This is a genomic window from Streptomyces capillispiralis, from assembly GCF_007829875.1.
Taxonomy (GTDB): Bacteria; Actinomycetota; Actinomycetes; order Streptomycetales; family Streptomycetaceae; genus Streptomyces; species Streptomyces capillispiralis.
In genome coordinates this window covers 1-57671 of record NZ_VIWV01000002.1, presented here as the reverse complement: position 1 = coordinate 57671, position 57671 = coordinate 1, and the positions used below count along the sequence as shown (strand labels likewise).

Genomic DNA, 57671 nt, shown 5'->3' with positions numbered 1-57671 from the left:
CGCCTGGAGCCGCTGATGCAGGCGCTCGGCGCCGCCGTGTACGGCCCGGCCCCCGAGGCCCTGTGGCGCACCATGCCCGACCGCGTCAACTCCCCCCACCCGCCGCACCCCCGCGGGAGCCGGCGGGGCGCCTACCGGATGGCGCACGACGACCGTGGCTTCCGCTACGTCGGCGGCAGCGTGGGACCGGCCCTGTGGCTGCTCCAGACCCACCGGGCGCTCGGCGCGGACAGCGCCGGCCTGCCGGCCTTCCGCAAGGCCGTCATCGCCTGGTCGATCCTCACCGGCACCCACTCCCTGCCCGAGGTGCTGCGCGCCTCCCACCTGGTGGGCATGGGCGACCCGGCGGAGCGCGCCGCCGTCGCCCACGACGGGGCGCGCCTGCACCAGTGGGCCCGGCAGACCTTCGCGGTGAACACCGGACTGCCCCATCACCAGGTGTACGAACGCGGGGCACGCTTCACGTCGTACCACGGCGTCGCCGTACCCCAGGACATCCGTCTCGCGGTGAACGCGGCCATGGGCGGGGGCCACGCTCCCCGGCGTCTGGCGGAACGCACCGAAAGCACCGTGCAGTGGCTGGCGCGTTTCGGCGAGGAGGGCCGGCGGGCGCTGCACGCCCTGAGCGGCGGCCACCTGATCGCCCTGCACCTCTACACCGGCCTGGACCACAAGCTGTTCAAGACCTACCTGTCGGGCACGCGCCTGGGGGAGTCCTTCAACCGCTGGCTGATCCGCGGCAAGGTGTGGTCCATCGTCCGCAACGAGGCCTTCGGCGAGGAGTCGGCGCTGCCCGAACTGCTGCGCGCCGACCCGGAACTGGAAGGTGTCATCACCGACCTCGTCGAACTGGACCCGGACGCGCCCGCGGCGGCCTTCGCCGAGTTCCGGCACCGCACGGACCGTATCGCCGACCGGGTCTTCGAGGCGCTGGTCCTGCACGTCGACATGGCGGTCGAGGCGCTGGAGATCCTGCCGCCGTTGAACGCTCCCGTCTGGTGGGGCGGCTGGCTGCCCGGCCCCCTCGACGGCCCCGCGCCGGACACGCCGCTCCTGGACGGGGCCACGCTCTACCTGCCGCGCTTCCGCAGCACCACCGAGGACCGGGCACTGGCGGTCAACTTCATGCGCGACGACCTGGACGGCGCGCGGGACCGGCACGCCATGCTCGCCGTCGTCGACCGTTCCACGGCCCGCGTCGTGTCGCCCTTCTCGGCATGGATCGAGGAGGACGAGATCCTCTACGCGCCGGGTACGGCGGTCCGCATCGGGCACCGCGAGATCCGGACCGACGAGGAGTCCGGGCAGGCATACGCCGTCTACTCGCTGCAAGAGATGCCCGCGTACCCGGATCAGACGTACCACAACACCGCCCGGCCGGCGGACGCCGAGGAGAGCACCGCCCCCCGGACGGAGCACACGGTCGCACCCGCCGGCCCGCAGGCCCCGGGCCCCGGCGGCTACCGCCGCACCGGACCCGGCACCGCCGTGCTCGACGGCGTCGCCCACACCCTGCACCCCGCGCCCCAGCACGACGGCCCGCACCTCGTCACCGCCCTGCTGACGGCCCTGCGTCACGCGGCGGCCGACGTGCCGGCGGCCACGGGGGCGGACGGACCCGTCGCCTTCGGCGGCTGGCTGGGCCGCACGGTCACCGACGACGACCTGTCCGGTGTGCCCCTTCCCCCGCTGGAGGGAACGCGCGACCTGCCGCTGCCCCTCCTGGACCGGCTCGGCGTCGCACTCACCGCCTCCCAGCGCGCCCAGGGGGCACTTCTCGGAGACGTGCTGCCCGCGGCCGAGGTGGCCCTGAGTCCCGCACAGCACCTCCGGCTGCTCGTCGAGGAGACGGCGGACACGGCCGCGGAACCGCCCTGGGAACCCCTGGTGGCCGCGGTGGCGCGGGCCCTCGGCGTGGCGGTGGTCGTGGCGGGCCCGGACGAGACGGTGACGGTGCACGGCGATCCGTCCCTCCGCCCGGACACCCCGCCGGCGCTCCTCGTCCGCGACGGGGAACGCTGGACCGCGGGACGTCCGGGCCCCAGGGAAGCGGCCGAGGACCCGGCCACGTCGCGGCTGCGGCAGGTGGCACGGTCCGTGACCACCGCGCCCCCCTCCGTCCGGCGCCGGCTGCGGGACATGGCGGCCCGGCACACCCCTCGGGGCGCCGCACGCATACCGGACTGGGTCCGGGCACGCCTGCGCTACCGGGAGGAGGCGGAGCGCTTCGAGGAGCGGCTGGGCTGGTACCTCGGCGACCACCCGGCGGTCAACGACCAGATCGGTGTGATGGTGCGCGAGGTGTGGAAGCGGGCCGTCGCCGCGGACCGCTGGCGGGAACTGGGCTCCGCCGACCCGACGATCGACGGGGCGGTCGGCGTCGAACCGGAGCGGATCCGGGCCGTCGTCGAATCGGGCAACCTCCGGGAGCGGATGCTCCTGCTGTGGACGGGCGAGGCGACGATCGCCGACCTGCTCGGCATCTCCCGTCTCACCCCTGCGGAGATCCAGCGGGAACGCGCTTCCCGGCTCCCCTCGCAGCCCTTCACCGCCTGGGCCGCGCTGCGGGCGCAGGCGCCGGCCCTGAGCCCCGGACAGCGGGCCCAACTCGCCGCACTGGAACGGACGCTGCGTGTGACGGCCTCCCGGGACCAGGTGCGGCCGCCGCTCAGCGACGCCGAACGTGCCCTGATGCCCGACGACGGACTGCCGTGGATCCCCGGGGCCGGCCGCTGGGACATCGCCATGGGCACGCCCCTGCCGTTCGCCGCCGAGGCCACGGGTGCCCTGGTGCGGGCCGGGACCTCGGGCACCACCCACCGGCTGATGCGGCAGGCCGTGGGGATGCGCGAACAGTGGGGGCTGGACATCGACCTGGGCCTGGTCCGGCTCGCGCTGATGGCCGAGATGCTTCCGGTCCGCCACCACTCGCTGCACGAGATCATGCGGGCCGCGCAGCTGGTCCTGAACGATCTGCGGACACGGGGCACACCGGAGTCCACCGACCTCGACTACGGCGACGACTGGGGCCGTTACTGGCGCATCGCGCCGCTGACGGAGGCCGAACTGCGCACCCATGTCGCCGTCGAGGGCCGGTTCCCCGACGAACACGCCCTGGACGCCATGGACTGGCCGGTCGGCGGCCGGCTGCCGGACGGATCGCCGGTCCCCGAGGACACCTACGAGGCGGAATGGTTCCTGGCCCACCGGGCCACCGTGGAAGACGTCCTGGACCTCCTGGTGGCCCTCGGCCCCTCCGTCGTCCCCGACGCCGAGGGCGAGCCGCTCACGGTGGAGGAACTGCGGCGCCTGGTCACCGCATGGTTCCGTGCGCGAGATCTCGAACCCTCCCCGTCCATGGAGCTGAACATCCGTCAGATATTGAACGAACGCACCTGACTTCCCGAGGAAACATGAGCGACGACACCGTCACCGACGAAGCCGAGGCACCGCAGGACGCCGGTCCCCCCGTCCCCGACGAGATCCAGGAGGCCGCGCGCCGGGCCCCCGACCACTGGCTGGGCATGGTCGATCCGGCGTGGACCGGTGAGGGCGAGCCGCCGAACTGGGCGGTGGTCGGCCAGTGGCGGTCCGGACTGGACGGCGAGATCGAGGAATGGCGTCCGAACGAGGAGTACCGGCCCTCGCCCCAGGCCCTGGGGTGGCCGGCACCGACGGACCCGGTGGACGAGGCGGTCCAGCTGGCGGCCACCGGCTACGGGCCCGGAGACGCGGTCCCACGGGCGCTGGCCACGGCGGAGGTGGCCGTGCTGCTGGCCCCCGGGGGCGGTCCGCTCTCCGCCACCTCGCCCGACGGGGAGGCCGTCGTCCCCGTCTTCACCTCGCCCACCCATCTGCACCTCGGCGGCCGTTACGGCTATGCGCTCATGCCCGTACCGCACCTGCTGGAGCGCATGCCGGACGACCATGTGCTCTACCTCAACCCCTCGGGTCCGGTCGGCATGACGGTGAACACCGACGCACTGCGCACCGCCGTCCAGGAGGCACCCGCGGAGCGGGAGGAGGCGGCCGTCCCGCAGGATCCGCCGCCCGTTCCCGTACGACCGGCCACGACGGGCGGCGACGTGCCGGCCCGGCCCGCACGCCCGGCGCCGGCCGACGACGGCTCCGCCGAGGGGCCCGCCGGGGCCGCGGCCGCGCAGGCGGCCGAGTGAGCCCTGACGTGTCAGAGATTCCGTACGCGCAGCAGGAGTTGCCCACATGACCAGCCCCACCGCATCACCGGGCGACGAGCCCACCGCCGTCCGGCCCGTTCCCACGGAGTCGGGCCCCGGCCCCGTTCCCACGGAGTCGGGCGCGGGCACCGCGCCCGCGGACCGGCCCGGCACCGCGCCGGAGGCCGGCGCCGCCGCGCAGGGCGGTCCCACCTCCGTCCTGAAGGGCGAGGAGGGCTTCCGGGAGCCGCCCGAGGACTTCGTGGCCGCCGCCCGGCTGGCCCCCGACCACTGGCTGTCGGTGATAGACCGGCACTGGAGCGGCGCCGACGGCGAGATCCCGCCCGCCTGGGCCGTTCTCGGCCGCTGGCGCAGTGATCTGCGGGGCGAGATCGTGGAGTGGGAGGTGAATCCCGACTACCGGCCCTCCCCTGACGCCTACGGCTGGGAACCGCCCGTCAGTCAGGCCGACGCCGCGGCCCGTATCGTGGCCACGGGCTACGACCGGGAGGAACTGCTCGCCCTCGCCCTCGCGGACACCGAGGTGGCCGTGTGCGTCGACGGCGCCGGCGAGCCGGCCCTGTCCGAGGCACCCGACGGAACGCCCGCCGTGGCGGTCTTCTCCCCCTCACCGCGGCTGGCGCAGGACGAGCTGCCGCCGCACGAGGTGATGCCGGTGACCGACCTCCTGGACCGGCTGCCCGACGGCAGCGAGGTGCTGTTCCTCAGCTCCTCCGCCCCGGTGGCCCAGCTCGTCACGGAGGACGCGCTGCGGGCGGCCGCGGCCGTGGTGGAGCGGGCCGCCGGGGAGAGCGACGAGGAGTGGGTCCCGTCCGCGCCGGGCCTGCGCCCCGCCGGGCTCGACGACCTGCGGCGCCTGGAGGAGTCGCTGGGCCGGGATGCCGCCGTGGGACCGGCGGCCGGCCCGGGAACGGGTACGCCCGACACGAGGTGAGAACACCGCGGGGCCCGGCCGGACCGGCCGGACCCCGCGGACGGAACCAGGAGATCAGGGACGGGCGACCGCCCACTCGTGGTTGTCCTGGTTCTCCGGGGCGCACGGCGTGATCACCAGGTCACGCCGCTCGTCGTCGGGAGCGTAGGAGTCCAGGCACATGTTGTTGCTGGCGGCGTTGCGTATCCAGAATTTCCCGTCGGACTGCTTGTCCAGCCACCACAGCTGGTTGTCGCCCTGGGTGCCGTCGCACGGGAACTCCGTGACCTTCGTCTCGCTGCCGGCACCCTCGTGGCCGGGCAGGTCCAGGCACATGCTGTCCATCACGTTGCGGATCTGGAACAGGGGCACACCCCCCGGTCCGGCGTCGGCGTACCGCCTCTCCAGGTTCCACAGCTGGTTGTCGTCCGGCGCGCCGTTGCAGTCGGCGTGGATGACCGGGCCGTCGGCGGCACCGCTGGAGAAACCGGGGATGTCCACGCACGTGCCGTTCGTGCTGTTCCTGATCAGCACCCGCGTCAGGACGGCCGGCAGCTGCGACGGCGCCTTCCCGGCCGTGCCCTTGCTGCCCTTGCTGTCCTTCGCGCCCGCCGCGCCGGGAGCCGGGGGAGTGGAGGGCGGATGCGCCGCGGAGCGCTCCTCGGACGCGGCCGGCTTCCCCTGCGGCTTCTCCTTCTCCTCCTTCTTCCGCTCCTTCTTCTTCACCGGGGACGGTGACTCGGCCACGAAGGCACCCGCCGGGGAGTCCCCGCCGTCGATGACGGTGTCGGCGACGCTGCTGGTGCTGACCTTCTTCTCGTCGTCCTCGTCGCCGCCGGTCGCCATCATCAGCAGGGGCACGGCGATGAGAAGCGCGCCCGCCATGGCGGCACCGGCCAGCATGGGTTTCCTGGGCCGGCCGGGGTCGCCCTCGTCGGGACCGGCCGGGGCGCCGCCGGAGCCCGACGCCGCGGTCGCCGTGGCTCCCTCGGCCCGTCCGTCGGGGGCGCTGCCCGCCGCGGTCGCCTCCCTGGCCGCGGAGGATTCCCGGGTGCCCGTCCGGGTCGCCTCCGGACGCGCGGTGACCGTGACCGCGGTGTCGCCTGCGGCGGTGTCCGCCCGGGTGCCGGAGGTCCCGCCCCCCTGCGTCCGCGGACGGGACCGGGCCTCCGCGTCAGCGGACGCGGTGCCGCCGCCCTCCGCGCGGGGGGAGGGCGTGGACGTGTCGCCGGGACGGGCGCGTCCGCTCCCGGCCCCGCCTTCCTCCCCCGGCGCCGGGGTCGAAGCCGGCCCCGGAGCCGGACCCGCGCCACCGGCTCGGGTGTTCCCGCCGCCGGTGGGCCGGGCCGCCACGGACCCGGCACCGGGGGAGCGGGCGGCGCCTTCCCCCGGGGCGGATGCCCCGCCCGGGCTCTGCTGCTGGTCGGACATGTGGTTCCCCTCTGGCCCCGGAAGCGTCCTTCGGGGCGGTGGCACGTGCTGCGGATACGGTCGTTCAGCGACCGTGGTCTGGTTTCGAACGGCGGGTGGGACGCGGGACCGTGAGCGGCGCCATCGGACCGGCCGCCTTCAGATGGTCCGCGAGGCGCGCCGGGTCGCTGTCCGGCCGGCCGGTGAGCGCACGGGCGACCGCGGTGTGCAGCAACTGCCGGGAGGACGGGGCCAGCGCGCCGAGCAGTACGTCGCCGACGAGTTCGGGCACCCGGTAGTGCCCGTCCGCCGCCGAGTCCTGATCGGCGTGCCAGACGAGCAGCCGGGCTGTCACCGCGGCGTCGATCAGCGGCAGCAGCTCTTCACGCTCCACGGCCTGTATGTCCGCGGCGAGTTCCACGTCGAGCCGTCCGCCGTCGGCGGCGGCGTGCGCGAGCATCGTCCTGGCCGGCGCGGGTAGCGGGGACAACCGGGCCTGGACGATGCTGCGCACCGCCGCCGGCACCGTCGCCGACGGCCCCGTCCGCTGCCAGGGCGGCAGCTTCAGCAGCTCGTTCAGCACGAAGGGGTTGCCCGCGCTGCGCTGGTGCAGCGCCGCCGTCAGGTCCAGGCCGGCGTCCTCCCCGCGTGCCGAGAGCAGCTCGGCCACATCCTCGTTGTCCAGGGGGCCGAGGTGCAGCCACGTCGTGTCCAGGCGGGCCAGCTCCGCGAGCAGGGTGCTGACCGAGGGGTGCTGTGTGTCGCCCACGGCACAGACGACGGCGAGGGGAGCGTCCCGCAGTGCGGGGGCGAATCGGCGCAGCATGTCGTGGACGCCGGGAGTCGCCCGGTCGAGGTCGTCGACCACGCACAGCACCGGTGTCCGTCCGGTCTCCCTGCCGGGAGCGGACGGCGGTTGCCCGCCGGCGATGTCCTCGACCGCGGCGTCCGGACCGTGTGTGCACAGGGTGTCCAGCAGCCGTACGACCGGGGATCTGAGGGCCGCGCCGCCGTCGGCCGGTTCCTGGGCGTGGTCGGCCCTGACCACGGCGAGCCCGGATTGGGACGCCTGCGCGGCGATCTCGTCCAGGAGCCTGGACTTGCCGGTTCCCTCCTCGCCGGACACGACGGCCCACCGGGTGCGGTTCGTTGCGGCGCTCTCCAGCAGACCACGCAGCTCGGCTAGTTCCTGAACCCGACCCACCAGGGGCATCGGGGCGGGCGGGTGCGCACGGGACGGTGCGGTGACGGTGCTGGCCAGCTGGGGGGTGCCGAGGACGGTGGTGTCGTGCCGCAGGACGGCGGTGTGCAGGTCCCGCAGGCCGGGAGAGGGGTCGAGGCCCAGTTCCCGGGCCAGGATGGTCCGGAAGTGTTCGTATTGACGGAGCGAGTCCACGGGCCGTCCGGCCGTGTAGAGGGCGCGCATGAGAAGGGACCACGAGGCCTCCCTGAGGGGAGCCGTGGCCACGAGTTCCTCGGCCGCCTGGACCGCCCGCTCCTTGTCGCCCTGATGGATCAGGACCGTGGTCCGCATTTCCCTCGCGTCCTGGTGGGCCGAGTCGAGCCGGGCCCTTTCCCGCTGCGCGAAGGCGTGGTCGGCGGCTTCCCCGAGAGCGGTACCGCGCCACAGCGCGAGCGCCGTCTCTATCTCCTGGCGCGCCTGAACGAGTCGCCCCTGCCCGAGGGCTTCCCGCGCCCTGCTCACCGACGTGTCGAACGCGCTGGTGTCCCGGGCCTCCTGCGGCACGTGCAGGGAGTACCCCGCGGGACCGCTGACGAGAACCGTCGGTCTCACCCTGCGGACCGGCTCCAGGACCGCGCGCAGCCGGCTGACGTGGGCGCGGATGGAGGACACCGCCGCCATCGGCCGGTCACCCTGCCACAAGGACTTGGCCAGCTCCGTCAGGGAGACGGGCCTGCCGTTCTCGATCAGGAGCCGGATGAGCAGCACCCTGCGCTGCCGGGGCCCCAGGTCGAGCAGTTCCCCGTCCCGTCGTACCTCAAGGGGGCCGAGCACGCTGTAGCACGTGTCCTGCCCGTAACGTGCGTTCACTTGCGTCCGTTCGCCTTCCACCTGCATCGCGCGGGACACGTCCCGGCAACCCGCAACACGGTAACTGTGACGCTCTTAATTGGCAGTGCCAATATAAGAGCCGTCACCGACCCTGGCAAGCCCGGGACTCGACCGCGGCGAGCGGACATATGCGGTATTCAGTGGCACATCACCCGACGAATTGTCTTTCCTTGCCGTGTGAACGCCCGTTGAACGGGTTTCCTTGTCCGTTGCTTGCTCGGCGTGTGATCCGTGGCCGACTGTCACGCGGCGGTGGCCTCGCAGCGCGCCGCATCTTCCTCTGGCCGAGGGTGAACCGCTTCGCGGTGCACGGCGTTGTGCGGGTGTGGGCCCACGCCGCCGTGTTTCCGGGCGGCGCGATGGTGGTGGCCGCCCGGTTGCCCCCCCCCGGCTGACGGTCACTCACCGGCCCTCACCAGCCTTTGTCCCAGGGGGCAGAGGTCGAGCAGGCCAGGGCCCGGTACAGAGCGGTCCCGGGTCCTGGCCGCTCGGAAGGACGCCGGGCACCGTGGACGGCTCCGTGTCCGCGGCGTGTTCCCCCGTCGGCCCCGCGGAACGCCGGTCCGCTGTGCGCGAGGTCTGGGCAGTCTTCGGGCGGCGTGCTGTCATTCCGCTGCACACCGCATGTCCAACGTTGGAAGAGCTGCCCTTCCCGGCTGTTCAGCCCGGCCGGCCGGCCCGTCCAAGACGCGTCCTGGACCCATTTCTCCTGTGAGCGCCCTCCACAACCGCGAGAAGCCGTAACCGCTCGCGGGCACGATCCGCACGGAGCCCGCGGTCCACCGCGTCATCCGGAAAACGGACGGGCCCGGCACGCACCGCGTGCCGGGCCCGTCCGCCGTGTCAGCGGCCGGTCACTGACCGCCGGCCGCCTTCTTCTTGCGCAGGACGAGCATGGCCGCGCCGCCCGCGACCACCAGGACCACCGCGATGCCCGCGATCACCGGCGTCGCGCTGGAGCTGCCGGTCTCCGCGAGGTCACCCTTGCCGCCGGTGGTGTCCTCAGAGGAGCCGCCGGCCGGGCTGGGGTTGGAGGACGGGGTCTCCTCGCCGCCACCGGGGTTCTCCGGTGCCGGGGTGCCCTGGGTCTTGCAGTCCAGGACGCCCTGGAAACGCTCGGAGAAGCCGTTCGGGCCGGTGACGGTGAAGTCGTACGCCTCGTCCTCGCCGACCGGGACCGTCACGGTCTTGGTCTCGCCGGCACCGACCGTGTGCTCGGCACCCGCGAGCTCGAAGGTGAACGGGCTGTCGCCCTCGTTGCCCGCCGTGACGTCGATGCCGCCCTTGGCGCAGTTCTTCTCCGCCGTGACCGACGGGATGGCGCCCTTGGTGGCCCAGTTGGCGGTCGCGTCGGCCGTGACCGTGGAGTCGCTGGACCCCGCGAGGATCTGCGTCTGGCTCTTGCTGGCGCTCGCGAACGCACGGCCGACCGGAACCTTGGTGGTCGCCCGGACCGTCAGCGAGGCCGAACCGTCGGCCGCACCCTCGGGTACGTCGAAGTACAGCTCGGTGCCGTCGGCGGCCGACGTGACGGCCTGGCCGTCCTTGCCGGTCACCTTGACGCCGGCCGCCGCGGCATCCTCGGAAGCGGCGACGGAGACCTGGCCGGCGTCGGTGCGCACGGTCACCGGGCCGAGCCTGCTGCCGGACTTCCCGGAGACCGCGTTGGGCTCCAGCGTCAGGGAGGTCTTCGGCTCCTGGAGGTTCTGGGCCTGGGCCTCGAGCCAGTCGGCGAGCGTCTCGGCCTGTGCGTTCTCGGCCTCGACCTTCGCCCCGTCGGAGAAGCGCCAGATGGCGACCTGGGTGCCGGCCGCGGCGGTTTCGGGCGTCAGCTGCCCGGAACCCGACTTCTGGGCGAGCGATGCCAGGTCGGCGACCTGCGGGTACGAGTTCTGGAGGATCCAGAGGATCTTCCCGGCGTTCTCGTTGGCACCGAGCGAGGTCTGGGCCCAGGGGGTCTCCAGGTACGTCGCCTTGTCCTGGGTCGGGTTGTGGATGTCGATGCAGTACGTCTGCAGCAGGCCGCTGCCCTCGACGCTCATCTCGAACAGGCCGGCGGCGATGGTCTTGGTCGTGCCGCCGCCGACGTCCAGGCGGGCCTTGTCGAACGTCTTCAGCCCGTCGAGGGTGGCAACCGCTCCGCCCTGGTGGTGAACGTCGTTCTCGTCGGCGACGGCGTTACCCGTACCGGCGAGGGAGCCGAGGGCCAGCAGTCCGGCCGTGGCGGCCGCCGCGGCTATCCGTCGGCCGGTGGTGCGTCGGCCGGTGGTGCGTCGCCCGGTCGCGGCGGACGCAGAGAAAAGTGCAAACACAGAATTCCCCTCCGGCTGGGCTCTCTCCATGGACGCGCGCGGGGTGCGCTCACACGGGATACGTGGTGGGAGAGCCGTGCCAGCAGTCTCAAGTGCCCCATGAGCACAGCGGAATCCTATGGAGTGAATGGTTCCGGACGTCCGGTCCCGGCATCGCACCGCCATTCCGCATCGGAATCGTTACCACTGGTGACCGGACTGCCCGCATCCATCCAATCTTCACAGCCGGGTCGGCAAGTCCGCGCCCCGACCGCCCAGTTGAGGGAGCGCGCCGCAGCGACGTGTCTCCCGGGGCGGCGAGGAGTCGGTCGGGCCGGGTCATCCTCCGCGTTTCCCGGCAGCACGTCGTCTTCCCGGGAGCCGGAGCCCGGTCCCCGCCCTGCTCCCGGACCCCCTGACGTGGCCCGCTGATGCCGGGGACGGGAAATCCTCCGCACTACGACGGACCGTGGTGGTCGGTTCACGAGGCAAGCCGTGACGAGCGACGAACTCCCGTGGGACCGGCCGGCACCCGTGCGGGGCCGCTGACCGGCCGGGGCACCTGGGCGCCGACGACACTCCGTACGATGTGTGGGCACGGTGCCGTCCCCCGCCGCCGTGCCGCCCGTGTAAGGAGATCCCGTGCCCGCTGCCGGCCCGCCGCCCCCGTCCGACGACGCGTTCTGGCAGGAGCGCCGCATCTGCTTCCTCACCACCTTGCGCCCCGACGGCACGCCGCATCAGGTCCCGGTCGGTGTCACCTACGATCCCGAGACCCGGGTCGCGCGGGTGATCAGCAGCGCGCACAGCAAGAAGGTACGCAACGTCATCGCCGCCGGACCGGGCGCGCGCGTGTCCATCAGCCAGGTCGACGGCCGCCGCTGGTGCACCTTGGAGGGCGCGGCCGTCGTCCGCGACGACGCGGGGTCGGTCACCGAGGCCGAACGACGGTACGCCGAGCGCTACAGGCCTCCGCGGGCCAACCCCGAGCGTGTGGTCATCGAGGTCGCCGTCGACCGGGTCATGGGCACGGTGAAGCCTTCGGGCTGGTGAGTCACGGACCTCGGCCGGAACCGCCACCGTGGCGCGGGCACGCCGTGCCGGCGACGGCTGGGACCATCACCGGCGAGGCCACGGCGAGACCGCGGGCGTAGCGGCCCCGGACGTTCCCCAGCGCCGTCGCGAGCCGCCGCGAGCCGCCGCGAGGGCGGTGCGGTCGGCCGTGCGCCAGGGCACGGCCGACCACGGACGACACGCGCGGCCCGGGTGCAGCGACCGCGACGGGCGACATCGCGGCGAGGCCGGGAGGCTTTCGACGGACGCCGTGGGCGCCGACGGGATCGGTGGGGCGGGACGCGAGCGCCGGTGGGGTGCCGGGCCTACCAGCCCTTGGTCAGGTAGGGGCGGGTCCACAGGGCGACCTGGAGGGTGACGGACTTGAACCACGCCTGGTACATGGCCTCCACCTCCCCCTCGGTGTGGCCGGCGGCGCTCAGGAACGGGCGCATGGTGGCGGTGATGGGATAGATGAAAGCCACCATGTAGCGCATCGACACGTTGGGCACCGAGGACACGTGGTCGGTGTGGTTCTTCTTCGCCGGCGTGTGCCGCACGGCGATCTCCTCCTGGTACGCGAGCCACTCGGCGTCGTAGGGCCGCGTGCAGGTGTCCTCGATCCACTTCCCGAAGCGGTGACGCACCGCGGCGAGGTAACTGCCGATGGGCTCCCCCTCCGGGGTGGAGAAGTAGGCCACGAGGTGCTCGTTCGCTCCGACGAATCCGTACCAGACGTCGAGTACGTCCTCGACCTGGTCCTTCAGTACGTCCCAGGCCTGCCGCAGGGCGGCCTCGTCGGCCTCGCCGAACAGCACCGCCGCCTTCAGCTTGTCGAGATCCCCGACGGTCACCGGCGATGCCGGAAGTGCGGAGTCACCGTAGCGGTATCCGGGAACGGTCGCTTCACTCATCACTGCTCCTGGTGTTTCCTGGATCCCGCGACGAGGCCTTGCGCTCCGGGCAGACCTCGGCCCGCCACCGCACCTCTACGGGAGTCGCCTTCCGCGACCAATTACTGGCAGTGCCAACCGTATGGGCTCGCGGCGCGGCCCGCAAGAGATGTCCGGACGGGGTGGCGCGGGCATCGCGCGCACGCGGCCATGGTGCGCCGCGCGCACCGTCCCCGCCGTCGGTGAGGGGCCTGGGCGTGTCGTCCCCGTGCGCCGGGCATGCGCGGTCGGCCCGCCGTCAGATGGCGCAGTGGGGGCAGATGCCCCGGTAGGTCAACTCCACGTCGAAGACCGTGTACCCGGAGCGTTCCGGCTCCGGTAGCTCGGAGAGGAGGTCGCGTGCGGGGGGCACGTCGCGCATCGCGCCGCAGCGGACGCAGATCAGGTGGTGATGGGGGTGGTGCGCATTGGGGTCGTAGCGCTTGGCCCGGTCGTCGGTCGAGACCTCCAGGAGTTCCCCCTGACTCACCAGTTCGCCCAGGAAGTTGTAGACCGTCGCCCGGGAGATCTCGGGCAGCCGCTCCACCGCGCGCGCATGCACCTCGTGGGCGGTCAGGTGGACGTGGTCCCCGTCGAGAACCTCGGCCACGACACGCCGCTGTGCGGTCAGGCGCCAACCGCCTTGCCGGAGCCGCCTCAAGAGATCACTCACGCGGCCGAGCGTAACAGCGGCGGCGCCTGTTCAAGAAGGAGTCTTTGTTTGGACGTTACCTTGACTTAGATGAAGTCCAATGTACTGTGTGGACCGATGCGGGCGGCGGGGGCAGCTTGCGCGGACACGCGGCCGGACAGGACCGCCAGGCCTCGAACGCAGCTGAAGGACCATCACCGAGGAGTAAGCCTTGCCCGAGAATAACCAGAAGCCGCTGACCACGGTCGCCGGTGCACCAGTGCCCGACAACCAGAACTCCCTGACGTCCGGCCCGCGCGGCCCGATGCTCCTGCAGGACGTGTGGTTTCTGGAGAAGCTGGCTCACTTCGACCGTGAGGTGATACCGGAGCGTCGCATGCACGCCAAGGGTTCGGGCGCGTTCGGCACCTTCACGGTGACCCATGACATCACGCGGTACACCAGCGCGAAGATCTTCTCGGAGATCGGCAAACAGACCGAGCTGTTCGTCCGGTTCTCCACCGTTGCCGGCGAGCGCGGCGCGGCCGACGCCGAGCGCGACATCCGTGGCTTCGCCGTGAAGTTCTACACCGAAGAGGGCAACTGGGACCTCGTGGGGAACAACACCCCGGTGTTCTTCTTCCGCGACCCGCTGAAGTTCCCGGACCTCAACCACGCGGTGAAGCGCGACCCGCGCACGAACCTGCGCGACGCCGAGAACAACTGGGACTTCTGGACCAACCTTCCCGAGGCCCTGCACCAGGTCACGATCGTGATGTCCGACCGCGGCATTCCCGCGTCGTACCGGCACATGCACGGCTTCGGCTCGCACACCTACAGCCTCGTCAACGCGGACGGCGAGCGGTTCTGGGTCAAGTTCCACCACCGCACCCAGCAGGGCGTCAAGAACCTCACCGACGCCGAGGCCGGGGCGCTCATCGGCAAGGACCGCGAGTCGCACCAGCGCGACCTCTTCGACGCGATCGAGAAGGGCGACTTCCCGAAGTGGAAGCTGTTCATCCAGGTCATGCCGGAGGCCGACGCGGAGCACTACCGCTTCCACCCCTTCGACCTCACCAAGGTCTGGTCGAAGAAGGACTACCCGCTGATCGAGGTCGGCGAGTGGGAGCTCAACCGCAACCCCGACAACTACTTCGCGGACGTGGAGCAGGCCGCCTTCACCCCGGCGAACGTGGTCCCGGGCATCGGTTTCTCCCCCGACAGGATGCTGCAGGGCCGGCTGTTCTCCTACGGAGACGCCCAGCGCTACCGCCTCGGTGTCAACCACCACCAGATTCCCGTCAACCGGCCGAGGAACCCGGCGAACTCCTACCACCGCGACGGCGCCATGCGTGTCGACGGCAACCAGGGAGCCACCCCGGGCATCGAGCCCAACTCCTACGGGCGCTGGCAGGAGCAGCCGGCCTACCGCGAGCCGCGCCAGGCCGTGGGCGCCGTCGCCGACAGGTTCGACTTCCGTGAGGACGACGACAACTACTTCGAGCAGCCCGGCAACCTGTTCCGCCTGATGACCCCCGAGCAGCAGCAGGTCCTCTTCGAGAACACGGCGCGCGCGATCGACGGGGCGTCGCGGCGGACCGTCGAGCGGCACATCGCCAACTGCACCCAGGCCGATCCGGCCTACGGCGAAGGCGTCCGCAAGGCGATCGAGGCCCTGGCCGCCGGTACCCTCTGAGCCCGGCCGTCCGAGCGGCCCTCGGTACGGCCGTACCACCTCCGCGCGGGTACGGACGTGCCCGCGCGGAGCATTGAGCAGCACGACCGCGTGACCAGGAGGTACGCATGAACAGCGGCGGGCTGACTCCCGAGCAGACGGAACGCGTCGTGGCCATCGCCATGGACCTGGCCCGCGAGGGCGGCACCGGGCAACTGCTGGGATTCGTGGAGCACGGCCTGCCGGTGGACGTGCGCGATCCGGCCGGCAACACCCTGCTCATGCTTGCCGCCTACCACGGCCACGCCGACACGGTGCGGGCCTTGATCCGGCTCGGCGCCGACCCGGATCTGCGCAACGCCCGGGACCAGGCCCCCATCGCCGGCGCCCTGTTCAAGGGCGCGGACGAGGTGGTGACGGTCCTGCGGCTGGCCGGTGCGGACCTGGACTCCGGTACGCCGACCGCACGGGCCGCGGCGGCCATGTTCGGCCGCGGTCACCTGCTGGCGAGCTGATCCGCCCTCGGCGCGACGCCTGCTGACGGAACGACCCCGACGTGGTCTCAGGAAGACCGGGGCCGGGGATCAGCCGGTGCATCGGCCACCAGGTGTCCGTCAGCGGGCGGCGAGGAGTCCGAGGGTGTCGATCATCCGGTCGGAGCAGCCCCACTCGTTGTCGTACCAGGCGACCACCTTGACGTGGCGCCGTCGACGCGGGTGAGAGCGGAGTCGAAGACCGAGGAGGCCGGGTCGCCGGTGAGGTCGGACGAGCCCGTCGTGGTCGGCGCGATGTTGACGCTCGCGGCGCGGGCCCGGCGGGTGTCGCGGTGCGGGCCGTCCTGGAGGTTCTGCTCCCGGGTGCAGGCGTGCACCGTCGTCGTGAAGCCGTGCTCGACCACGGCGGGCGGCGGGTCCTCCCGGTCGGGGAACCGGTAGCCGGGAACGAAGACGATGTCGGCCCATTCCAGCGCGGTGTACGGCTCCGCGGCCGCCCCGTCGCCGCACCGACCGGACACGGCCCGCGGCTCCGCGGCGGTTCGCCGCACGCGCCTCGGCCCGGGGGAGCCGCGTCGCGGCCCGGAGGCGCACCGGCCCGAGCGATGGCGGCCCGCCGTCTCCCGACCCCGTAACTGTCGCTGACGCTGACGCTCCGTCAAGGTCCGGGGCCAGGGCACGGGTTCGGTCGGAGGACATACGCCGCATAGGCGGTGAACAGACGCCTTTGTCGCAAGAGCAACGTTGCGAGGGCGCCCCTGCGGGATTTAGATTTGGCAGTGCCAAATTTCCGTGGGTTTGTGGTCGCACGCTGCTCGTCGGCCACCACGCGAAGGTAAACCGAGGGGAACAGATGCCGGACTCACCCGGGCGCACGACCGGTGACGTCATCACCGTGGCCGCGACGTTCACCGTCGAACCACTGCTGCCGCTGCTGCGCGACGCGCTGGAGCACATCGGGGCCCCACACCTCGTGGAAGCCGCGCCGTACGGTCAGCTCGCCGAACAGTTGCTGTCCCCGTCCAGTCACTTCGCCCGCAACACCGGCGGCCTCAATGTCGGGCTGATCAGGACCGCGGACTGGGCGGGGGGCACGACCGACGGTGCGGACGGGGCGGCCTCGCAGGCCGGGCAAGAAGCCGGGCAGGCCGACGTGTTCGTAGCGGCAGCACAGGAGTTCGCCGCCACGCACGGAACGCCCACGGTGCTCGTCGTGTGCCCGGGGCCGACCGGGCCTGCGCGCACCGAGCCCGCGGCCTCCAGGCTGCTCACCGGCCTCGCCGGGGTGCCGGGCCTCGCGGTGATCGACGCCGAGGAGTGGTTCTCCCCGTACGACGGCCTGGACGTTCACGACGCCGAGTCCGCCGACATCGCCCACATCCCGTACACGGAGGAAGCGTTCGCCGCGTTGGCGATCGGCCTGACCCGGGTGGTGCACTCCGTCCTCGCCCGCCCCCGCAAGGTGATCGCCGTCGACTGCGACGACACCCTGTGGGGCGGCGCCTGCGGTGACCGGGAGCCCGCCGACCTGGAGATCACCCCCCGGTTCCTGGCCGTCCAGCGCTTCCTGCGGCGCAAGCACGACGAGGGCTTCGTCCTCGCCCTGTGCAGCCGCAACGACCCGGACAGCGTGGAGCGGGTCTTCGCCGAGCGCGCCGCCGACCTGGAACTCACCCGCCGGCACTTCGTCGCCGCGCGGATCAACTGGAAGCCGAAGTCGCGGAACATCGTCTCCCTCGCCGAGGAACTGCGGCTCGGAGTCGACAGCTTCGTCCTCGTCGACGACAACCCGTACGTGTGCGCGGAGGTCACCGAGTCCCTGCCCGACGTCACCGTGCTGCACATGGACCCCGGAACCGACCCGGACGCCGTGCTGGGCGACTGCTGGGAGCTGGACCGGTTCTTCTCCACCGCCGAGGACCGTACCCGCAACGACGGCTACCGGGCCGACGCGCTGCGCCGGGAGGCGGCCGCCGGCCTGGCGGACACCTCCCGGCTCAACGAAAGGCTCGGCACCGTCGTCGTGGCCCGCCGCGCGGCCCCCGCCGAACTGCCGCGCATCACCCAGCTGCTGTCCCGCACGAACCAGTTCACCTCGGCCACGGTGGAGAGCGGGGACGTCCCCGCCCTGCTGGCCCGCGGCGCAGCCGGCGCCTGGACGGCCACCCTGCGCGACCGGTTCGGCGACTACGGCACCATCGCCACCGCCGTGACCACCCGAGGAGACGACGGCGAGGTCCGCGTGGAGTCCTTCGCCATGAGCTGCCGGGCCCTGGAACGGGGCGTGACCGAGGCGCTGTTCGCGGAGATCGCCGAGGACGGCGACGTGGACGAGCTCCATGTGAGGTTCCGCCGGACCGGGCGCAACGGGCCCGCCCTGGACTTCCTGCGCACACACGGCCGGGACGCCTCCGCGCACGCCGTTGACGCCGCCGCCACCGACGACACGCCCACGGAGCAGGTCTACGTCGTCCCGGCGGCCGCGCTCTCCCTGTCACTCACCGAAGGAGGCACATCATGACGTACTCCCGCACCTCCTCCCCCCTCACCCCGCAGGGCCTGATCGGCCGCCACCGCACCCGCACGCTCCGGACGGCGCGCACCGCCGACCGGATCAGGGAATTCCTGCGCCTGCAGAACGGCGTCCACGCCGCCGAGGTCCGGCCCGCCACGGAGGACGGCCGGCTGCTGGCCACCGTGTGGGTCGAGGACAACGCGTACGGGCTGCCGCGCCGGACCCTGCCCGACGGCACCTCCCTCTACGAGCTGAATCCCTACGAGACGGACTACCTCCTCCAGGAGATCTTCGAGGACCGCGTCTACGCCATCAGCGGGCCGCGGATGCCGGCCCGGCCCCTGATCATCGACATCGGCGCGAACATCGGCCTGTGTTCGCTGTACATGGCGCGCACCTACCCCGAGGCGACCGTCTACGCCTTCGAGCCCTCCCCCGACGCCTTCACCGCCCTGGCCGCCAACGTCAGCGAACTCGGCCTTCCCGTCGTGGTGCTGCCCTGGGCCGTCGGCGGCACCGACGGCACCGCGACCATGACGGTGTACCCAGGCGCGACGGTCTACTCCGGCCTGTACGCGGACGGCACCGGCGATCACGCCGCCATCAGCGCGGCCATCGACGCCGCCGTCGACACCGGAACCGAGGCCGGCACCCGGCTCGCCGGGGAGATCGCCGTCGCCCGGATGCGCGGTGCCCGTCCTGCCCAGGTGACGGTGACCGGACTGCACGGGGTGCTGGCACGGCTCGGTGGAGCCACGGTGGACCTGCTGAAGCTGGACGCCGAAGGCGCGGAGGCGGACATCCTGGGCTCGCTGGACGAGACGGACTGGGCCCGCATCCGGCAGATCATCATGGAGGTCCACCACGAGGCCGACGTGACGGCCCTGGTCGCCCTGCTGACGGCAGCCGGCTACGACTGCCGGGTGGAGAGCGTGGCGGCGCTGCGCGGCACCGGATACCGCAACGTGCACGCGATCCGGCGGGACGAAGCCGCCGGGCGGACCCCGCCCGGCCCGGGTACCGCGACACCCGGGCCGCTGCGCTCCGTGCCGCCGCCTAGCCCTGACGAACGGCTGCGCCAGGCCCTGGACGCATTCCTCGGCGACGGCCGGCCACAGGTCGAGCTGGAGGTACGGCGCCGGGCACCGGCCGACGACGCCGTCGCACGGACGGGCACGGACGGCTCGACAGCCATGTCCGGTACCGACACGACAGCCATGTCCGGTACCGACACCGCGAGCCCCTCACTCGCCGACCCCCGGACACTCGCCGCCGTCACCGCCCTCTGGACGGACCTGCTGGCCCGGCCGACGGGCCCCCAGGACGACTTCTTCGCCGTCGGCGGCACTTCGCTGGCAGCCGTACGGATGCTCGCGCGCCTTCGCGAGCGGTTCGGCGGCGAGCTGGGCCTGGCGGACCTGCTGGAGGACCCGACCCCTTCGGGCCTCGCGACCCGCCTCACCTCACCCTTCACCCGAAAGGACAACTGACACCATGATCATCAACACTCCTGTCGAGTACACCGACTCGCTGGAGCCGCTGCCGGAGAAGTACCAGAGGGTCTTCTCGGGCGAGGCCCGGCTGACCGACCTCTTCCCCTCCGAGGAGCAGCACACCTCCAGCGTGCTGCTGGTCCGTTTCGAGGAGGGCGTCCGCAACCACTGGCACTGGCACACCGGAGGCCAGCTGCTCTACATCACCGAGGGCGAGGGCTATGTGCAGGTGCGCGGGCAGGAGCCGACGGTGGTGCGGGCCGGTGACGTGGTGGCGTGCCCGCCCGGCGAGGAGCACTGGCACGGCGCCACCGAGAACAGCTCGATGACGCACCTGGCCGTGACCCTCGGCGACATCATCTGGCTGGAGCCGTCCGGCGGATGACCTCCCCGAGGAGGGCGGCCAGCCCGGGGAGGCACTCCTCCACCAGGAAGTGGCCGCCGTCCAGGGCGTGCCGGCTGAAGCTGCCTGTCGTGTGCGCGGCCCAGCCCGCCATCGCCCCGGGCGGGGCCTCCTCGTCGCGGAGCCCGGCGACCGCGGTGACCGGGCAGGCGGGGGGCGGGCCGGGGTCGGGCCGGTGCAGCGCGGCCGCCCGCAGGTCGGCTCGCAGGACCGGCAGCGCCAGGGCCCGGATCTCGGGATCGGCGAACGGCTCGGCGGGAGCCCCCAGCCGGACCAGCCCGGCGACCAGGTCCTCGTCGGCACGGTCCGGCCAGGACCGCACCCCCTCGGGCAGGTGCGCGCCGGGCGGCCGGGAGCCGGAGACGACCAGCTCGGCGGGGGCGTCCGGCAACGCGGCGGCCACGGCGTGGGCGAGCAGGGCACCCATGCTGTGCCCGTACAGCACCACCGGGCCGGGCAGGTTCGCCACGGCCGCGGCCAGCGGCCCGGCGAGGGCACGCAGGGACGGCGCGAAGGGTTCGCGGATGCGCCGTCCCCGGCCCGGCAACTGGGCGGCGACCACCGTGACGGGCAGTCCGGTCGCGGTGAGCGTCCGGGCCAGCGGGAGGAACGCTGTCGGGGCGGCGCCGGCGTAGGGGCAGCACACGAGTGTCACGCGGCGCCCCGCACCAAGTGGCCGTTCAGTCAAAGGGACGAGCCAGAAATCATCAAGAATATCCATAAAATCAGTCTATTTCATTATCAACAACGTCAAGTTCCCTCATGCACACAAAAGTTGACGTGCATCAGAAAGGAAACGCCATGTCCGACATCGATATCTCGGTGGCCTTCATCGGCCTCGGCACCATGGGCCGTCCGATGGCGAAGCGGCTGATGGCCGCGGGGTACCGCCTTGCCGTGTACGACCGACTGCCCGAGGCGGTGGACGCTCTCGTCGCCGCCGGCGCACAAGCCGCCCCCTCCGCCCGGAAGGCGGCGGCCGGAGCCCAGGTGGTGATCACGATGCTGCCCGACGGCTCGCACGTGCGCGAGGCCCTCACCGGCCCCGAGGGCGCCCTCCAGGAGATGCCCGCCGGAAGCACTCTGATCGACATGAGCACCATCGACCCGCCGACCAGCAAGGAACTGGCCGACCTGGCCGGGCGGCACGGCGTGCGCATGCTGGACGCGCCGGTCAGCGGTTCCAGTGCCGGGGCCGTCGACGGCACCCTCACGGTGATGGTGGGCGGCGACGCCGGCACCCTGGCCGAACTGGAGCCGCTGCTCTCGGTGCTGGGGCGCAACATCGTGCATTGCGGGGACCACGGCGCGGGCGTGTCCGTGAAGCTGGCCAACCAGATCATCGCGGGGACCTCGATGGTGGCCGTCGCCGAGAGCTACGCGCTCGCCCAGAGCCTCGGCGTCGACCCCAGGCTGCTGTTCGACGTGGTGTCGGCGAGCTCGGGCGACTGCTGGGCGCTCCGCACCCGGCCGCCGGTGCCGGGGGTCCTGAAGACCAGCCCGGCGGACGCCGGTTTCCGGCCGGGCTTCAAAGGCGCGCTGATGCGCAAGGACCTCGACCTCGCGCTCGCCACGGCCGCGGCTCACACGGTGCCCTTGCCGGTGACCTCCCGGGCCCGGGAACTGTATGCGCGGATGACCGAGGAAGGGCTGGACGACCAGGACTTCTCGGCGGTGTTCACCCTGCTCGCCCCGGCCGGCTGACCTCCAGTCCGCTCCCTGGCACCTGCCCGGCTCGGCTCCGCGTGGTTCGCCGTTCGTCCACCCGTCCCGGAAAACTTCGTGCACCTCACCCTTCCTGCCGCGTCGGGCGCGACCGGCCTCGCCCTGACCGGACAGGCACTGGAACGCGGGCACACCGCCAGGACGGTCGCCCGCACGCCGGCGCGTATCGGCGTGGCGGATTCGCCCGGGCCGGCCAAGGTCGCCGCAGACGTCCGCGAACGGTTCTTCCCTGCCTTCGTGCTCAGACGGACCGTGGCCGCCGCCATGCCGGTGAGGTCGAAGAGCCTGCCGCGCCACCGTTCTGTCCACGCCCACTTGACACATTTAATTGGGAGTCCCAATAATTAGTGCCCTGACGAGAGGAGAGGACCATGAGCCTCCTACCTGACAACACTCTGATCACCGCCGGCCCCGACGAAGGTCGTGCGCTGGCCATCAAGCTCGCCCGCAGTTCGGTGAAGGCGACGCAGCCGGACGCCGAGGTCCGTCAGCGCCTCCGGTCCGTGTACGCCGAAGATCACGGCAGCCTCGTCGCCATCGCCCACGTCGTCGCCGTCGAGTTCGCGACGATCGCCGCGGCCAACAACTACTGGCGCTGACGATTCCGCGACATGAGCGGTGAGGAAGGCGACATGAAGGCCCAGCGCATGTCGGAACAGCCCTGCTTCGCGCTGTACAGCGCCGTCAACGCCGTCACCCGGGCCTACCGCCCCCTGCTCGGTCCGCTCGGGCTGACCTACACGCAGTACGTCGTCATGATGACGTTGTGGGAAGAGGACCACCTGGACCTGCGGACTCTGGCCGACCGTACGCGACTGGCATCCGCGACCCTCACGCCTGTGGTGAGGCGCCTCGAAGCCAAGGGACTCCTCCACAGGAGTCGGGCAGCCGACGACGAACGCCGCCTGGTGCTCACCGTCAGCCGGACCGGCCGCCGGCTCCAGCGGGAGGCACACGACGTGCCCGAAACGATGCTCCGCCTGGTGGGCTTGTCGGCTGACGACGAAGAGCGGCTGCGGGACCTGTGCGAGCAGATCCGCTCCACCCTCTCCCCTGACCACGGCCCCCCACACGGTGTCACGGTCCGTTCCTCCTGGGAACTGGCTGTCCCGGCGATCAGGTGACCAGCCTGTGCCTGGTCGTTCCGCCAGGTGCGGGGCAGGCGGCCCGAGTCGAGGCTGGAGCACTCGTCCTGGGCCAACGCAGCGGCGTCAGCTCGCGGTTGCCCCACCGCACGCTGGGCCCGTGTGGGGTGTCACCCGGCAACGTCCCCGGCAGACGTTCTCGTGTGTGCCCACAGCCACTGGCTGTGGGCACACACCCTGACGCAGGGTCAGGCGTGTCGTCGAGCCCAGAGGGGAGTGACGAGCGCGATGAGGAGGACTGCGACGCCGACCTGGAGGATGTGACGGATCCAGTCGATGCCGCCGGTGTCGACATACGGCTCGTCCCCACGCGTGCCCCTTGGACACCGGGATACGCCTGCCCGAAGCGCGTAGTGGTGCGGGGAGCCTCGAACAGCGATCAGGTGGTGTGTGCTGCCGGTTCTGGCAGGTGCTGCCGGGCTTCCGGAACAGCGACTGAAGGACCAGCGCCCCCAAGACTGTTCAGTCGCTCCCGTCCAAGGGTAAAAACTGCAGCTCAAGACATTGTATGTCTCCTGACAGCGACTGAAGCGACTCAACTGCCAGGTATGTGACGACATTCGCGTGTGCTGCCGGGTGCCGCCAGCACGTTGCTGTACGCCGCGGCGGAGGCCTCTCCCCCACGGCGGACGAGTCACGTGCCAGGGCGGCCTGCTCGGCCCACGGTCTTCTCACCGGAGACCTCGGCGGCGCGCGCCGTGTCCTCACCGAGGCGCGACGGCCGTTGCTGCGCGCCGTCGCGGACGTGGAATGGGCTTGCGCGGCCCCGCCGGAGGCACGAGACGAAGCCGTCGAAGTGCCGCAGCATGCCGTGTCCGCCTACACGGAAAGCGACGCGGGCCCCGACTGCGTGGTGGGAGGCGTTGTGCTCCTGCCCGGCATCGCCCGCTTCGACCACCTCACCCTCGCCCGGTGACAAGAGAACAAGCAGGCCGACGGGCATGCCGTAGGTCATCGACGGGTCAACGCCCGAAGTCGAGGTCGCCAACGGCTTTGACGCGGATCCGGATCGCGTTGCCCGGCAGGTAGGGGATCGGGAATTCGTCGAATTCGACGATCTCCACAGATGCGGGACTGGCGCCTGAGGCGATGGCTCGGTCCACGGCATCGAAGCGGGCCTCGTCCCTCGTCGCAGCACGCGTCGACTCCCGCACCGAGTAGATACGGTCGATCTCGCCACTCACCTGCGCAGTGGCTGCACCGAAGGCGTTTGTGACGTCGAAATGGTCTGGGCGGACGACGCCGCCGAACCCGTCGAGCCTTTTCGGCAGGAGAATCGCCCCTCCGCCGACGGCAACGAGCGGAAGCGGCGCGGATGAGGTCCGCATGCGGTCGGCGACATCCAGGATCTCATGGCTGATCCGCTCCAAGGCGGCGTCCACTGTGGAACGGCTGAGACGCCGTGCGGCCCTGGTGCTGCCGATGTCGGCGTGGCCGGCGGCGACAGCGATGTCGGTGGCCGTGAGGACGTTGCCTCCGAAGACCAGTGCGTGGCGCCGTAGCTCGGAGCCGACGGAGTCCGGGCCGACACGCGCACCGTTGTGTCTGACTCGAGAGCCGCCGCCAATGCCCACGGACAACACGTCCGGCATCCTGAAGTTCGTGCGAACTCCCGCGAGAGTGACTTCCTGACCGGCCTCTCGAGGGAATCCTCCCTGCAGGACTCCGACATCGGTCGTGGTTCCACCGATATCGACGACCACGCAGTCGGAATGCCCCGACAGGCGTGCTGCTCCTCGCATCGAGTTGGTGGGGCCTGAGGAGAAAGTCGCCACTGGGTGCTGGCGTACGTCTTCGAGGCTGATGAGGGTGCCGTCGTTCTGGCAGAGGTAGAGGGGTGCAGTGATACCTTCGCCGACGACTGCCGCGGAGAGTCCTGACACGATGCGTTCGGCAAGCTCGCGCAGCGCCGCGTTGATGATGGTGGCGTTCTCTCGTTCAAGAAGACCCACACGACCGATGCGGTGTGAGAGGGAGAGAGGGATTTCAGGGCCGACTTCGCCACGGATGATGTCGGCTGCGGCGAGTTCACCTTCGATGTTCACCGGTGAGAAAACCGATGAGAGGGCGATGGAACGGGCTCCTTTGTCGACTGCTTCCCGTGCGTAGAAGCGGAGTTCGTCGGGGCGTAGCAGTGAGATTTCACGTCCGTCGTATTCGTGTCCGCCGTGTGCCATGTATGCCTGGCCTTTGCACGCCTCGACGATTGATCTCGGCCAGTCGGTGAAAGGCGGCAATGATGCTGCGGCCGGTAGCCCCAGGCGGATTACCGCCGTCGGCGTGAGATCGTGTGCTTCGACCAACGCGTTGAGGAAATGCGTGGTGCCGATCATGACCGCACCAATTTCTTCCGGCGCGAAGTCGGACTTGGCGCGCAGATCTGCGAGGGCGGTGACGATGCCTGAGGTGACGTCCCGCGTCGTGGGGTTCTTGGTGGAGGCGACAATATGCGCCCCCATGACGAGGACAGCGTCGGTGTTTGTCCCGCCGACATCGATTCCGATACGGAGAGTCATAGTTCCTCAGCGGTTTGTTTCTGCGAGGTCTGGTGCAGAGGTGGCCCCGATGCTCACGAGCAGGCCGAGCCGCCCGGCCAGGAGGTAGAGCACGAACGCGATGGTGACAGAGTTGAGTGCCGGCATCCCAATGGTGACGTGATATCCGATCAAGGCAGATCCCAGCCAGATGACAAGAGTAGCCGGAACCCAGTTCGGTGTTTCATCGGGGAGGGTGCCCTTGCTGCGTGAGTGTTCAAGAGCGGGCCGCCATCTCTTCACGACGAAGTATTCTGCGACCATGATCCCGGCTACGGGTGGGAACGCGACGCTCAAGATGGTGAGGAAATCGACGAACCGGTCGAGGAACCCCGTTGCTGCCAGCATGGTCCCCACCGTGCCGACTGCTACGGTCACGAGCCCGCGGTGAAGGCGGATACCGAAGAGGAGGTCGGCGATATTGACGAATCCCAGACTGGAGCTGTAGAGATTCCAGTCGTTGATCTTGGCGGTACCGAGGACGATGACCAGGACTCCGACCCAACCGACAGAGGTGAAGATGATGGCGGTGATGTCGTTCGACTTCACCGCGTGTGCAAGAAGCACTCCCACCATGCCGATCGCGTACTCGCCCAGCGTGATACCGATCAGCGTCTGCTTGACGACGTCGGAGACGGATCGGTTGTACCGGGTCATGTCCGGGGCGATGACGGAACCGACAACAAATGATCCGGCGACGACGGTGGCACCTGATACCAATGACATTTCTGGCCCTGGCGGTGCCTGCTGCATGAGTCGGGTGAGCGAATGTTGAGACAGCTCGGAGACGACGGCCCACCCGACCAGGACGAGGAAGAGTGGAACGGTGACGTTCGCAACCCACTGCATGGATTCGAATCCGCGGACGACGATGAGAGTGATGAAAAATCCGAAGATGATGGCCCATGCGGGGGTGGAAAGTGCGGGCATCAGCTGGTGAAGTCCGACGGCGGAAATTCCGGTCTGGATCCCGAACCAGCCGATGAGGCTGATGCTGATCGCCACGGCCAGCAGGGCGGAGCCGATGCGACCGAATCCGCTCCATCGGGCAAGAAGCGAAGTGTTCAGTCCTTCATGTGCCCCTATAATGCCGGTCAGGATGGCAAGTACCTCGAAGACGATGGCGCCGAGTGTGAGCGCCCAGAAAGCATTCCAGAAAGTCATGCCGAATCCCAGCATTGCTCCCAGGAGGAACTGGCTGAGGTCGGACACCTGGCCGAATCGTTGGACGGCGATGCCGAACCAGGACCGCCTGGCCGACGGAGGGACTCGACGTGTCGAATAGTCGTCGGCGATTATCTCAAGGTGGTCCATTATTCACCTGGGAAATCTTGAATATTCTGTGCGGAAGCGCGCTGAAATGTGGTCCGGTAATGATCGTGCGGCACCGCGGCGCAGGCGGTTACCGATCGGCCGAGGAGTCGGTTCAAGCTCATTGCCTATTCCATCAGTCCGGCGAAGTCACCGATGGTCAGCCCGGACCGGGGACGACCCGGAGGAGTGGGACGGGGCCGTGTAACGGGTCGCCGGTCAAGCGCGATCCGCATCGTCTGTCTTGTCCTTGGTCCAGGCGAACGTGCGGTCCTTCACCCGCGTGACGATCTCCGATGTCTTTCAGAACGGGCAGCCCGCAGGCCCGGGTCGTGGTGAGGGACAGGGGACGAAGGGCAGCGGGCAGCGCGGCTGGTGTCGGCCCGTGATCCGGATGGAGTCACACCCGAAAAGGCCTCACCGGCTTGCCCGACAGCCATCGCTGGGTCAGGCGGCGCCGCTCGGCGGTCTGCCGGCGAGGCACCGACACCTGACGCGTAACCGTGGCCCTCGGACCGCCGATGCGGCTTCGCCACGTATGGACTCAGCGATCTGTCCACACACCAACAGCATCGGGACACACCCACTCCCCCTCCTCGCTGCTCCGCACGGTACTGGCTGCGGCCGAGATCACCCAGCGGCGTACCTGGTGGGTGGCGATTTGTACGGGGCCGGCGCTCCCGCAAAGCAACGATCTTGAAGTGGTAGTAGCACGCGGCGGTGCTGTACTCGATGGATCCTCACGAGGGCCGAGCCTGCGCTGTTCCGGCCTGTCGGCGGTCGAGGCGGGACGTGAAAGCGCCTCTGTGTGTGTCAGGCAGTTTGAGCGAGGTGGATCCGCTGGCATCGTTTCATGATCTGGTGGACCATGTCGGACAGCCGTCGCTCGAGGCTCTGCCGGCCTCCGAAGGGCGTCTTTCTTTCAGGGCACCGTGACCGTCGCAGCGATCCGGCTCCGGCTCCAGGGGTAGATCCACTGCCCCGGTGCGGGAAGGCGGCCGTCGCCGTCTCCAGAATGATCTACCTCGGAGTGGAGAGTGGCGCAGGACGTTGCCGCCCTGACAGCGGACTCACGGAAAGGGCCGCGGCCGATCACCAGTTGGCAGTCCGCGCGAACAGCGACGACCCCGCCGAGCAGGTGGCCTGGCGGCGGCTGACCGCCCGGCACGGTGACCGGCTCAACGAAATCATGGACGAGTACGGCTGGCCGACGGCGGAACTGGTCGGCGAGGAGGCCGCACGCGCGGCATGGCTCATCGCTCACGCCGACCGGCAGCTCGACGTTCAGCGTCGCGCTCACCCGCTGATGCGGCAGGCGGTGCCGGCAGACTCGGCCGACCCGCGCGAGCCGGCCTTCCTTCGTGAAGGACGCACGCCGATGCGGAAGTAGGCATCGCGCCCTTCGACGAGTACACCGCCCAGGGCTCCAGGGTGCCGGAGGCATTGTGAGAGTGACCTACCGCAGCCGGCGAGGAGAGCTGTCCACAGGTCAGTGGGACGTCGACCGCGTTCACGCGAGGATCCGTGCCCTCGGCGAACAGGCCACGGCCACGTTCGAGGCCTGGCGGCTCCCTGCACGTCGGCACCGCCTCAGGCGGAGGGCCGGCCACCTGCTGGGCGCTGTGCACCCCCGAAGAGTGGCTGCTGAAAGAAGCCCACTATGTGAACGGGCTGGTGCCCGGAACGTCGCTCGAGAACCATGACCAGGAGGCGGACGGCTTCCAGGCCGTCTGGCCCCGTCTGCGACACCGCGGAGGCGCCGTTGCCAGCAGTGGGTAAGACGAACGCGTCATCAGGAACCTCATTAAGACACACCTCAACAGGGCAGTCAGCACGCGGCAGTTCACACAACTGCAGGACGCGGTGCAGGAGTCTCCTCTGCCACCCGTACCAAGGAGAGTGGCCCCGCGGATGAGCGGCTCGACATCGCCGTCCCATAGCTGTTCCGGAAGCGACGGGACAGAGACAGCCGATCTCACGCAGGGTCTCCGAGGTTGAAGGTGCCAACGGCCTTCCCGCAGATGCGGACCGTGTTTCCAGCACGCTAGGCCGTAGGAGTGCCAGGGGCACTGTGCGGATTGCCTGAGTTCCCCCCCGTCGCAGTGCGGGTTGCACACCGGCTTACTGGCTCCGGCCCGCCGAGACCTGCCCGTCCACTGGTCCGCCTACGCGAGGAACGAGAGCAGCTGGAACTTCCCCCGTGATGCCGTGAAGCCTGAGATCTCCGCGCCGCGCCCTGCTCGACCTGTTCCGCAGCCCCTCGGCGCCGACACCGGACTCCCGGGCCACCTCTGTAACGGTCCTCCTGGCAGAGTCACCGATACGTCGGACCGGTCGAGCCGAAGGCTGCGGTCCGGCCTGGCAGCGGCGGATGCCGGATCAGCTCGGCAGCTGAGTTCGGCGACTGGATCGCTGGGCGATCGGCGGGCGGAACTGGCCGAGCCGTTCACCTCCGTATGCGGCGGTAGTCCGGTTCCTGCGGGCGGCGTACGCCTTGTCCGCGCGGGCCCGGTTGGGGCGGATCCGTTGGAAGACGGCCCCCAGCCCGCGGAGAGGACTACCCTCATGACGCGGTGGCCCGGAACTGCAGACCTGTCGTAAAGTCGCGTGGCCGAAGGACGCCGGGGTGACCAAGGCACGCTTTCGACTCGTGTCCGCTGTCAGCGATGGTCTGCGGGATCCATGATGAAGTACATGCGGCAGACGCCGCCGGGTCACACTCCAGACGCGATGTCCGAGACTCTCCACTGTACGGATCAGAGCGCGGGGTTCACGGCGTTGTCTGCAGTCTTCACGGCACTTATCAGGTGACAGGGGCAACGCATGACTCGGAACGTCTATTTCGACATCGATCAAGTTGATGATCTGGCATTAGGATCCGCACTTGTCGGATGCGGCGGAGGCGGCGCATCACGCTACGCAGCTGCGCAGCTGAAGGAAATATTGCGTGATGACAACCGAATCCGGCTTCTGAATGTCTCGATGCTGCGTGACTCCGACGTAGTGTGCGCCGTCGGGACCATGGGGTCGCCCGCTGTCGCACGGGAGCGACTCGCCGATGGCTCAGAACTGGCCCGCTCTGTTACGGCCATGGCCCGTCACACCGGCAGGAAAATCACCGCGGTGACTTCGTTCGAGTGCGGTGGGGACAATGGTCTGCTTCCCCTCATATGCGCGGGGCAGCTGAACCTGCCGTGTCTGGATGCCGACCTCGCTGGACGTGCTGTCAGCCGTTTGGATCAGTTCTCCCTGACTGCGGAGGGCTTTCCCATCACGCCCATGCTTCTGATCCTGGCCAACGGTGCCACGATGACTATCGACGGGGGCGAGGCCCACCAGGTCGAGGAGCTGGCCCGGGCTGCGATCACTTCCGGCGGCGGATGGGCCGCCGTGTGCTTCCCTCCCCTCGACGCCGGAGAGGTACGCGCCTATGCCCTGCCGGGCACGCTGTCCCGGTCGATCGATCTCGGCTCAGCTCTGGCGCAGGCTCTCGAGAGCCGCACCGTGGGTGCAGGGGTCGCCGAGTCCGATATCGCGGTCATCGCTCACGGACGCATTCAGGACGTCACACGCCACGACAGCGTGGGCCTCTCGAGCAACACGACGATCTTCCTCAAAGACGTCCGCACTGATGCCGTCATCCGCATAGAGGCTGGTGATGAGTACCTGATCGTCCTGAACGATGGAGAGGTCATCGCCACTGTCCCCGACCTCATTTGCCTCGTCGACATCCGAACGGGACAACCCATCGAAACGGTGGACGCACGATCCGGCACCGATGTCGCCTTGTGCCGTATGCCGGCGCACCCCTGGTGGCTCAGCTCTGCGAAGCGCCTGGACTTCTGCTCACCGCGAAGCTACGGCATCGACCTGGACCCGATCCTGATGAGAACGTCGTGAACATATCCCTCACAGAGCTTCTGGCTTTCCGAAACCCACGTTGTCGATGCCTGGGCGGCCTGTCCACTGAGAAGCGCATCACATCGGTCGTCCCCCACGTCGGTGACCTGGTCGAGCTCAACAACACGATCCGCATGTCGGCACGGAACCAGCTGCCTGATCTACGTGGTGCCCTGGTGGTGATGCTGGGCGGAGGGCGAGAGCCACTCACCTCGTGGCGACTCGATGCAACCATCGCCCAGCTCGCCGCGGTCGGCGCCTCGGCGATTGTCGGAAACTTTCCGAACGGCGATGTCCCTGCCGCCACCATTGCCCTGGCGGAGCGACTCTCCTTTGCCGTACTGCATACTGAACAACCCTGGCAGTTGAGCGTCGCGGCCCGAGATCTCCTCACGGACTCGCAGGGTCCCTCCCTGACTCTGGTCCGGACAGTCATCACTCAGGCCTCCAGACACCTGGACGACCTTGACCGCTATATCAAGTCGGTCAGTGCCCGCATCGGGCACGAGTTGTGGCTCGTCGACGCCTCGGGCTCTTCCTCCGGTGATGAGGTTCTCGACCTCACGCAGTGGCCCCGTCTTCGGGAAGCCTTGCACCCGGTCCACAAGGTCGTCCTGGAAGCAGGACGACGCACACTGATTGCCGTCCCCGTCCGCGTGGGCCAGGGCGCGCAACGGTGGTTGATCGTGGACTCGGAGAACCTCTCGGCCGCCGAGAGCAGGGCTCTCGAGTTCGGTCTCGAAGCGGCAGCCATCGCTGTGGCTCACCGTTTGACACTCCGGCGCCTCCACGAAGAACGAGGCTCTCAGCAGCGGGCTTTTCTTCTCGGTGAGGTCCTGCGCTCTGGGGCAGAGATCGTTCCCACCGTGCGCGCTCAAGCACTCGATGCCGGTTGGCAGCTGGAAGGATTCCATACAGCGATCCGCGTGCTCCCTGCCGAAGAGATCGACGCTCTTGCGCTGCGGATGCGGGTTCAGGATGTATTCAGCCGTGCAGGACTGGACGTCGCCGTGGTCGAACAGGCGAGCGGATGGGTTGCGTGGCGCACCGAGACCCGCCCGCCGGAACATGCGATGGCCCATGCGACAAGAGCCGCGATCCGGCGTGTTCAGCTTGAGTTGGCCGCGCAGGTCACCGTCGCCGTTGGGCTGGGGGGAACATATCCAGGCGTGGGTGGGCTCGCCACATCCATTCGCGAAGCCGGGGAAGCCGCCCGACTGGCAGCCAATCGGCCCCAGTTCGGGTTTTTCCTCTCCTTCGACAGCATCAACAGCGCGCAGATACTGCTCGCCCGTACCGAGGACAGCCTGTTCACGGCCTCCGCCTCCGATCTCCTGCAGCCCCTTCTCAACGAGAATCCCCACCTGCTTGAGACATTGTCCGCGTTTCTCGATCAGGAATCATCGGTCGGAGAGACGGCCGCGGTCCTGGGGATCCACCGAAATACCGTCGCCGACAGGCTGCGCCGTGCTCGTACCCTTCTGCGCATGGACCTCGATGACCCTGATGCGCGGCTCGCTGTGCACCTTGCCTGCCGTGCTCTCACGAGAGCTGTGCCCAGTAGGGATCACTGATTGCTTGATCGCTGTCCGTAACTGCCCGCCCAGCCGTGACGGACGGACGACCTGGAGCGGCCGGATCCTGCGTACCAGCAACTGCGTGTGTGTTCCGCTACTGAACGGCAACGGCCTTAGCGTGCACGCCCTGCACGAGGCTGCGCGTCATGCACGCTCGAATGCGTGCTGTCAGCGACACCGGATCCCCGCTGCACACTTCGAACTGTCGAAGCACGTCGAGAGGCCGCGTGTGCGATGGACGTGTTTCCGTCTCCGAGCAAGCCAGGAAACGTCATGATCGGCCAGTCTATCGACCTTGCCAGCTCATTCGCCTTGTATTTTTCCATCTGCCCCGCATCGTGTTGGGTCATGTTTCGTACCACTTCCTGCGGAGTGATGGAGGGTCGGGCAGGCAGGGGCCTCTCAGTGGGGGAGGGCGGGAGAGGTTTGTCGCTCGTCCCGTACGGCGGGGGTGCTGCATAATTGTCTCGATAACGCTCAAGCGCTTGTGCATCAACGCGATAATGCGGCCCGGGATCCGCTCGCAATGCCAGCCAGAGGGAGCGTTGCGGCTTTATGGCGCCATACGCCTCCATGTGCCCCAGGATCCAGTGCACCCTGCTCGGGTCCATTGCCGGAGTCAGATGCATGACCTCATGAAAGCTGAAGGTCTTTCGGCTCGACATCTCCTGGATTGCTCTGGCTACCAGGTCTTCCGCCTCGCCACGTACTTCTTCACCTGTGTCCATTGTTCCGCCTCACGTCGCGTCTGCGCAGCTTCATACGTCCTGGCGAGCAGCAAGGTTCATAAGTGTGAGCTCGACTGGCCGGACGCGTGACCGTCACCTGATCCGCGGTCGCACCGCCGATCGACTGGGCTTCCGGCCGAAGGCTGAGGGGAACCGTCGCCGATGCCTCGTACTCCCGGGGCAAACGCAAACGGAATGACCGCCCAGGTACCAGCCCGTTCCTTCGGGCGGCTGCTGTTGGCCTTGGCGGGCGCGCTGCTTCTGGACGGTGCGACACCCCCTGCGTCGCGTGACACGCGGGGAGCGGGCGGGCAGTGACGTGATCGTGTCGCCCGAGGCGTGCCGGCCGGAGGCGTTCAGTACCCGCTCTGCCTGCCGCTGCCGCAGAAGTGACGAAAAGCGGCACTTACGCTTTTTGGGTAGAAGCATAGCTTCTTCGGTACTTCTCGAACGGGCGGTGCGCCGCCGAAATTGGCGTCTCAGAGCGGTGAACCGGCATCCGGAGGCCCGCGTAGCTACGGGCATGGAGGGGGTGACTCAAAACAGCCCCTCCGCAGCTGGACTGTCGCCCACCGAAGGAGTGGATGGAGTGCCGCAGCACCTTTCTCGACGTCTGCCCGAGACGGACGGCCTGACGGACCACCTGTATGCCGGGCAGTGGCGAAACGCGGACGGAGACCGGGGCGGTATGCCCGACGAGAGCGTGCATCTGTGGTGCCCCTATGAGCACCGGATGAACACACACGTCTCGCTGAGCGCAGTGGAGGCAGCTCTGCGTTCCTGGGCAGACGCATACGGCCTGCTGAGGGATCCGTCCCTGGCGGCCCGCTTCGATGCCGCGCGATTCGGAGAATGCGCGGCATTCGTCTACCCCGACGCGCCCGACTTGATAATCTACGCAAAATGGCTCGCGTGGCTCTTCGTCGCCGATGACGAGTTCGACGAGAACCGGGCACCTGAGGCCGGCGGCATCGACCGCGGGATCCTTCAGTTCCTTCCGCTCGACGGCAAGGATTGCGCCAAGGCCACGACCGGCGTCACCAAAGCCCTGGCGGACCTGTGGCCGGAACTCTGCCAGCCCATGCCGCTGCCTCTGCGTGTCCGCTTCCGGGCCCACGCGGACGACTACGCACGCAGCTATGCGACGGATCTGTCGCGTGCGCGCACCGGATCGGCCCCGCCGCTTGATGCGTATCTGGCCCTGCGCCGGTCGAGCGGCGCGGTGGAGAGCTGCCTGGATCTCATCGAACGGCAACCCGACGCGTACCTGACCCCGGTGATCGCGGAGAGTCCGCGGATCCTGGCGCTGCGCGAGGCGGCCAACGATGTCATCTGCTGGACCAATGATGTCATCTCGCTGAACAAGGAGATGCGGCACGGAGAGATGAACAACCTGGTCGCCGTCATACGGCAGAGCGTCGGTATGAGTTGGGAGGCGGCGCTGGAGGTCGCCGCGGAGATGAACTCTGCACGCATCCGTGATTTCGACCGCCAGCAGCAAACACTCTTGCACTTCAATGATCTGCCGGGACTGTCCGAGTTCATTCACGGAGTGCAGGTGTGGATTTCCGGCAGCCTCCATTGGCACCGCGACTCCCCCAGATATGCCGACCAGGTCCTCTGACCGACGCGAAGCCCGAGAGGAGCGAAGCCACCTCGCCCTCGAAGGGAAGCCCGCCCTCCTGACCTGTCTGCAAGGCCACGCCGTACCTGCGCCAACGCGTGAGACGGACCCCGTGGCACTTCGCTTCGGCCTGCCGCGCACGGGACGTCCCATCGGTCACCCGAATACAAGGACATCGAATGAGCACTGACAGCAGCCCGGCCTTCCCTGGGCACGCGGACACCGCGGAGCATACGAGCCTGCATCCTCACGGGACCCTGCCGAACGACCGGATCGCCCGTGTGGACGTTCCTGCCCTCCTGGAAGAGGGACGGACACGATGCGCCGCGGGATTGCGCGCCGCCGTAGCGCGTCTCGCGAGCCCCATGGACGTCGCAGCCGCCTATCACTTCGGATGGCTGGACGTCCAGGGCAGGCCGTCGGGCCGTACCGGTGGCAAGGCCCTCCGTCCCGCACTCGCGCTTCTGTCCGCCGAGGTGACCGGCGCAGGCGACGGACCGGGACTGCCCGGAGCCGTGGCCGTCGAGTTGCTCCACAACTTCTCGCTGGTGCACGACGACCTGATGGACGGCGATGAACAGCGCCGTCATCGCGACACCGTATGGAAGAGGCACGGCCCGGAGACCGCGATCCTGGTCGGTGACGGGCTGCTGGCCCTGGCCATGGAAGTCATCCTGGAGGTCGACAGCGTGCGCGCCGCCCACCGTGCGGCGCGCACCCTGACCACGGCGAGCCGTGCCCTGATCGACGGTCAGTCGAGAGATCTCTCCTATGAGCGCCGTGAGCAGGTGACCCTCGAGGAATGCCTGCATATGGCGGGCGAAAAGACCGGTGCCCTGCTTGCATGCTCAGCCTCCATCGGTGCCGTGCTCAGCGGGACCGATGACCGCACCGGGCAGGCGCTGTGGGACTACGGCTACCAACTCGGGCTCGCCTTCCAAGCAGTCGACGACCTGCTCGGAATCTGGGGCGATCCACGGGTCACCGGCAAGCAGCAGTGGGGCGACCTGCGTCGGCGCAAGAAGTCCCTGCCCGTCGTCGCCGCCGCCGAATCCGGGAGCACTGCGGGGCAGCGGCTGCGTGAACTACTCGCGGATGACGCCGGACACGGCTCCCACGCCGAGCTGACCGACGAGGAGCTGGCCATGCGCGCTGCTCTCGTCGAAGAGGCCGGCGGGCGCACTTGGACCCTCCAGGAGGCTTGGCGGCGGCGCAATGCGGCGATCCGAGCCCTGGACTCCGTCTCGATGCCCGACGCTGTCCGGCAGCGATTCGTCGCGATCCCGGACTTCGTGGTCGCTCGAGTGGGATGACCCGCCCCCGCCCCCGCCCCACCCCGCCGACCGCCTTCCCGCTCTGTCCGTGCATCACCGCCACGATCGTCTCTGGAGAATGAACATGGGCACATCGATTCCGACTGCCTCGGGTGAACTGCCCGTCATAGGCCACGGAGTGCAACTCGCCCGCCGACGGACGGAATTCCTGGCGTCGCTCACCGAGATCGGCGAGATCGTCGAGATCAACATGGTGGGCATGCCCGCCTACGTCCTCACCGACCCCGATCTCATTTGGAGGGTGCTGGTCTCGGAAAGCCACAACTATGTCCGTGGCCGCATGTTCGACAAGATGACCGAAGTACTCGGCAACGGCCTGGCCACCATCTCGGGAAAAGCCCACCGGGACACGCGCCGGATCCTCCAGCCGACGTTCCACCGGCAGCAGGTGGCCGCCTACGGACCCATCATGTCCTCCACCGCGGCCGACGTGGCCGAGTCGTGGCAGGCGGGTCGGGCCATCGAAGTCGATGACGCCATGAACGATCTGACGGCCCGAGTGGTCAACGGCATCCTGTTCGCCTCCGACCTCGGAGCCGCTGCTGCCGACGCCATTCAGCGCAGACTGCCGGTGGTCATGAAGGGAATGCTGACCCGCACGCTCATCCCCGGAGCTTGGCAACGCCTCCCCCTTCCGGCGAACACCCGCTACCGCAAGGCCATCGACCAGATGGACTCCGCGATCGACGAGGCCATCACCGCTTACCGGTCCGCAAGAGCCGATCACAGCGACATGCTCACGACGTTGCTGGCGCTGCGGGACGAAGCGGGCAAGCCGATGCCCGACCAGTGGATCCACGACCAGGTGATCACCGTCGCGGTTGGCGGCATCGAGACCACCAGCGCCGCGCTCTCATGGTGTCTCCACTACATCGGAACCCGGCCCGACGTGGAGGAACAGCTCCACAGGGAACTCGACACCGTGCTGGGCGACCGCCCGGTCGAACTAATGCACGTCATGGCCCTGAAGTATGTGGGTCGTGTGGTGCAAGAGGTGCTGCGCATGCACGCCGTGGCCGTCTTCATGCGGCGAACCCTCGGACCGACGCAGTTGGGCGCGTACGAACTGCCCCCCAACGCCGAGATCATCGTCAGCCCCTACACGATGCACCGCAACGCGCGCTGGTTTCCCGAACCCGCCCGCTTCGACCCCGACCGGTGGTCGCGGCCGGAGACCCAGAACCTGCCGAAGGGAGCCTTCATCCCGTTCTCCGCCGGCCACAGCAAGTGCATCGCGGACAACTTCGCCGTACTGGAGATCACTTTGGCTCTGGCAGAGATCTGCCGGCGATGGCGACTGCGGCCCGTGCCGGGGCAGTCCGTACGGGAGATCACCACGGGAGCGACGCGCCCGGACCGGCTGACCATGATCCCCGAAGCGAGAAGCCGCGCCTCGGTCTAGGACCGGGAGCGAGTCGGCAGGCGACGAGCCCTGCTTCGGAGGGGCCGGCCATGCCCTCCGGGACGCTCGATCGGTTCGGGTGCACCGTTCGCGAGACGTCCCAGGGCGGTGCGCAGCCAGCGCTGACCACGCGCGGAAGGACAGCAGGAGAACGCCCGGCTGGTTCGATGCGCATGCGCGTCGATCTTGCCAGGAGATCCTTCGACTCATCGGCGAACCCGTGAAGCCCGCCGTCCGTATCCGGACACGGACAGCCGGTGGCGTACATCATGCCGAACCCCAGTAGGTCCAAAGGAGTACGACTTGCTGCAACAGATTCCACAGCGACCGCCCACGTATCCCACGTCCATGGCCCAGGGACAGCGCGTTGCGACGGGCGAAGCGCACGGCAAGGCCATTCTGCTCGGCGAACACGCAGCCATCTACGGCGCCCCGGCGCTGGCACTCCCGCTGCAGGAGTTGAGATGCCGGGTCACCGTGTGCGGTTCACCAGCGTCCACTGCCGGCGCCTCCCGTCTGTACCTCGCCACGCCCGGCCCGCAAGGGGCTGCCGAGGAGACGGCGAGAGCCGTTCCCGAGGAGTTCCTGCTCCTTCTGAGCGCTTTCGCCGAACGAGCGGGTCTCGGCGCACCTCCCGCCGTGGACATACGCCTCGACAGCCGCGTCCCGCCCTCCAGCGGCCTCGGATCCAGCGCCGCGAGCGCCCGCGCGCTGGTCCGCGCCCTTGACGCCTTCTTCGCGACCGGCCTGGACGAACAGACGATCTTCGATCTCGTGCAGGTGTCCGAACGGTCGGCGCACGGCATGGCCAGCGGCATCGACGCCCTGGCCACCGGCAGCGAACGGCCGATCCTGCTGGCGGGCGGCCGACTCCGCACACCCTCGGTGGGTTCCGGTTTCTACCTCGTGGTGGCCGACAGCGGCAGCGGCGGCAGCACCCGCAAGGCCGTCGGCATGCTGCGGGACGCCTTCGCGCGGAACCCGAAGGGCCGCACGCGTTTCGTTCACCGGTCGACCGCGCTCACGGAGGCCGCGCTCGAAGACCTGGCTGCCGGTCGCCTGCCCGCGCTGGGCCGGCACCTCACCGACTGCCACGCGATGCTCGCCGCCCTCGGCCTCACCACCGACCGCACCAACGCGCTGGTCCACATGGCCCTCGACGCAGGTGCGCTCGGAGCCAAGATGACCGGTGGCGGACTGGGAGGCTGCGTCGTGGCCCTCACCACCACCGCCGCGCAAGCCGCGTCGGTGTCCACCACACTCGCCGGCCGCACAGGCGCCCGCACGTGGATCGCCGCCGTCGCCAAGGAAGCCGAACATGACTGCCCGTGAGGCGGTGGCCGTGGCCCACCCCAACATCGCCCTGATCAAGTACTGGGGCAAACGTGACGAACACCTGGTCCTGCCTTTCAACGACAGCCTGTCCCTGACACTCGATGTGTTCCCTACGACGACCAAGGTCCGGCTCGAACCGGACGCGGACGCGGACCGGGTCGTCATGGACGGAGCGATCGCCCGGGGCGAGGTGCTGCGCCGCACGACAGCCTTCCTGGAGCTTGTGCGTGAGCTCGCCGGACGCCGGGAACGAGCGGTAGTCGAAACCCGCAACACCGTGCCGGTGGGAGCCGGACTAGCCTCCTCCGCCAGCGGATTCGCCGCTCTGGCCCTGGCCGCGGCTCACGCCTACGGCCTGTCCCTCGGCGCCGCACAACTGTCCAGGCTGGCCCGCCGGGGATCCGGATCAGCAGCCCGGTCCGTCTTCGGTGGCTTCGTGGTCTGGCACGCCGGCGACCCCGACGCCCCCGACCCGGATCACACCTCCTACGCGGAGCCCGTCACCGACGCCCGCCTGGACGCCTCGCTGGTGGCCGTCGTACTGGACGCCGGTCCCAAAGCTGTGTCGAGCCGGGAGGCCATGCGCCGTACCGTCGCCACTTCGCCCCTCTACCGGGGATGGGTGACGGACAGCCACGCCGACCTCGCCCGGATGCGCACCGCGCTGCGCGACGGCGATATGGCGTGCGTCGGTGAGATCGCCGAACGCAACGCCCTCGGCATGCACGCCACCATGGAGACCGCGCGGCCCGCCGTCCGCTACCTCACCTCTGCTTCGACCACCGTGCTCGACGAAGTCCGCCGCCTGCGCCGGGAGGGTGTGGGCGCCTGGGCGACGATGGACGCCGGACCCAACGTCAAGGTGCTGTGCGCCTCAGCCGACGCCGAACAGGTCGCCGCACGCATGCGCGAGGTCACCGGCGTCCTGGTGGTCGTCGCCCGCAGCGGACCCGGCGCCCGGCACGAGACGGTGACATCTTGATGTCCGCCCCGACCACACGCCGCGCACCGGGGAAACTCATGGTGGCGGGGGAGTACGCGGTCCTCGAACCCGGGCGACCCGCCGTCGCCGTGGCGGTCGACCAGTACGTCACGGTCACCGTCAGCGCCACCGCCGCCGAGGAGGCGGACGTGGTCGTCGACTCCGACCTGTTGACTCATGAGGTGGGACTGCGCCGCACCCGACAGGGACTCAGGGCGCTGCCGGGACACGACCCGAGCCTCGTGTCCGGCGTGCTGTCCTACGTGGTGTCGGTCGTGGAGACGATTGAGCAACTGCGCACCGAACAGCGGCTCAGCCTCGCGTCAGTGAGGCTGTCGGTACGCAGCGACCTGCACCGTGGCGGCGTGAAGACCGGCCTGGGCTCCAGCGCGGCGGTAACCGCGGCGACCACCCGGGCCCTGGCGGACCATTACGGTATGCGACTGTCCACCGAAGACAGTTTCCGGCTCGCGATGCTTGCCGCCGTGCGGGTCGACGCGGGCCCTTCGGGCGCCGATCTCGCGGCCGTGACATGGCGGGGATGGGTGTCCTACCGATCACCCGACCGGCATGCCCTACGGGAGGCCTCGCACCGGCACGGCATCGCGCACACCTGGAAACAGCCCTGGCCGCACCTCGCCATTCGGCCGCTGCCACCTCCCGCCGGGCTTGCCCTGCACGTGGGCTGGAGCGGCAGCCCGTCCTCCACCACCGCCCTTGTCGCCGACCTCGCCACACGGCCGGGCTGGGAAGGCGCCCCCCGCGCCCGCTTCCTCGGCGACAGCGACCAGTGCGTCGAGGCTGTGGAGCGAGCCCTGCGACAGGACACACCGCAGGTGCTCCTCGACGCCGTGCGCACCGCCCGCGCTCTGCTCGACCGCCTCGACACGGAGACCGCTCTCGGTATCGTCACCCCGTCCCTGCACCGCCTCTGCGAGGTGGCCGAGTCGTGCGGCGCCGCTGCCAAGCCCTCAGGCGCAGGCGGCGGCGACTGTGGCATCGCCCTGCTCCCCTCTCACCGTTCCGCAGCACTGCTGCACCGGCGCTGGACGGCGGCCGGCATCACCCCTCTGCCGCTGCGCGTAGTCAGCGGCGCCACCGCCCCGGTCCTCGAAGCCCGAACCGTCCGCGACGCCTCCCCCTCCGCATGAGGACACACGCCATGACCGCACACCGCAAGGACGACCACGTCAGGCTCGCCCACGCGCAGTACGCACCCGCGTCGGAGCCGTCGCGTCCGGACGAGACGCAATGGCCGAACCAGTTCGATGAGGTGCGCTTCGTGCACCATGCCCTCACCGGCACCGACCGCGAGAAGGTCTCCCTGACGACCCGCTTCGCCGGAGTCCACTGGCCGGTACCGCTGTACATCAACGCCATGACCGGCGGCAGTCCCCGCACCGGTGAGATCAACCGCGACCTGGCCATCGCCGCCCGCGAGACCGGACTGCCCATCGCCACCGGCTCCATGAGCCCCTACCTCAAGGACCCCGGCACGGCATCCACCTTCAGCGTCGTTCGCCGGGAACACCCCGACGGCTTCGTCCTGGCCAACCTCAACGCCGGCGCCACCCCCGAACAGGCCCGCCGAGCCGTCGGCCTCCTGGACGCCGACGCCCTGCAGATCCACCTCAACACCGTGCAGGAAACCGTCATGCCCGAAGGCGACCGGGCCTTCTCGCACTGGGCCCCGGGCATCGCACGCATCGCCGCAGCCGTCGACGTCCCCGTCATCGTCAAGGAAGTCGGCTTCGGGCTGAGCGGACGTACCGTGCGCGAACTGCGCTCGCTCGGCGTGCACGCCGCCGACGTGGCCGGCAGCGGGGGAACCAACTTCGCCCGCATCGAGAACGACCGCCGCGACCGCCCCGACTACGCCTACCTGGAAGGCTGGGGCCTCAGCACCCCCGCAGCCCTCCTCGACGCACGCGACTGCGGTCTGCCCCTGCTCGCCTCCGGCGGCGTACGCCACCCCCTGGACATCGTCCGCGCCCTCGCGCTGGGCGCACACGCGGTCGGCGCCTCCGGCCCCTTCCTGACCACTCTTCTCGACGGCGGCGTGGACGCGCTGGTGCGGCACATCACCACGTGGCTGGACCACCTCACCGCCCTGATGACCCTGCTCGGCGCGCACACCCCGGACGCACTGGCCCACTGTGACGTCCTGCTCACCGGATCGCTGCGCGCCTTCTGTCTCGACCGCGGTCTCATGACGACCGCAGCGAAAGGAGTCACCGCATGAGCCTTGCGGCTGAACCGTCGACCCTCTCCACGGCGGCGGGCGTCCCCCTGCGGTGGGTGGGGCCCATACGCGTCTCCGGCAATGTCACCACGACCGAGACCTCGGTCCCCCTGGCCACCTACGAATCCCCGCTGTGGCCCTCCGTCGGCCGCGGCGCGAAGATATCCCGGCTGGTCGAGGGCGGGATCCGCACCACCCTCGTCGACGAACGGATGACGCGATCCGTCCTGGTCGAGGCCGATGACGCAGCCACCGCCCACACCGCCGCACGCGCCGTCCATGACGACCTTCCGCGACTGCGGGAGATCACCCGGGACAGTAGCCGCTACGCCCGGCTCCTCGGCGTACGGCACGAGATCACCGGACCACTGCTGTTCATCCGCTTCGAGTTCTCCACCGGCGATGCCTCCGGCCACAACATGGCCACCCTCGCCGCCGACGCCCTCCTGGCGCATCTCCTGGCCACCGTCCCGGGCATCCGCTACGGCTCCATCTCCGCGAACTACTGCACCGACAAGAAGGCCACCGCCATCAACGGCATCCTCGGCCGCGGCAAAAACGTCGTCGCCGAGATTCTGGTGCCCCGGAACACTGTGGCCGAGCACCTGCACACCACCGCCGACCGGATCGACTCCCTCAACATCAACAAAAACCTCGTCGGCACGCTGCTGGCCGGCGGCATTCGTTCGGCGAACGCCCACTACGCCAACATGCTGCTCGCCTTCTACCTCGCGACCGGCCAGGACGCGGCGAACATCGTGGAGGGCTCCCAGGGCATCACCTACACCCAGGACCGTGACGGTGACCTCTACTTCTCCTGCACTCTGCCCAACCTGATCCTCGGTACGGTCGGCAACGGCAAGGGCATCGACTTCGTCGACAGCCACCTCACCCGGCTCGGCTGCCGGGAGGACCGGCCCGCCGGGGAAAACGCCCGACGGCTCGCCGTCCTCGCAGCCGCCACCGTCCTGTGCGGTGAGCTGTCCCTTCTCGCCGCGCAGACCAATCCCGGCGAACTGATGAAGGCACACACCCGACTCGAACGCGCCACGGGAGACACGCATGCCCTCTGAACTCGCCGTAGGCATCCACGACCTGTCCTTCCGCACGACCAGTTTCGTCCTGCACCACTCCGAACTGGCCCGCCACAACGGCACCGACGTGGCCAAGTACCACAAGGGACTCGGACAGCGCTCGATGAGCGTTCCCGCCGCTGACGAGGACATCGTCACCATGGCCGCCGCTGCCGCGCTGCCCCTGGTGCGGCGGCACGGACCCGACCGCATCCGCACCGTCGTCCTGGCCACCGAGAGCTCCGTCGACCAGTCCAAGGCCGCGGGAATCTACGTCCATTCCCTGCTCGGACTGCCGCCCCACATCCGTGTCGTCGAAGTCAAGCAGGCCTGTTACGGAGCCACCGCCGCACTGCAGTTCGCGGCAGGACTGGTCCACCAGGACCCCACGCAGCATGTTCTCGTCATCGCCAGCGACGTCTCCCGCTACGACCTCGACAGTCCCGGCGAAGCCACCCAGGGCGCGGCGGCCGCCGCCATGCTCGTTTCCGCCGACCCCGCCCTCCTTGAACTGTCCGGCCCCTCCGGCTTGTACACCGCGGACGTGATGGACTTCTGGCGCCCGAACTATCGCGCCACCGCGCTGGTCGACGGCAAGAAGTCGGTCACGGCCTACCTCGACGCCGTCGAAAACACCTGGCGGGACTACCGTCAGCGCGGTGGTCTGCCGCTGGAGGAGTTCCGCTCCGTCTGCTACCACCAGCCCTACACGCGGCTGGCTTTCAAGGCCCACCGGGCACTGCTGGAAGCATGCGGCGCGCGCGCGGACGAGGAGACACTGCACCACGCCCTGGCTCCCACCACCGGCTACAACGAAGTCGTGGGCAACAGTTACACAGCCTCCCTGTACCTCGCTCTCACCGCCGCACTGGAGAACTGCCGCGACCTGGAAGGCCGGACAGTAGGCCTGTTCAGCTACGGATCCGGCAGCGTCGCCGAGTTCATCGCTGCACAGGTACGTCCCGGTTATCGGTCGCACCTGCGTGCCGACGAGCACCAGGAGGCCGTCAACACCCGGCAGGCCGTGGACTGTGAGACCTACCGCGCGCTGCACCGGCACGCCCTGCCCACCGACGGCCGTTCCTACGAACTGCCGCACCAGACCCGGGGCCCCTTCCGGCTGGCCGCCCTCCGTGACCACCAGCGCATCTACGAAGCCGCGTGACCCGCGGCGGTTCTCCTCCGGCACCGGTGCGAAAGCTGTCAACGGCACCCGATGTCCGGTGCGAGGCCGTCTGGCCTCCCCCACCCACCCGGAACCATCGGCAAGGAGTCGAGATGCCCAGCCGTTCAGCCGCTGCCTCCGCCGCACGAGCCGTCGGTGTCCTCGGCACCGGCTCCTACGTGCCCAGCAACGTCGTCACCAACGAGGAAGTGGCTTCGCCTGCCGGCGTGACACCGGAGTGGATCGAGCAGCGAACCGGCATCCGGGCACGCCGGTGGGCCAAGCAGGACGAGGCCACCTCCGCCCTCGCAGCGACTGCGGCCCGTACAGCGCTACTGGACGCCGGTGTCGGCGCCGATGACATCTCCTTGGTCGTCGTGGCGACCTCGACCCCTGACTCACCACAACCCCCCACCGCCGTGGCCGTCGCGGCCGAACTCGGCGTCCGGCCCGGCACACCCGCGTTCGACCTGAACGCCGTGTGCAGCGGGTTCGTCTTCGCCTTGGCCACAGTGGAGCGGATGCTGCACAGCATCGGGGGACACGCCCTCGTCATCGGAGCCGATATCTATTCCCGCATCCTCGATCCGGCGGATCGCCGCACAGCGGTCCTGTTCGGTGACGGCGCGGGAGCGGTCGTCCTGGGGCCCGTCCGCGGAGAGGGGGTGATCGCCACTCGCCTGGCGACCTTTCCGGACCACCGGGATCTGATAGGTGTTCCGGCCGGTGGCTCCCGGATTCCCGCCTCGCCCGAGTCCCTCGCGCAAGGGCTGCACCACTTCACGATGAACGGCCGGGCCGTGCGTGCCTTCGTCGAGGACCACGCGGGAGCGATGATTCGTGACTTCCTGCGCGAGCACCGAGTTCGAGCGGGCGGCGACGGCGCGTCTCACGTCCACTTCGTGCCGCATCAGGCCAACGCCCGCTTGATCGAGAAGCTGGCGGCCGACCTCGGCTTCCCGCCGGAACGCACCCACATGACCGTGCGGGACTACGGCAACACCGGAGCGGCTTCGGTTCCCGTGACCCTGCACGGCGCAGCGAGCCAACTGGCACCCGGTGACCTTGTGCTACTGGCTGGTTTCGGCGGAGGCATGGCCGTCGGACTCGCCCTCCTCGCATGGGATTCCCCGCGCTTGGCCGGGGGCGCCTGAGTGGTGGACACGCTGAATCACCCGGGGCGGCCTACGAGAGCATCGCCGCTGATCTGGGCATCGACGGGAACACCCTGCGGAACAGGGTGCTGCGGGACCGCGAACGCCGAGGCGTCGGCCCGGAGGCTGCTCGGGACACCGGGACCGCGGTCCGACCCACGCAGGCGATGCCGTCCGCGGAACCGGACGAGCGGATCCGGCAGTTCGAGGCCCGGGTGGCCGAGTTCGAGGCGAGCGAGCGCAAGCCGGCCACCGAGCGGACAGTACGCCGCGAGGCGGCCAAGTATTCCGCCGGAGAGACGAACCAGTGAACAGCCGCTGCCAGTTCGTCGACGACCACAGGGACGCCTTCGAGGTGAAGCGGCTCCACGAGGTCCCGGAAGTGAGGTCCAGCCACTGCCACTGGCTGGACGACCACGAAGCCATGACTGCCCGGCAGCGGGCCGACCAGCGCCTGGCCCGAGGGTCCGCCCACCTGATCGTGTCAGCCGTTGTCAGGGTCCCGGATGGGTGCGAGAAGGCTGCGTGGACGGCACATGCGGCTGGGAAACCGGCAGGGGAGCAGAGGAATTTGACGGATTCGTTGAACCATGGACAGCTCGCAGTGCCGCCGTTGCTGCGATCCCGGGAAAAGCCAGGGAGGGCTGCACTTCGATCCCCAGATGACGGCTGAAATCTCCCGCAACCGAAGTCAGCCAGAGCATCCTGTCCTCGTCTGAAAATCCCTGCCGCTTTTCGGGTCCCATATATCTTCCGGAGTTGTCGCTCACAATCCAACTTTTCCTTGATTTACTCCATCGAAACTCACCGCTGATTCTCGCATCGCCTCTGACTAGAACCCCTGTTTCCTCGTCGAATCCGGCGGCCACTGTGGGGTGTCCGAGACCGGACATGGCGGCCAGAAGAGACTCCTGTGTCAGGCCGTCCTGCCGGCTTCCCATTCCGATGACCATGTCATCCAATTGTTCTCGGGTGACGACGGTGCCGAACTTCTCGACCCCGAGTGAAACTTGCCCCCATTCATTTACCGCGTACAGCCACACGGCATTCCTGTTGCTGATGTCCAACTTGAATTCTTCGAGGGGCATCCAGAGGGGGTTGAGCCGCAATTGGCCCTGCTGGTCGAGTTCTCGGAAATAAATCCTCGTCGCCTCGACGGAGTATCCGTACTCGTGGTCCAGGTCGTAGACGTCGTCCTCATAGTAGAGTTCACTGTCGGGCGATCCTTCCCTGTTCTGCATGAGATTCTTCTCTTCCGTGAGTTGATGCTCCCGACCCGAACGACATCAAGGTGCATTGCATACCCTGATTTTCTTGCGATGAATCGGCCGCATACTGATGTGGGGGTGAAGGACGAGGACGGCCTTTCCGGGGCCGATGATGAGGCTGGCGCTGCAGCGAAGTCTTTCTCCGCGGCAGGCGCTGGCTTTTCAGGCGGCCAGGCGCCTGCTGGGAGACGCAGTTGATCATGGCGTGGGCGGTGTCGTCCCGTCGTTTCCACCGCCCGAGTCGGCGGCTCCGGCAGGGGACAAGCGGCCGCCGCCCTGGTACGCCTTGTCCGCCGAGCACGTGAGGCCCGCCGGGCAGTCGGCCGCCCGGCTGCGACCGCGTGCCAGCCACACCGGGCCATCCGCTACCGGGTGTTCGCCCCCAGGGGTGAATTGCCGGTTCCGCTGGGGACGACCGCAAAAGCGTACGGCGGTGAGGATGCGGCATTCACGGTACCTGCCACAGGTGTGCTTCCCGCTGCTTCAGCCGTGGTGGAGAGGCCGTGAGGTGCTGAGCTACCGGTGCTGCCACCGGCACTGGAGAGGGCAGCTGCCCCTGGAATGAACAGCAGCCCGTCTACGGCGTGGGTCGGCTGAGCCGGGGACCGCAGTGGTTCCGGCTGCCACGTGCCCTTCCACACATGAGCATTGTCCTGGTTTCTCGTATGCCATTCGACGACGATCTCCTGCTCGGGCAGGGGCAGTTTGCTGAACGCCTGGTCCAGAGAATCGGCGAGGCACTGGATGTCCTTGGGAGTCCACCCGTTTCTGCAGTCCTCCTGCAGATCGAGCCACGAACCCCAGCGGTCGTAGAGGAGGTCACCCACCTCCTTCGAACAATGCATCTCGAAGCGAGGAGAGAACAAGTGATCGTAATCTTCGGTGGAAGAGTGAACCATGTCGAAATGATTGAGTCGAAATGGATTGTCGCCCATGTATCCAGTTTCGGCACCGAGAGCGTAATGAAGGTTGTGAAACATCCACCGCGCCTTGTCGACTTCCCGCGCCTTCTCCCCTGATTGCGATTCGGCGAGCAGGGGATCCCACGTGGTGACATTTCCGTTGTAATTCTTCACCACATGGGAGGCTCTATTGTAGGTGTGATGGGAAAGTATCCCAGCGAACTGAGCGGCGCTTGCGCCCAGAATTTTGGCGTCCTCGGGAAGCTCCGAGTATCGGGTGAATATGCGCATGTAATATATGACGTCAGCCGGGATTTTCCTGGAGTAGACTTCATACTCCTGGCTGATATCTATTTCGCTCAGGGCGCGTTCGGTGCCGATCGCATGACGCCGAGCGGCGTCGCCTGCCCTCCGCCCCAGACGCTCGCCCCTGTTCAGGTGTTTGCCGACACGGTAATCCTGATAGAACGTGAGCGACTCCTCCTGTCCGACCATGCCCTTTTTTATGGCCTGCGCCATCTTGTGGACCCAGATCGGCCATTTCGGTATTAACTGTTCATCCAGTGCCCGCTTGGATAGGGGAAGGCATGCGACATGATGAGGTTGACCGGGAGCGGGATCGGGCTGAAACCGGTATGCGGGTACCTGGACGATCGACTCTTCCAGCGCCCACTTTTCCTCCATCTCACCCTTGGTGAGTTCTTCGTCGCCGTATTCGTCGAGTCGGATGTTTCGCCCAAAAGGTCCATTCTGGGCGAGGAATTGCGGAAATTCGTTGGCTGTCTTAATGGTGACCACGTGCTCCGTGGGCCACCTGCTACTGCTTTCCAGGTATCCTTCCGTCGCCAGCTTTTGGATGACGTCATAATTTCCGGGATGGCGGTGCACTTCCCAGTAAAGCCCGCAGTGTTCCATCTCCGTCTTCAAGAAATCTATTTCATGGGGCGCCAACGGCATTTTATCAACCTCCCGGTCGGCAGGCCCCGCCTGCGATTTCGGCACCATTCGGCAGGGCCGCGCAGCATAGGCCATCCGGGTACCTAATCAGGTTTGCATTAACGTATTCTTGCCTGCCCCCTATGAATGAGCGGCGGTGAGGACAGTGCGGGCGAGCATGGCCAGAGTGACGTGTCGATACCAGCCGGACAGCGGCGGACCCTCCACTGGTCGAAACTCTTTTTTCGCGGCTCCGTCCCGTGCCGTTTCTCTGCCGTGACACCGCCTTCCTGCCGGTTCGTCGTGTCATCCGCATCTGGCGTTGGGTGAGCTGCTCACCGATATCGCGGAGCTTGTCACGCGTTGGCGGTTCGAGCATGTCCTGGTGGTCCGTCGTGCGATGGGTGCCAGGGCGGGTAGTGCGGGTTCGGCGGGGTTGGTCTGGCTGGAGGAACGGGCGGCCCGTCGGGTCTTTCCTGACCTGTGGGAGGTACGCGGTGACGTCTAGGGTGGTGTCGGTTTTCGCTGCTGAGGAGGAGCGGCGTGTCCTGGGTCTGAAGCCGGTACTGGCACCGGTGCACGGCCGTTACGGTGAGCATCCCCATCAGTCCTATGATGCCTGGTTTTCGGGTACTGCCGGTGCTCCGCTGGTGGTTCTGCTGCACGGCGGCTACTGGCGTTACGACCGCATGCACCTGACCCCGTTCGCGGCGTGGCTTTCCCAGCAGGGTTTTGATGTGCTGCTTCCCGGTTTCCGGCGTTCCGGTGGTGCGGGCGGTTACCCGGAGACGTTCGATGATGTCGCCCGCATTGTGGATACCCTGCCCCAGGGGCGGCCCTACGTGCTCGCGGGTCATTGCTCGGGCGGGCATCTGGCGTTGTGGTGTGCCGCGCGGGGGCTGCTGCCGCCCGGCTCGCGCTGGCACACCCGTACCCTTCCGGGCGGTGTGCTCGCTCTGGCGCCGATCACCGATCTCACCGCCACCCGGCGTGACGGTCTCAGCGACGACGCGGCGCTGCAACTCCTGGGCGGGGAGCCGCACTTCACCGCACGGCTGCCGGAGGTCGACCCCCTCAGCCTCCTGCGGAACGCCGGCACCACCGGGGTGCCCACCGTGCTGCTGCACGGCGCCGCCGACGAGGAGGTCCCTCTCACCCAGTTCAGCGACTACGCGGCCGTGCACCGCGACCTCCAGACGGTCGTCCTGCCCGGCACCGGCCACTACACCCTCATCGAGCCGGGCGCACCCGGCGCCCGCGCGGTCGCCGACACCCTGCGGTCCATGACCGCCGCCCTCCCCCCGCAAGGCACGGTCCAGGCAGCCGAGGAAGGCACGGATGGCCGGACGGCCGAGGAAGGCACGGATGGCCGGATGGCCGAGGAAGGCACGGGCGGCCGGATGGCCGAGGAAGGCACGGGCCGGACGGTCGAGGCAGGCACGGGCCGGACGGCCGAGGCAGGCACGGGCTGGACGGCCGAGGCAGGCGCAGGCCAGGCGGCCGAGGAGGGCACGGGCGGCCGGACGGCCATGGAAGGCGCAGGCTGGACGGCCGAGGCAGGCACGGGCCGGACGGCCGAGGCAGGCACGGGCTGGACGGCCGAGGCAGGCGCAGGCCAGGCGGCCGAGGAGGGCACGGGCGGCCGGACAGTCGAGGAAGGCACAGGCCGGACGGTCGAGGAGGGCACGGGCTGGACGGTCGAGGCAGGCACGGGCGGCCGGACGGCCAAGGAAGGCACAGGCTGGACAATCAAGGAAGAAAGGGCGGCACACCGATGACCACCGCCCTCACCCCGCCGGCCGCCCTGCACAACGAGGCCGTACAACTCGACACCGCCGACCCCCTGGCCCCCCTCCGCACCCGCTTCCTGCTCCCGCCGGACGTCGTCTACCTCGACGGCAACTCCCTGGGCCCCCTGCCCGCCGCCGTCCCGCCCGCCCTGGAAGACGTACTGCACCGCCAGTGGGGCACCGCACTCATCGGCTCCTGGAACACGGCCGGCTGGTGGGAGGCACCCCTGCGCGTGGGAGACACGATCGGCGCCCTCATCGGAGCCGCGCCGGGGCAGACCATCGCCGGTGACTCCACCAGCGTGCAGCTGTTCACCGCACTGGACGCCGCCGCCACGCTCCGCCCGGACCGGCCACTGCTGGTCACCGACCCCGGACACTTCCCCACCGACCGCTACCTGACACACGCGGTCGCCCGCCGCAGAGGCCTCCAGGTACACCACGTCTCCCCAGCGGACCTCCCGCGCTTCCTCGCCACCGAAGGCCACCGGACCGCCGTCGTCAGCTACGCACCCGTCGATTTCCGCACCGGCGAGCTGTACAGCATGCGGGCGCTGACCCGGGCCGCCCACGCGGCCGGCGCCCTCGCACTGTGGGACCTGTGTCACGCGGCCGGTGCGCTGCCCCTCGACGTCGACGCCCTCGGCGTCGACCTGGCCGTCGGCTGCGGCTACAAGTTCCTCTCCGGCGGCCCCGGCGCCCCCGCCTTCCTGTACGTGGCGCACCGCCACCACGACCGCCTCGACACGCCGCTGCCGGGCTGGACCGGCCACGCCGACCCGTTCGCCCTGGCCCGCCACTACACGCCCGCCCCCGGTATCGCCCGCGCCCGCATCGGCACCCCGCCGATCCTGTCCCTGCTCGCCCTCGAAGCCGCCCTCACCGCCTTCGACGGCGTCGACCTGAACCAGGTCCGCGCCAAAAGCCTGTCCCTGACCGGCTTCTTCCTGCGCTGCACGGACGAACTCCTCACCCCCCTGGGCTTCACCCCCGTCACCCCGGCCGACCCCGCCCGCCGCGGCAGCCAGGTCACCCTGCGCCACCCCCACGCCCGCGGACTGGCCACCGCCCTCGCCGAACACGGCGTCATCGCCGACATGCGCGCACCCGACCTGCTGCGCTTCGGCGTCAACGCCCTCTACACCAGCCACCAGGACCTGCTCACCGCCGCCCTCGCCCTGCGCGACCTCACCCGCAACGCCGCCTACGACCCCGCACCGCCGGCCACAGGCCCGGTGACCTGACGGCCTCCCGTCCCCCCGGTCCCCCCGGTCCCCTCATCCCCCTCATCCCCCTCATCCCCCTCATCCCTCCCGTCCCTCCCGTCCTTCCCGGCCGGCCCGGTCGGCCCGCAGGGGGCGCCTGCCGCCTCCGCCCGGCCGGCGGGGCGGACGGCCCCACAGGCCGGACTCCACCTCGTCCCGCACACACAGCCGGGCCCGCCCCCTGCTCACCGCGGCCTCCCCACACGACGGCCCGAGACGGCCCGAGACGGCCCGAGACGGCCCGAGACGGCCCGAGACGGCCCGAGACGGCGCTCCACCGCACGCAGCAGCAGCGCACCGCGCACAGCACCGGCCCGACCCGGCCGGCCGCAACGCCAAGCACCGTTGCGGCACAACCCTGGTAATGCTTTCGTCGAGCCGCCGGAGGGTGAGGAAGGCCTGGGCGGCGGTGACGAGGCTGCTGCCGTTCCTGCCGGTCAGCAACAGCAGTTGTGGCAGGCGGCGGGATCACCGGCAGGTGAGCGACCGGATGTTGCACCGTGCGCGGACCGGCATGCGCCGACAGGATCCTCCCGAACGCTTCGGCCCGGTGGAAGACCGCCTATGAACGCCACCGCATCCGCTCGGCCCACGGAACCCGGGAACGCCTGCGACCAGCAGGTCCAAGCCCGAGCCGCCGATACGGCCGGGAAGATCGACGGGGACAGCCCGGCCGACTCCACCACCGCGCGGGCCCACCAGCATGCCGACGGCGCCGGCGCCGGTGCCGGCACCGAACCGCCGCCGGCATCTGCCTCAAAGAGCAACCCAGCGGCAGAACACCAGGGCGAAACGCCGTAGCAGAACCCCCTCGGCCACCTGATGGAGGCAGTCCCGGAGGCGAAGGCCCGGGGCGCTCGCAGGGCGGGTCCACCAGCAAGCACCCCCGAACACGCATGGCCGCTCCCGCTCCCGCCCGCTCCCCGCGTCACGCCGGGACAACGAGCGAACTGCACCCAGCTCACACGCATGCTGGACAAAATCCACGTCCCCCGCATCAGGCCGGGCCGGCCACGCAAGAAGCCCGACAGCCTCGCAACAAACAGGCATCACAGCAACGGGCCCCTGCCCCGCCGGTATCCGCCCCCCAGGGGCATCCGGCACACGATCCCGGAGAAGACCGACAGCCAGACCGCCCACCCTGCGCAAAAGCTCACAAGAAGGACGGCCGCCCGGGCACACCCAGGACCGCTACAAGAAACGCACCACCATCGAACGAGCGGTCAACCGTCCGGAACAGTCCCGAGCGGCCGCCACACACTACGGCCAGCGCGGCTACGTCTTCCCCGGCACCACCACAGCGTTCCGTCGCGATCTGCCTCCGAACGCGACCCCTACGCGACCCAGCAGCAGACGTTCCGGCCCCGGCGCCGGGCGCTGCCGACGAAAGCGGCCAGATCACCCAGGATCACTATGGCGGTCTCCGTGCCGATGACCTCGCCGTCCTCCGCCCGCTGCAAAGACCACGCGACAGCGGCATCCTCCAACTCGGACCGCTCGGCCCCGGCGAGCACGGCGGACAGGCGAGGCGAGACCGCGAAGACGACGCACCCGTCATCGTCCTGGCCGGCGACGAGGCGAGGCTCACCGGCCTCGACGAGTTCCTCGTAGCTGCCGCCGGAAAGCAGGCACTCCCACTCGACCACAGCTACCTCGGGATCGAAATCGCCGAAGGAAAGCGACTCGAAAGCGCGTCGCGGCCCGGCCCGAAGAACCAGTGCCGCTGACACGTCATCCGCAGCCGCGAAGAACTCGACGACGATGCTCACCCCGGCATCATGCCGGACCACCCACGACCATGACCGGCCGGACAACTCCTACCCGACGTCCGAGTCGTGCTAGGGCCTGTTGTGAAAGTGCTGGTCGCAGCCACTCGTTGATGGCTGCGACCAGCACTGTCGCTTCGTAGCGGACGGCGAGTTTGTCGTACCGAGTGGCGACGGCCCGGTGGCGCTTGAGCCGGTTGATCCCGCACTCGACCGCGTGCCGTTGCTTGTAGTCGTCTTTGTCGAACTTTGGCGGGCGCCCGCCCTGCGATCCACGCTTGAGGCGGTTGCGGACTCGGTCCGCCGGAACCGGAATGGTGGCCTTGATGCCGCGTCTGCGCAGGTAGGAGCGATTGCCGCGGGAGTCGTACGCCTTGTCGGCCCGCACTCGGTCCGGGCGCTTGCGCGGCCTGCCGGGCCCCAGCCTCGGAACCCGGACGGCTTCCAGGACCGCTTCGAACTGCGGGGAGTCGCCCCGCTGCCCGGCCGTGATCACGACGGACAAGGGCTTCTGCCCTTGCTCGACCGCGATGTGGATCTTGCTGGTCAGTCCGCCGCGGGAGCGTCCGAGGCCGTGATCGGCTGGCTCGACGAAGATCCCGCCGGGCGGCTCCTTCTGGAGGTCCCCCTTTTCGCCGCTCCGCGGCGTACTGGTGGGCCCGGCAGACGGTGGAGTCGACGTTGACCTCCCAGGTGATCAGGCCCTTCGCGTCCGCCTCGGCCTGGAGCTTGGTGAGGATCCTCGCCCCAGGTGCCGTCCCGCTGCCAGCGTCGGAACAGGTCATAGACCCGATCCCAGGGCCCGTAGCGTTCGGGCACGTCCCGCCAGGGAGCACCGGTCCGGGTCCGCCACCGTATGCCGTCTATCAGCTGCCGCCGCGTCCACACCTGCGGCCGACCCGGCTTGATGCCCGTCGGCAGCAGAGGCTCCAGCCGGGCCCACTGGCCGTTCGTCAGATCCCCACGTCCCACAGGACGTGATCATCAACGAACAAGATCTACTTCCGCAACAGACCCTAGTCGTGCGGCGTGCCGGCGCGTCCGAGGGCTTCGGCAGCCCGTTCCTGGTGGGCGCGGTAGCGGCGCAGGTACGACCGTGCCATCGGGCCGGGCGGTACGCCCCGGGCGAAGGCACGCATGTTGCGTTCACCGGTGTTGTAGCCCAGGGCCAGGAGCTCGTCACGGGTGTAACGGCGCACATGCCCCTTGGGAAGGCTGTGGTCGAGGTCCTTGAGGTGCAGGGCGGCTGTGCGGATGGCGAAAGCGGGGTCATCCCGCAGGTCCTGCCATCGGCCCGGCAGACGATGCGTGTGCCGGACCCGCTCGAACGTCGCCCGGTGCATGTTGGCCAGACCGAAGGACGCCTTGGGTTTCCACCACTGCCACAGCCGCTCCAGCAGGGGATGGTGCGGTTTGTAGGCCTCGTTGTGGAGCACCCCCATGACCAGCAGCGGCGAAACCCCGGCCTCCCGGGCAGCGCGTACCACGACTGCCGCGTAGTCGGCCGGATCGTAGCCACCGGGCCGCAGCGGCGGCGTCCGAGCATCCTGACGGCCCGCCGTCCGCGCCCCTTGCCCCGCTGCCGCTGCCGCTGCCGTTTCCGCTGCCGGTCGTCCGGCCATCGTCGATCACCCCTCCACCACTGTGAGGTGCATGTGCCCCCGCACCCCTGACCCAATCCCTCCCCTCCCCGCCGCGGACGAGGACCCAGACCCCACAGCATCACCACAGGCGTCCTGCCCGGCCAGCCCACCCGCCCATGCCGTCGAAAGGCACCCCGCCGACCACCAGCCGATGGCAGCAAACACCCCAGCCCACGGCCATTGGAACCTGACGGCGGCACCACGGGACAACCACGGCACCACGGCACCACGGCACCACGGCACCACGGCACCACGGCACCACGGCACCGGCGCGCCAGCGCGCCGGCCGCCGTCGGCCACCGGCCGCCGCGGATACCGCACACGACCCGCCCCCTGGCGCGGCAGAAACCGCACCGCACGCACAACTTGCCCCACTACGCCGCATGACGCACAACCAACCACGCGAACCGCACCACCGGCCCAGCACACCGCGCGACACACAACCGACCAGGCGAAAGCCGCAGGCCCGCCCCTGCACCCGCCGCACACCACAGCGCCTGCCCCACCAGGCGCGCCCCGCCCGGCGCCGACCGCGAAAACACCCGACGACGAACCCCGCAAAAGACCAAAGCCGGCCCCACCCACCCCACCCCGCACCATTCAACTCAACGAGCACTGAGCCGTCCGGCCGCGTCAAGCACGACCTCCGCATCCCCCCACGCCACCACCCCCGAGCCGGACAGGAGGGCGACGAACGGAACCCCACCGCGCAACTGACGCCGCTCGCACTCCCCCTGGACCTGACAGCCCGGACGGCACTGCCCCGGCGCCGCGACGATCACCTGCACCGCGAGGTCCCGCAGTGGCCGGCCCCGGCCCGGCCTCCGCTTCGCAAACCCTCCTCGCCCACAACAACGCCCTGCGCAACGAGCGGCCGCTCCACGCCCCAGACACCACCCCACCCACCCACCCCACCCACCTCACCCGCCCCACCCCGCCCCACCAGCCCCCGTACCCCGACGACCCCACACCCCGACCCTGCACGGCCAACGACACCACCCACCCCTCCACCCCGCCCAGCCGCACCAGAACACACCACCCCACCCTCTGCACGACCGCCGCTCACCCCACCAGACAGGCGCCGCACAAGCACCAGAGGGCACAGCATCACGCGGCCACGGAGGCCACCCCGAGACCTGCCCCAACCAGCCCGCAGCCAGCAGCGCTACCCGGCCGGACCCTTGAACAACTCCACCAGCGCAGCCCCACGGCCGGTCAGCCGCTGGCGCACCTCACGGCCATAACGCTCCCGCTGAAGCAAACCCACCGCCCTCAGATACTCGCAGTGGTAGGTAATCGTGCTGACCCCCGTATTCAGCACACGAGCCAGCTCACTGACCGTCGCAGGCGGCCGCACCGAGCGAAGCACACCCGCCCTGACCGGTCCCAGCAGTCGAACGAGACCGTCCTCACCCACCGGCTGCCCTCCCGGAGAGCCAAGACGCCCCAGCCCGGGCAACGGGTAGCTGAACCAGACCACATCATCACGGTCGAAACTGTGCATCGAGGCCGCCGCACCGAAGACCACGGGAACCAGCACCAGCCGACGACCCCCGAGCTCGAAGACCTCCCTCGCACACCGCGGCAGCTCAAGCACCCCGTCCACGTACCGCACCCGAGGGCCCAGACCGGTCAGCACCACACCGAGGTTCTGGCTGACCACAGCGGAACCCACCCGCTCGGCCTCCCTGCCCAACAACGCATCCGCCCGCACCCACAACGGCTCCAAGCGCCGCCAGGCCGCGTCGGCCACCTCGTAGTACGCGGCGAGAAAGCGCCCAGGGTCATCCAGCACCCTCTGCCAGCTCCGGGGCACCACGGCACCGAACCGCCCGGTCACCTCAGCCACGAGGCCCTCCGGCCCGACCTCCCGCAACTGCGACAGCACACTCTCCATACGGGCGGCGCGCACATCACCGGTCAGCGCCAACACATCGGGCAGCCAGCCGTGCCCGGGCCCGAACAAGGGACGGATCACCTCGGCCGAGGCGGGCAGAGCGGATTCCACGGCGCTCCGCCACCGCCCCGGCACCCCCTGCCGCACACCTCCCAGCACCTCCTGCAACACGGGGAAGAGGCTGGCGCCAGGAGCCCGGGCCACCTCCACGCGCACCTCGTCCAACGGCCCCAGTAAGAGACGACTGCCGGTCACACCAACCCCCGTCGTGAACGTAAAGCGTCGTCCGTGCTCCGACGAGCACAACACCGTCCGGCCGCATGCCCTTCCCCCGGACGCCGGTTCCCGGCCACCACGGCGGACGGCCGCGGCAACGTTTCGACGATCCCCGAAAAGCTTGCACAGCACCCCACCACGGACGACGCTGCCCGCACCAGGGAGACCGCCCCGCCAGGGCCTCCCCAAACCCATCAGGGGGAATCAGAAAGTGCACCAGACGAGGTCACGCCCACTGACCAAGATCATGATCACAGCCGCAGCGGGCATCATGGCCGCCGCCGGCATGGCCGCTCCGGCCACCGCGGCCCAAGCCCCGCAGACCAACCGGACGAACACCAGCGCCCAGTTCGAAACGGTCACCACCTGGATCCAGGGCAACGTGCGCATCGGACCGTCCACGGGCTACCGCATCGCCTACACCGTCGCGGCAAACCAGAACCTCACCGCCGTGTGCTGGCTCGAAGGCGGCACCGTCTCCGCAAACGGCTACACCCACAACAAGTGGGTCTACCTCGCGGACGACAACTACATCTGGGGCGGCCTGCTCACGGGCAACGAAGTAGGCAACGTCAGCTCCCGCTGCTGGTAACCCACCCACCGCTCCCGCGCCCACC

General features: G+C 69.4%; 40 protein-coding genes and 7 pseudogenes (1 of these 47 running past the window's edge). 30 read left to right on the top strand and 17 right to left on the bottom strand.

From position 1 onward, the window contains the following. The 3 genes in view from FHX78_RS35670 to FHX78_RS35660 are tightly spaced (at most 46 nt apart) and all read left to right on the top strand, a layout consistent with a single transcriptional unit that may run on beyond the window. Positions 1-3399, top strand: the final stretch of a protein-coding gene (locus tag FHX78_RS35670; protein WP_145872336.1) for a lonely Cys domain-containing protein. It extends 39771 nt beyond the left edge of the window; the window shows 3399 of its 43170 coding nt (coding positions 39772-43170); its start codon lies beyond the left edge, outside the window; it ends in the stop codon at positions 3397-3399. Between the two features lie 14 nt (positions 3400-3413). Then, positions 3414-4175 carry a type VII secretion system-associated protein gene (locus FHX78_RS35665; RefSeq protein ID WP_145872335.1) on the top strand — a complete coding sequence of 254 codons (762 nt, stop codon included), beginning with the start codon at positions 3414-3416 and terminating at the stop codon, positions 4173-4175. Positions 4176-4221: 46 nt separating this feature from the next. Continuing rightward, positions 4222-5130, top strand: a complete 909-nt coding sequence (locus FHX78_RS35660) for a type VII secretion system-associated protein (RefSeq protein WP_145872334.1) — start codon at positions 4222-4224, stop codon at positions 5128-5130. Between the two features lie 54 nt (positions 5131-5184). Here the strand turns inward: FHX78_RS35660 and FHX78_RS35655 are convergent, their stop codons facing one another. The 3 genes from FHX78_RS35655 to FHX78_RS35645 all read right to left on the bottom strand — a co-directional run bounded on the left by FHX78_RS35655 (position 5185) and on the right by FHX78_RS35645 (position 10935). Next, the gene (locus FHX78_RS35655) at positions 5185-6540 is read right to left on the bottom strand and encodes a ricin-type beta-trefoil lectin domain protein (RefSeq protein ID WP_145872333.1); all 1356 of its coding nucleotides are present in this window, start codon (positions 6538-6540) and stop codon (positions 5185-5187) included. 64 nt (positions 6541-6604) lie between these two features. Beyond that, entirely contained in the window at positions 6605-8572 is a 1968-nt protein-coding gene (locus FHX78_RS35650; RefSeq protein ID WP_229924195.1) for an ATP-binding protein, read from the bottom strand. 875 nt (positions 8573-9447) lie between these two features. Next, positions 9448-10935 (bottom strand): Cys-Gln thioester bond-forming surface protein, encoded by a 1488-nt coding sequence (locus tag FHX78_RS35645; RefSeq protein ID WP_145872332.1) that lies wholly within the window; start codon positions 10933-10935, stop codon positions 9448-9450. Positions 10936-11526: 591 nt separating this feature from the next. Here FHX78_RS35645 and FHX78_RS35640 point away from each other — a divergent pair. Then, positions 11527-11937, top strand: coding sequence for a pyridoxamine 5'-phosphate oxidase family protein (locus FHX78_RS35640; protein WP_145872331.1), 411 nt, complete (start codon positions 11527-11529; stop codon positions 11935-11937). A gap of 326 nt (positions 11938-12263) precedes the next feature. Here FHX78_RS35640 and FHX78_RS35635 read toward each other — a convergent pair whose 3' ends face one another. Together FHX78_RS35635 and FHX78_RS35630 are read right to left on the bottom strand one after the other, a co-directional pair. Continuing rightward, complete coding sequence (locus tag FHX78_RS35635; RefSeq protein WP_145872330.1) at positions 12264-12851, bottom strand: protoglobin domain-containing protein; 588 nt, start codon at positions 12849-12851, stop codon at positions 12264-12266. Positions 12852-13128: 277 nt separating this feature from the next. Continuing rightward, positions 13129-13542, bottom strand: coding sequence for a Fur family transcriptional regulator (locus tag FHX78_RS35630; protein ID WP_145872329.1), 414 nt, complete (start codon positions 13540-13542; stop codon positions 13129-13131). A 190-nt stretch (positions 13543-13732) separates the two neighbouring features. On the opposite strand from FHX78_RS35630, the gene FHX78_RS35625 reads away from it, so the two are divergent. Both FHX78_RS35625 and FHX78_RS35620 read left to right on the top strand, forming a co-directional pair. Continuing rightward, entirely contained in the window at positions 13733-15196 is a 1464-nt protein-coding gene (locus FHX78_RS35625) for a catalase (RefSeq protein ID WP_145872328.1), read from the top strand. 107 nt (positions 15197-15303) lie between these two features. After that, on the top strand, positions 15304-15690 hold the full coding sequence (locus FHX78_RS35620) for an ankyrin repeat domain-containing protein (protein WP_145872327.1): 387 nt from the start codon (positions 15304-15306) through the stop codon (positions 15688-15690). A 99-nt stretch (positions 15691-15789) separates the two neighbouring features. Here FHX78_RS35620 and FHX78_RS37070 read toward each other — a convergent pair. Together FHX78_RS37070 and FHX78_RS38315 are read right to left on the bottom strand one after the other, a co-directional pair. Beyond that, a pseudogene (locus tag FHX78_RS37070) lies at positions 15790-16076 on the bottom strand (type I glyceraldehyde-3-phosphate dehydrogenase); the annotation flags it as partial. After that, a pseudogene (locus FHX78_RS38315) lies at positions 16065-16229 on the bottom strand (AraC family transcriptional regulator); the annotation flags it as partial. The pseudogenes FHX78_RS38315 and FHX78_RS37070, both read right to left, overlap by 12 nt. Positions 16230-16522: 293 nt before the next feature. Here FHX78_RS38315 and FHX78_RS35610 point away from each other — a divergent pair. The 3 genes from FHX78_RS35610 to FHX78_RS35600 are packed head-to-tail and all read left to right on the top strand — an operon-like array spanning position 16523 to position 20062. After that, on the top strand, positions 16523-18190 hold the full coding sequence (locus FHX78_RS35610; RefSeq protein WP_145872326.1) for an HAD-IIIC family phosphatase: 1668 nt from the start codon (positions 16523-16525) through the stop codon (positions 18188-18190). Continuing rightward, a complete protein-coding gene (locus FHX78_RS35605) occupies positions 18187-19674 on the top strand; it encodes an FkbM family methyltransferase (protein ID WP_145872325.1) in 1488 nt (495 codons plus the stop codon). Before FHX78_RS35610 ends, FHX78_RS35605 begins: the two co-directional genes overlap by 4 nt. 4 nt (positions 19675-19678) lie before the next feature. Then, positions 19679-20062, top strand: coding sequence for a cupin domain-containing protein (locus tag FHX78_RS35600; RefSeq protein WP_145872324.1), 384 nt, complete (start codon positions 19679-19681; stop codon positions 20060-20062). On the opposite strand, the gene FHX78_RS35595 is transcribed toward FHX78_RS35600, so the two are convergent. Then, positions 20034-20735, bottom strand: a complete 702-nt coding sequence (locus FHX78_RS35595; RefSeq protein ID WP_229924197.1) for a thioesterase II family protein — start codon at positions 20733-20735, stop codon at positions 20034-20036. The genes FHX78_RS35600 and FHX78_RS35595 overlap by 29 nt on opposite strands. 146 nt (positions 20736-20881) lie before the next feature. On the opposite strand from FHX78_RS35595, the gene mmsB reads away from it, so the two are divergent. From mmsB to FHX78_RS35580, 3 genes are all read left to right on the top strand, one after another. Then, on the top strand, positions 20882-21784 hold the full coding sequence (gene mmsB, locus FHX78_RS35590; protein ID WP_145872322.1) for a 3-hydroxyisobutyrate dehydrogenase: 903 nt from the start codon (positions 20882-20884) through the stop codon (positions 21782-21784). Between the two features lie 392 nt (positions 21785-22176). After that, a complete protein-coding gene (locus FHX78_RS35585) occupies positions 22177-22404 on the top strand; it encodes a hexameric tyrosine-coordinated heme protein (protein WP_145872321.1) in 228 nt (75 codons plus the stop codon). 12 nt (positions 22405-22416) lie between these two features. Continuing rightward, a complete protein-coding gene (locus FHX78_RS35580; protein WP_208766219.1) occupies positions 22417-22929 on the top strand; it encodes a MarR family winged helix-turn-helix transcriptional regulator in 513 nt (170 codons plus the stop codon). A gap of 209 nt (positions 22930-23138) precedes the next feature. On the opposite strand, the pseudogene FHX78_RS38085 reads toward FHX78_RS35580, so the two are convergent. From FHX78_RS38085 to FHX78_RS35565, 3 genes and pseudogenes are all read right to left on the bottom strand, one after another. Next, positions 23139-23240: pseudogene (locus FHX78_RS38085) on the bottom strand (GlsB/YeaQ/YmgE family stress response membrane protein); the annotation flags it as partial. Positions 23241-23912: 672 nt separating this feature from the next. Continuing rightward, positions 23913-25466, bottom strand: coding sequence for a hydantoinase/oxoprolinase N-terminal domain-containing protein (locus FHX78_RS35570; protein WP_145872320.1), 1554 nt, complete (start codon positions 25464-25466; stop codon positions 23913-23915). Positions 25467-25472: 6 nt separating this feature from the next. Then, positions 25473-26798, bottom strand: coding sequence for a purine-cytosine permease family protein (locus tag FHX78_RS35565; RefSeq protein ID WP_145872319.1), 1326 nt, complete (start codon positions 26796-26798; stop codon positions 25473-25475). Positions 26799-27832: 1034 nt separating this feature from the next. Here FHX78_RS35565 and FHX78_RS35560 point away from each other — a divergent pair. The 14 genes and pseudogenes from FHX78_RS35560 to FHX78_RS37065 all read left to right on the top strand — a co-directional run. Next, positions 27833-28155 (top strand): annotated as a pseudogene (locus FHX78_RS35560) (DUF6624 domain-containing protein); the annotation flags it as partial. Between the two features lie 1463 nt (positions 28156-29618). Continuing rightward, a complete protein-coding gene (locus FHX78_RS35555; RefSeq protein ID WP_145872318.1) occupies positions 29619-30695 on the top strand; it encodes a DUF917 domain-containing protein in 1077 nt (358 codons plus the stop codon). Continuing rightward, positions 30692-32269, top strand: coding sequence for a PucR family transcriptional regulator (locus tag FHX78_RS35550; protein ID WP_145872317.1), 1578 nt, complete (start codon positions 30692-30694; stop codon positions 32267-32269). The genes FHX78_RS35555 and FHX78_RS35550 overlap by 4 nt, the downstream gene beginning before the upstream one ends. A gap of 1320 nt (positions 32270-33589) precedes the next feature. Next, a complete protein-coding gene (locus FHX78_RS35545) occupies positions 33590-34624 on the top strand; it encodes a terpene synthase family protein (RefSeq protein ID WP_145872316.1) in 1035 nt (344 codons plus the stop codon). Positions 34625-34803: 179 nt separating this feature from the next. Beyond that, positions 34804-35937, top strand: a complete 1134-nt coding sequence (locus FHX78_RS35540) for a polyprenyl synthetase family protein (RefSeq protein ID WP_145872315.1) — start codon at positions 34804-34806, stop codon at positions 35935-35937. Between the two features lie 85 nt (positions 35938-36022). After that, positions 36023-37360 carry a cytochrome P450 gene (locus tag FHX78_RS35535; protein WP_167532025.1) on the top strand — a complete coding sequence of 446 codons (1338 nt, stop codon included), beginning with the start codon at positions 36023-36025 and terminating at the stop codon, positions 37358-37360. Positions 37361-37708: 348 nt separating this feature from the next. Continuing rightward, positions 37709-38692 carry a mevalonate kinase gene (gene mvk, locus FHX78_RS35530; protein WP_145872313.1) on the top strand — a complete coding sequence of 328 codons (984 nt, stop codon included), beginning with the start codon at positions 37709-37711 and terminating at the stop codon, positions 38690-38692. After that, positions 38679-39677 (top strand): diphosphomevalonate decarboxylase, encoded by a 999-nt coding sequence (mvaD, locus tag FHX78_RS35525; protein ID WP_145872312.1) that lies wholly within the window; start codon positions 38679-38681, stop codon positions 39675-39677. Before mvk ends, mvaD begins: the two co-directional genes overlap by 14 nt. After that, positions 39677-40828 (top strand): phosphomevalonate kinase, encoded by a 1152-nt coding sequence (locus FHX78_RS35520; protein WP_145872311.1) that lies wholly within the window; start codon positions 39677-39679, stop codon positions 40826-40828. Before mvaD ends, FHX78_RS35520 begins: the two co-directional genes overlap by 1 nt. Before the next feature lie 11 nt (positions 40829-40839). Then, positions 40840-41919, top strand: a complete 1080-nt coding sequence (gene fni, locus FHX78_RS35515; RefSeq protein ID WP_145872310.1) for a type 2 isopentenyl-diphosphate Delta-isomerase — start codon at positions 40840-40842, stop codon at positions 41917-41919. Continuing rightward, the gene (locus tag FHX78_RS35510) at positions 41916-42992 is read left to right on the top strand and encodes a hydroxymethylglutaryl-CoA reductase (protein ID WP_145872309.1); all 1077 of its coding nucleotides are present in this window, start codon (positions 41916-41918) and stop codon (positions 42990-42992) included. Before fni ends, FHX78_RS35510 begins: the two co-directional genes overlap by 4 nt. Beyond that, positions 42982-44157 (top strand): hydroxymethylglutaryl-CoA synthase, encoded by a 1176-nt coding sequence (locus tag FHX78_RS35505; protein WP_145872308.1) that lies wholly within the window; start codon positions 42982-42984, stop codon positions 44155-44157. The genes FHX78_RS35510 and FHX78_RS35505 overlap by 11 nt, the downstream gene beginning before the upstream one ends. A gap of 113 nt (positions 44158-44270) precedes the next feature. Beyond that, positions 44271-45311 (top strand): 3-oxoacyl-ACP synthase III family protein, encoded by a 1041-nt coding sequence (locus FHX78_RS35500; RefSeq protein ID WP_145872307.1) that lies wholly within the window; start codon positions 44271-44273, stop codon positions 45309-45311. Positions 45312-45478: 167 nt separating this feature from the next. Then, positions 45479-45622 (top strand): hypothetical protein, encoded by a 144-nt coding sequence (locus FHX78_RS37065; protein ID WP_167532024.1) that lies wholly within the window; start codon positions 45479-45481, stop codon positions 45620-45622. Positions 45623-45805: 183 nt separating this feature from the next. On the opposite strand, the gene FHX78_RS35495 is transcribed toward FHX78_RS37065, so the two are convergent. After that, positions 45806-46552, bottom strand: coding sequence for a hypothetical protein (locus FHX78_RS35495; RefSeq protein ID WP_145872306.1), 747 nt, complete (start codon positions 46550-46552; stop codon positions 45806-45808). A 392-nt stretch (positions 46553-46944) separates the two neighbouring features. Next, a complete protein-coding gene (locus FHX78_RS35490) occupies positions 46945-48513 on the bottom strand; it encodes a hypothetical protein (RefSeq protein ID WP_145872305.1) in 1569 nt (522 codons plus the stop codon). Between the two features lie 199 nt (positions 48514-48712). Here FHX78_RS35490 and FHX78_RS35485 point away from each other — a divergent pair. The 3 genes and pseudogenes from FHX78_RS35485 to FHX78_RS35475 all read left to right on the top strand — a co-directional run. After that, a pseudogene (locus FHX78_RS35485) lies at positions 48713-48925 on the top strand (tryptophan 2,3-dioxygenase family protein); the annotation flags it as partial. Next, positions 48915-49712, top strand: a pseudogene (locus tag FHX78_RS35480) (alpha/beta hydrolase family protein); the annotation flags it as partial. The pseudogenes FHX78_RS35485 and FHX78_RS35480, both read left to right, overlap by 11 nt. Before the next feature lie 479 nt (positions 49713-50191). After that, positions 50192-51451, top strand: coding sequence for a kynureninase (locus tag FHX78_RS35475; protein WP_145865394.1), 1260 nt, complete (start codon positions 50192-50194; stop codon positions 51449-51451). 1355 nt (positions 51452-52806) lie between these two features. On the opposite strand, the gene FHX78_RS35465 is transcribed toward FHX78_RS35475, so the two are convergent. The 4 genes and pseudogenes from FHX78_RS35465 to FHX78_RS35445 form a co-directional block, all read right to left on the bottom strand. Continuing rightward, the gene (locus tag FHX78_RS35465) at positions 52807-53241 is read right to left on the bottom strand and encodes a hypothetical protein (protein WP_145865392.1); all 435 of its coding nucleotides are present in this window, start codon (positions 53239-53241) and stop codon (positions 52807-52809) included. A gap of 7 nt (positions 53242-53248) precedes the next feature. Continuing rightward, positions 53249-54210, bottom strand: a pseudogene (locus tag FHX78_RS35460) (IS5 family transposase). A 44-nt stretch (positions 54211-54254) separates the two neighbouring features. Next, positions 54255-54725: a lysozyme family protein gene (locus FHX78_RS35455; protein WP_229924245.1), complete on the bottom strand. Its 471-nt coding sequence runs from the start codon at positions 54723-54725 to the stop codon at positions 54255-54257. Positions 54726-56046: 1321 nt separating this feature from the next. Beyond that, positions 56047-56889 (bottom strand): ArsR/SmtB family transcription factor, encoded by an 843-nt coding sequence (locus FHX78_RS35445; RefSeq protein WP_145865389.1) that lies wholly within the window; start codon positions 56887-56889, stop codon positions 56047-56049. A gap of 412 nt (positions 56890-57301) precedes the next feature. On the opposite strand from FHX78_RS35445, the gene FHX78_RS35440 reads away from it, so the two are divergent. Continuing rightward, positions 57302-57646 carry a hypothetical protein gene (locus tag FHX78_RS35440; protein ID WP_145865388.1) on the top strand — a complete coding sequence of 115 codons (345 nt, stop codon included), beginning with the start codon at positions 57302-57304 and terminating at the stop codon, positions 57644-57646. Positions 57647-57671 lie beyond the last annotated feature (25 nt).

What these genes read in the sequence shown, in the direction of transcription:
- FHX78_RS35665 (WP_145872335.1), top strand. Translation starts at nt 3,414, where the DNA reads ATGAGCGACGACACCGTCACCGACGAAGCCGAGGCACCGCAGGACGCC.
- FHX78_RS35660 (WP_145872334.1), top strand. Translation starts at nt 4,222, where the DNA reads ATGACCAGCCCCACCGCATCACCGGGCGACGAGCCCACCGCCGTCCGG.
- FHX78_RS35655 (WP_145872333.1), bottom strand. Translation starts at nt 6,540, where the DNA reads ATGTCCGACCAGCAGCAGAGCCCGGGCGGGGCATCCGCCCCGGGGGAA.
- FHX78_RS35645 (WP_145872332.1), bottom strand. Translation starts at nt 10,935, where the DNA reads ATGGAGAGAGCCCAGCCGGAGGGGAATTCTGTGTTTGCACTTTTCTCT.
- FHX78_RS35635 (WP_145872330.1), bottom strand. Translation starts at nt 12,851, where the DNA reads ATGAGTGAAGCGACCGTTCCCGGATACCGCTACGGTGACTCCGCACTT.
- FHX78_RS35620 (WP_145872327.1), top strand. Translation starts at nt 15,304, where the DNA reads ATGAACAGCGGCGGGCTGACTCCCGAGCAGACGGAACGCGTCGTGGCC.
- FHX78_RS35610 (WP_145872326.1), top strand. Translation starts at nt 16,523, where the DNA reads ATGCCGGACTCACCCGGGCGCACGACCGGTGACGTCATCACCGTGGCC.
- FHX78_RS35605 (WP_145872325.1), top strand. Translation starts at nt 18,187, where the DNA reads ATGACGTACTCCCGCACCTCCTCCCCCCTCACCCCGCAGGGCCTGATC.
- FHX78_RS35600 (WP_145872324.1), top strand. Translation starts at nt 19,679, where the DNA reads ATGATCATCAACACTCCTGTCGAGTACACCGACTCGCTGGAGCCGCTG.
- mmsB (WP_145872322.1), top strand. Translation starts at nt 20,882, where the DNA reads ATGTCCGACATCGATATCTCGGTGGCCTTCATCGGCCTCGGCACCATG.
- FHX78_RS35585 (WP_145872321.1), top strand. Translation starts at nt 22,177, where the DNA reads ATGAGCCTCCTACCTGACAACACTCTGATCACCGCCGGCCCCGACGAA.
- FHX78_RS35580 (WP_208766219.1), top strand. Translation starts at nt 22,417, where the DNA reads ATGAGCGGTGAGGAAGGCGACATGAAGGCCCAGCGCATGTCGGAACAG.
- FHX78_RS35570 (WP_145872320.1), bottom strand. Translation starts at nt 25,466, where the DNA reads ATGACTCTCCGTATCGGAATCGATGTCGGCGGGACAAACACCGACGCT.
- FHX78_RS35565 (WP_145872319.1), bottom strand. Translation starts at nt 26,798, where the DNA reads ATGGACCACCTTGAGATAATCGCCGACGACTATTCGACACGTCGAGTC.
- FHX78_RS35555 (WP_145872318.1), top strand. Translation starts at nt 29,619, where the DNA reads ATGACTCGGAACGTCTATTTCGACATCGATCAAGTTGATGATCTGGCA.
- FHX78_RS35540 (WP_145872315.1), top strand. Translation starts at nt 34,804, where the DNA reads ATGAGCACTGACAGCAGCCCGGCCTTCCCTGGGCACGCGGACACCGCG.
- FHX78_RS35535 (WP_167532025.1), top strand. Translation starts at nt 36,023, where the DNA reads ATGGGCACATCGATTCCGACTGCCTCGGGTGAACTGCCCGTCATAGGC.
- mvk (WP_145872313.1), top strand. Translation starts at nt 37,709, where the DNA reads ATGGCCCAGGGACAGCGCGTTGCGACGGGCGAAGCGCACGGCAAGGCC.
- mvaD (WP_145872312.1), top strand. Translation starts at nt 38,679, where the DNA reads ATGACTGCCCGTGAGGCGGTGGCCGTGGCCCACCCCAACATCGCCCTG.
- FHX78_RS35520 (WP_145872311.1), top strand. Translation starts at nt 39,677, where the DNA reads ATGTCCGCCCCGACCACACGCCGCGCACCGGGGAAACTCATGGTGGCG.
- fni (WP_145872310.1), top strand. Translation starts at nt 40,840, where the DNA reads ATGACCGCACACCGCAAGGACGACCACGTCAGGCTCGCCCACGCGCAG.
- FHX78_RS35510 (WP_145872309.1), top strand. Translation starts at nt 41,916, where the DNA reads ATGAGCCTTGCGGCTGAACCGTCGACCCTCTCCACGGCGGCGGGCGTC.
- FHX78_RS35505 (WP_145872308.1), top strand. Translation starts at nt 42,982, where the DNA reads ATGCCCTCTGAACTCGCCGTAGGCATCCACGACCTGTCCTTCCGCACG.
- FHX78_RS35500 (WP_145872307.1), top strand. Translation starts at nt 44,271, where the DNA reads ATGCCCAGCCGTTCAGCCGCTGCCTCCGCCGCACGAGCCGTCGGTGTC.
- FHX78_RS37065 (WP_167532024.1), top strand. Translation starts at nt 45,479, where the DNA reads ATGCCGTCCGCGGAACCGGACGAGCGGATCCGGCAGTTCGAGGCCCGG.
- FHX78_RS35495 (WP_145872306.1), bottom strand. Translation starts at nt 46,552, where the DNA reads ATGCAGAACAGGGAAGGATCGCCCGACAGTGAACTCTACTATGAGGAC.
- FHX78_RS35490 (WP_145872305.1), bottom strand. Translation starts at nt 48,513, where the DNA reads ATGGCCTATGCTGCGCGGCCCTGCCGAATGGTGCCGAAATCGCAGGCG.
- FHX78_RS35475 (WP_145865394.1), top strand. Translation starts at nt 50,192, where the DNA reads ATGACCACCGCCCTCACCCCGCCGGCCGCCCTGCACAACGAGGCCGTA.
- FHX78_RS35440 (WP_145865388.1), top strand. Translation starts at nt 57,302, where the DNA reads ATGATCACAGCCGCAGCGGGCATCATGGCCGCCGCCGGCATGGCCGCT.